This window comes from Williamsia muralis (assembly GCF_051487485.1).
Classification (GTDB): Bacteria; Actinomycetota; Actinomycetes; order Mycobacteriales; family Mycobacteriaceae; genus Williamsia; species Williamsia muralis_B.
The window spans coordinates 288,358-346,028 of the sequence record NZ_JAHVCV010000006.1 but is presented as its reverse complement, the minus strand read 5'-3'; the positions used below and the strand labels follow the sequence as shown (position 1 = coordinate 346,028).

Genomic DNA, 57,671 nt, shown 5'->3' with positions numbered 1-57,671 from the left:
AGATACCGGTTGCGGCTTCGATTCCGCCACCGACAACAACCTGATCGGCGAGCTTTGTCGGATCGTTCACATATGCCAGGCTCTCGTACGGACCCGGAAGACCCGTCGCATTCGAGATGTACAGCGAATGACCACGCAGGCCCTCAGCGTTGATGATCGGGTCGTTGGCACGCCATCCTGGGCCGTCGTAGGGGCCCCACATGTTCACCGGGTCACCGCCGCCACGAGCCTCGACAGTGATGCGGATGTATATCTGACCCAATCGGCTCGCGGTGGTGGCACAGCCGCTGTAGGAACCCACGGCCTGATATAGCTCGGGATGTTCGATGGCAAGGTTCAGCACCGAGGTGCCGGACGACGAAATGCCCGCGATCGCGTTACGACCCGATGTGTTCAGCGCCGTGTCGATGATGGGCGGCAATTCCTTGCCGAGGAACGTCGACCACTTGTTGCGGCCGAGCTCCGGGTCATCTTGTTGCCAGTCGGTGTAGTAGCTGAACGCGCCGGCGTTGGGGATGACCACGTTGGCGTTCTTGTTTGCGAAGAAGTCCACGACGTCGGTTCTGGCGAGCCACGTGGCCGCATCCTCGCCGCCACCGGCCCCGTTGAGCAGGTACAACGTGGGCCGCGGCGCCGACTGGTCCTTCGGCAGGATCACAGACAACGGGATGTCCCGGTTCATGGAAGCGGAGTACACCACCAGATCGAGCCGCTTCGGTCCGACCTTGTTCACCGCTTTGAGGGTCGAGCCGCCCGGGGAGGAGATGCCCGGTGTCGGGATCGTCTCGGCAGAGGCGGGGGCCGCAGTCAGCATCGATGCACATGCCGCAGTGACCACGGCTGCAGACAGCAGGCCGCGCCAGGATCGGGCAGGAAAGTTCAGTCGTCGCACAGTTCGCGTCACGGGGGAACAATATCCTGGTCATCAGTCTCGTGTGCGCCCAGTAGCCGATTCGATATTCGCCTGTCCAAAACACCAGGTCAGGAGCTCGAGCCGCTAGCTGCGCTGGCGGCCAACCGTCTCCCCGACAGATCCAAATGCCATTCGCGCCCGGCTGATTCCGGTCCACCGGGAGTTCACCGGACGTTTCAGGAATGTGCACCCTAGACACCAATTCAATAAAATAATTCGCGAATTGAAAGACTTAATGTGCGCTGGTCAAACGCACTTTCGGACGTGATGTCATCGCCATTTCCCATTCTTTTTCTGCGAATGGGGTGACAAAGAGAATCGAAGATGCCATGGTGGATATCGGCTCGGTTAGTCGGGGGATTCGAATACGAGCACGCGCCTCGGCAAACTCCGGCCTGTTCAAGTAGTCAACAGAAGGAGATTACAATGGGTTCACTCGAAGAAATTGATTTCGCTGCACTACTCGAGGTTCTCCTCGGCCTTATCGCCGGTGGCGGCGACGAAGGCGGCGGCGCTGCCGGCTAGAACTTCCAAAACGCCCCGGGATGACCCGTCATCCCGGGGTTTTCGTTCCGAGCTGACAAAAGACAACATGTCACACCGTCGCTCCAGCGACCTGCTTGTGCCGCAGCATTTTTCGCTGACCTGCACGATCGCTTCCTTGGCGAACTATTCACGTCGAAGAGGCTGACAAGTCGCCGTGAAGATGACATTGTGAGACCGGTTCGCCGCGAACACCGGCCGACAGCTCAGCGTCGAAGACTTGAGCGGAACGTCCCCTTCACTACCGAAAGGCACGAAATGACCTCGTCAGAATCGGGTTTGATGTACTTCCTCCAGCTGCTCGGCGGACTCCTCGCCGGCCTCGCCTCGGGAAGCGCAAACTAGTAGCCCTGAGTCCTAGTTCTCTATTGATTACACGTCCCCGCGGCGCGCTTCTGCGCTTCGGGGACGTGTGATGCATATGGCCACCAATAACAAGCGACCACTCCGAGCTGTTTTGCTGCCGCACTTGCGGCCATTCCGCTGGACCCTCGTCCTGCTCTTCGTTCTACAACTCACGGCGGCGGCCACCACCCTGCTGCTGCCGAACCTGAACGGCCGCCTCGTCGACGACGGAATCGCCCGCGCCGACATGGACGCGATCGTCACTATCGGCGCGATCATGCTCGCGCTCGCACTCACCAACCTGTGCGCCTCGGTGTTGGCCACCGTGATCGGATCACATATCTCGACCAGCGCCGGCCGGTCCATCCGTAACGCCACGTACTCCCGAGTGCAGTCGTTCTCTGATACCGATCTGCAGAGGTTCGGCATCCCCACTCTGATCACCCGCAGCGCCAGCGACATCAACCAGCTCCAGCTGGCTGTGTTCGTCGTGATGACCGTGCTCGCGTCCGCGCCGGTGCTTGTCATCGGCGGAACAGTGATGGCCTTGAGCGAGAACTACAAATTGGCTCCCCTGGTGGTTCTGGTGGCAGCCGCGCTGACCGCCGTCGTCATTGTCATTGTCCGCAAGCTCATTCCCTCGTACGAAAAGCTTCAGATGCGCATCGACCGCGTCGGACGAGTTCTCCGAGAACAACTCACCGGCATTCGCGTCATCCGGTCTTTCGGCCGCGAGGAACTCGAGATGTCGCGCTTCGATGCCGCGAATACAGACCTCACCGCGACGGCGCGACGTATCGGCGCCCTGCAGGCTGCGTTGCTGCCGAGCATCATCTTCATCGCGAATATCGGTGCGGCCGCGGTGATCGGCGTCGGGGCCGTTCTCGTCGACAATCAGACGATGGAGGTCGGCGGCATCATCGCGTTTGTCGGATACCTGACCCAGATCCTCATCGGGCTGTCCATCGGCGCCGCGATGATCGCGCTCATCCCCCGCGCGCAGGTGAGCGCCCGTCGCATCAACGAAGTGCTCGACACGGAGCCGTCGGTGCAGGATCCTCCGACCGACCGGACGCCGTCGTCGCGGACGGGTTCGCTGCAACTCGAGGGCGTCGGATTCCGATATCCCGGCGCACAGCACGCAGTGCTCGTCGACATCGACCTAGAGTGCCGCCCTGGAACAGTCACCGCAGTGCTGGGCGGAACCGGCGACGGCAAGAGCACGCTGCTCAAACTGATCCCCCGATTCAGCGACGTCACATCCGGTCGCGTGCTGATCGACGGAGTGGACGTGCAGGAGCGGCGACGAGAGGTGTTGCACGAGGACATCTCATACGTCGCACAGGCGCCGTCGTTGATGTCGGGGACGCTCGAATCCAATCTGCGGCTCGGGTGTCCCGACGCCACCGATGACGACCTCCGTGCCGCCCTCACCACGGCGTGCGCAGCCGACTTCGTCTTCTCCCACGAGATGGGTCTTGCACAGCCAGTGCACCACGCCGGCAGGAACTTCTCCGGCGGCCAAAGGCAACGCCTCGCCCTTGCGCAGGCCATCGCCGCAAAACCACGCTTACTACTGCTCGACGACCCGTTCTCGGCGCTCGATGCCGAGATCGAGAGTGTCATCAAACATCGACTGCGGCAGTCTCTTCCGGGGGCCGTCATCCTCCTGACTGCCCAGCGGGTGTCGTCGGCTCGGGGAGCTGACACCATTGTGATCCTGACCGACGGCCGCATCGACGCCCGCGGCACGCACGACGAACTGTTGGCCTCCAGTGCCACGTACCGCGAGATCCTCGATTCCCAGGCGGCCCTCGCATGAATCTGAAATGGCTGCTGGCCAGGCTGACTCATGAACGCCGCAAACTCGTCACCGTCGGATTGCTGGCATCGACCAACGTCGCGGCGCTGATCGCCGGGCCGCTGATCTTGGCCGGCATCATCAACGCTCTGTTCACCGGAGCCATCGGCATGACACTCCCCCAAGGGTTGTCAGCCGCCGAGGCAGAGGCCCAGCTGCGCGCCGAGGGCCGCGGCAGTTACGCAGACGTGGTTGCCGGCGCCGATGCGGTGCCCGGAGTCGGCATCGACTTCAGCACTGTCGGCACGCTTCTCGCCGTGCTGGTCATCGTGTACGCCATTGGGGCACTGGGCACGTGGACGCAAGCCGCCGCGGTCAACAACCTCACCCAACGTGCGATGAACCGTTTGCGGACCGACATCGAGTCGCACATTCACCGCCTTCCTGTTGCCTACTTCGACACCGCGGCGCGGGGCCAGATGCTCACCAAGGTGACCGCCGACATCGACAACGTGTCATCGGTGTTCTCACCACTCTTCGTGAAACTTCCCGGGGCAGTGCTGACCGTTGTCGCGCTTCTTGTCGTGATGCCGATCATCTCCTGGAAGCTGACTCTTGTTGTGCTCGCCTCCATTCCGCTGATCATCATTGCGGGAGTGTTGATCGCCAAACGATCACGACCCCACTTCCAAGATCAGATGGAGGCAACGGCCAAACTCACCTCACAGATCGACGAGGGCTATGCCCAGCTCCACACCCTGCGGGTGTACGGGGCGCAGAACCGGGCCCGTGACGAGTTCGAGGCCACCACTGAACGGCTCGCGCGGTCATCCCGCGCCGCACAGTCGTACGCGGGCTCGATTTCGCCGGTCCTCCAGGCAATCACCGCATTCGGATATTTGACAGTCGCGATCGTCGGCGCAATCCAGGTCGTCGGTGGATCGCTGACCGTCGGGCAGGTCCAGGCCTTCGTGTCGTTCTCGAGGATGTTCAGCCAGCCCGTCAACGAACTCACCTCCATGATGGCCCAACTCCAGGCCGGGCTCGTATCACTGGGCCGCATCAAGTCTTTGCTGGCCGAGCCCATCGAAGACGCACCGGCCATCGAGGATTCGGCAAAGCAAGCCATCGGACGTCACAGTGCACCACCGGCCATCGCATTCGACAAGGTGCGATTCGGATATCGCCGGTCCACCGAGGACAACACCAAGACCATCGACGTCATCAAGGACCTCTCGTTGGAGGTCGAGGCGGGATCAACGGTCGCGGTGGTCGGACCCACGGGCGCCGGCAAGACCACACTCACCAATCTGCTTCTGCGGCTCTACGATCCGTCCTCCGGATCGATCCTCGTGGACGGCGAGCCGATCAACTCCGCACCCCGGTCGTACGTACGCGGCCAGGCGGCGATGGTCACCCAGGATCGCTGGTTGTTCACCGGCACCATCGCCGAGAACATCGCGTTCGGCAATCCATCTGCCACCCGCGCCGACATCGAGGAGGCAGCTCGCGAGAGTCATGCGCTGCAGATCGTCGAGGCCCTGCCCGAGGGCTTCGACACCGTCATCGGCGACGGCGGGACCACATTGAGCGAGGGGCAGATGCAGCTCCTCACCATCGCGCGGGCCATGATCGCCCGCCCGCGCATACTGGTGCTCGACGAGGCGACCAGTGCCGTTGACTCACGCACCGAGCTGCTCATCGCCCGAGCGCTCGAGGCACTCACCACTCGCACCACCACCATCGTTGTGGCACATCGCCTTTCCACCATCCGCGAGGCCGACAGCATCGCGGTCATCGAAGACGGCGTGGTGGCCGAGCAAGGAACCCACGACGAGCTCTTGGCCCGGCAGGGACGTTACTCGGTGATGTACAAGTCCCAGTTTGAGTGATCCAGTCAGACCAGCGGTCGGCCCAGTCGGCTACGAATCCGCGCGTCCCAAAGCAGTAGTCGAAAACCCAACTGCGAGAGCCACAGTGGTGTCTTGCGTTCTTTTTCGACGAGTTTGTCGACATAGTCGTCGAACCATTCCTGGTCTGCCTGCGTCCACGGAACGCGCAGCGCCTCCCGGAACGGTTGCGGCAGATACCCGATGGTGCGGCGGTATTTGACCGGCCCGTACCGCTTCTTGATGGCGGGGTGCGCGTAGTCGAAGTTCGCGATTCCGAGAAGGAACTCACGCACCTCGTCGCTGATCGAGATCGTCGCGGTCTGCTCGTCCCAGTACTCGGTGAACGCGTCGCGATTGACGGGCCAGGCCTCGGCCGGCATCTGCAGGGTGGTTCCGCACACTTTGCCCTGCTGATAGAACACCTCGCGCAGCTCACCGGTCAGCGGACCGTGCACACGCTCATAGATGTCTTCCCAGCCGAAGTAGAGACAGGCGGCGACCCACAACTGCAGGTCGATATTCATGGCGTTGTACGGCACCGGACTGTCGTCGTCCGACCTGACCTGCACATGCTGCCGATTGACGGCCTGGCGAAACCGGCTGCGGTCGTCGGCGTTGCCGAACACCGCCACCGCCAAATACGACCCCGTGGTGCGCGCCCGCTTGATCGGGTGCAGATCAAGACGCCCGTTCTCCACCTTGCTCGTGGCCACGCCGTACCCCACCGCGGGATTGGCCAGCTGCATGATGACGTTCGACGTGCTCATCGTGCGCCCCATCGACAACAACGACCTACCGAACACACTGCTGTCGAGGCTGTCCATCTCCTCCCGGGACATCCTCTGACTGTTCTGGCTCATCCATCCACCCTTCTATCTGATAACAGGTGTTTCCAGATTAGCTGGTGGTGGGGTTTGGTGGGTGGGTGGTGTGGGTCTTTGGTCGTGTGTGGGGATCGGGTAACTCGCAGACGCTCGGTCTGCGGACCGGGCGAATCCCGGCTTCCCGAGCGGGCCTGGGCCCCAGTGCGCCAAACTCGCAAACGCTCGCGCTACAGACCGAGCCAACCCCAGCATCCCGAGCGGGCCCGAGCCCCAGTGCGCCAAACCCGCCGACGCTCGCCCTACAGACCGAGCAAACCCCAGCATCCCGAGCGCACCGGCGACGCCAACCCGCCGGCTACTCATCGATAAACGGCGAACTATCCACAGCTCCGCGGTTATCCCCATTGGCACGCATATCCCGGTTGGCGGGTCCATCGGGTCACTGACAATCGCTTCATGGGGGAATTCATGGAAGACAGCGACGGTTTGATATGGCGCCGCGACGTCATCGCGTTGGGGTATTCCGACGACGACATCAAACGCGCCGTTCGCGGCGGGATGCTCGCTCGAATCTGGCACGGGGCGTACGTGAGGACATCACGCAATCTGTCCGACGACGCGTTGGCCCGGATGCGTGTGATCGCGGCTGCGCGAAGTTGCAACCACCCGCTGGTGGTCAGTCACACATCGGCAGCTTTGTTGCATGAGCTCCCGCTTCTCAAGCCATCCCACGCGCGGGTGCATCTGCTGAACGGTCGGATCGGCGGCGGGCGCGTCGAGAGTCAACGGCACCTGCACGCCGGAAAGGCTGCTCCCGGCGAGGTCATCGAGGTCGACGGAATTGCGTTGACCAGCCTCGAGCGGACGGCGGTCGACACCGCACTCGCAGGCTCATTCGATCAGGCGCTGGTGATTTTCGACAGCGCACTGAGAGCGGGCGCTGACCGCGACGTGATGTCGGCGATGGTGGAATCTTGCGGGCCCAAGCGCGGCGTCGGACCAGTTCGGACAGCGTTGGCGGCCGCCGACCAACTGGCGGAAACCGTCGGAGAGTCATGGAGCCGAGCGCAGATGCTCGCAAGCCGCGACATCCCGCGCCCACGGTTGCAACGTGAGTTCTACACCCCAACAGGGGTTTTCGTGGCCAGAGTGGATTTCGAGTGGGAAGGTCGACTGGTCGGCGAGTTCGACGGTTTGGTGAAATACGGCCAGGGATTGATGACGCCGGGGCAGACGCCGAACGACGTTGTCGTCGCCGAGAAGATCCGCGAAGACCGACTGAGACAACTCGGCCTCGAAGTCGTCCGGTGGACGTGGGCCGACCTCGAGGCCGGCCGCCTGCCAGAGATCCTCCGGCAGGCCATGGGTCGCGCTGGACTTCGCTGATGGCGCCGACCCGGACTGGAGACCGAGCAAACGCGAGAACCACGAGCACACCGGCCGACCCGCGCACCAAACCCGAGTTAGCTCGCGCCACAGACCGAGCAACGACGAGAACCGCGAGCGCACCTGCCGGCCCGCGCACCAAACCCGCATTTGCTCGCGCGGCAGACCGCGCAAGCGCGAGAAACACGAGCACACCGGCTGGCCCGCGCACCAAAACCGAGGCAGCGCGCCCCGCAGACCGAGCAACCGCGAGAAACACGAGCACACCGGCGGGCCCGCGCACCAAACCCGCGAAAGCTCGCGCAGCAGACCGCGCAACGACGAGAACCGCGAGCGCACCGGCGGACTCGCACACCAAACCCGCAGAAGCTCGCTCCGCAGACCGAGCGCACTAGCGGACCCGCACACCAATCCCGCGCTGACTCACCCTTCAGAACCCCAGCGAGCGAGCCACCAACGAACCCTCAGATCAACTGACGAACTCTTTCAGCAAACGAATCTGCTCCACCTGATCAGCGTGGCCTGGTGTGGCGGGGGCGACGAGGAGGGTGGTGATCCCAGCGCTTTCGAAGGCGGCGAGGCGTTCTTTGACAAAGCTCTCAGGCCCGATGAGGGACATGCCGGAGGCGAGGTCGTCGGGGACGGCTGCGGCGGCTTCTTGCTTCTTGCCGTCGAGGTAGAGGTCTTGAATCTTTTTGGCGGCGTCGGCGTATCCGTAGCGGACGGCGAGGTCGTTGTAGAAGTTCTTGCCGCGGGCGCCCATGCCGCCGATGTACAGCGCGGCGTGATGCTTGACCAAGGCGAGGGCGTTCTGGCGCTGCTCTTCGTCGTCGGTGATCAAGGCGGTGGTGTTCACCGAGATGCCAAGTTTGCCGAGTTCGGGCGCACGCTTGGCGTTGCCTTTGTCCAGGGCGTCGCCGAACGCCACCGACAGGTGCTCGGGGTGGAAGAGAATCGGCTGCCACTCCTCGAAGAGTTCGGCGGCCAGCTCCACGTTCTTGGGGCCGATGGCTGCGAGCAACATCGGGATTCGCTCGCGCACAGGGTGGTTGATGATCTTCAGTGGCTTGCCCAGCCCGGTGCCGCCGTCTTCCTTGGAGAACGGCAGCTTGTAGTACTTGCCGTTGTACTCGGTGCGCTCACGCCGCCAGACCATGCGGCAGATCTCGGCGTTCTCGCGGGCGCGGCCCACCGGGGCGTCGTACTTGACGCCGTGGAAGCCTTCGATGACCTGCGGACCGGACGCGCCGATACCGAGTACGAAGCGTCCACCGGAGATGTAGTCGAGACCGGCCGCGGTCATCGCCAGGTTGGTGGGAGTACGCGAGTACATCGGGAGGATGCCGGTCGCGAGTTCGATCGTGGAGGTCCTGGCGGCGATGTAGCCGAGCTGGCTGACAGCGTCGAAACTGTAGGCTTCGGGCACCGTGATCCGGTCGAGGCCGACCTTCTCGAAATCGATCAGGTTATCGATGGTCTCGGCAAAATCTCCCGAGTAGTTGATGGCCATGCCGATCTTCATGTGTCCTCCCACGGACCGCGACGTTGCGAGACATTTCTTCAGAAGTGTTTCATATGCTCACGAACGCGATCCAGGGGTGTGGCGACCCGGCGTACGCCACATGAACATTGGGTGAACGCGCCCGGTTTACTGAATGAAACCCCAGTTCAGTGGTGTTCTTCATAGCATGTCCGTTTCGACAGAATCCTCAGCTCAGCCTCAGAATCAGTACTCATGAGCGCAGAAATGTTGATTCTCGTGCTGCTGGTCATCACAGCACTGGGATTCGACTTCACAAATGGCTTCCACGACACCGGAAATGCAATGGCGACGTCGATCGCCACCGGCGCACTGAAGCCCAAAACCGCGGTGAGCATCGCCGCGGTACTGAACTTGGTGGGCGCGTTCCTCTCGGTAGAGGTCGCCGCGACCATCACCAAGGACGTGCTCAAGATCCAGCAGACAAGCGGTGAGGACAAAGGCGATCTCATCGCCGGTCTGAACGCCGAGACTGCGATGATCATCATCTTCGCCGGCCTCATCGGCGGCATCCTGTGGAACCTCTTCACCTGGCTGTTTGGTCTGCCTTCCAGCTCATCGCACGCCCTGTTCGGCGGACTGATCGGCTCGGGCATGGCCGCGATCGGTACCTCCGGTGTCAACTGGGAGGGCATCACGTCGAAGATCCTGATCCCCGCCCTGATGGCCCCGATCATCGCTTGCGCGGTTGCCGCAGCGGGTACCTGGATGATCTACGCACTTACCAAGAAGGTCGCGGAAAACAAGAAGGCACAAGGCTTTCGGGCCGGCCAGATCGCTTCGGCGTCCCTGGTCTCCCTCGCCCACGGCACCGGAGATGCCCAGAAGACGATGGGCGTGATCGCCATGGCGTTGATCGCCAGCGGCCACCTCGACGCATCGAGCGTGGAGCACGGCCTGCCGTTCTGGATCGTCTTCAGCTGTGCCGCGGCCATCGCCATCGGCACCTACCTGGGTGGCTGGCGCATCATCCGCACCCTGGGTAAGGGCCTGGTCGAGATCGAGTCCCCTCAGGGCATGGCCGCTGAAGCGTCATCGGCAGCAATCATTCTCACGTCGAGTGCCGCCGGTATGGCGCTGTCGACCACTCAGGTCGCCACCGGATCGATCCTCGGTTCGGGTGTGGGCAAAAAGGGCGCGACAGTCCGCTGGTCGGTGGCCGGCCGGATGGCAGTGGCCTGGATCGTCACCCTGCCGTCGGCGGGCCTTGTCGGCGCCCTGAGCTACTACATGGCCGACATCATCGGTGGCGCCGCCGGAGCCGTAGTCATCTTCCTCATCCTGGTCGCACTCGCCGGCTACATGTACTGGCGTGCACAGCAGCAGAAGGTGGACGCGAACAACGTCAACGACGAGTGGGACGAGACGACCGGCAGCATCATCCCGCCCGAGACTGCCGCCGCCAAGGCTGAAACCGAAAAGGTGTGATCGATGGAAACCGTTGAGGCAATCTTCAAGGTCCTGGTGATCGGACTCATCCTCGGTGCCGGACTGCCCGCAATCTTCGCGGTCGGCTTGCGTCTGCACTCTGCGGGTGCGGGCGACAGCCACGCCGACGGCACAGCGTCCTCGGGCAACCCGGCCCTGAAATACGTTGCGTACCTGTTGTTCGGCATCATCGCGGCCGTCATCGTCACCGGAATCCTGTGGATCACCCGCGAAACGATCGACTACTACTTCGGCATCACTCTCTTCCCGTTCGCCGAGTGAGAGTCGTTTTCCCGATGACAACAAGCACGCAGCCCGAGAACCCTTTCGAGGCGGTCTTGCACTGGCTGCGCAGTGGATACCCCGATGGGATCCCGCCCCGCGACTACCACCCCGTGCTGGCTCTGCTCCGTCGATCACTCACCGATGAGCAGCTCGACAAAGTGGTCGACAACCTGCACGACCAGATCTCGGGTCCGGCGCCCACGACAGCGGAGATCCGCGCCGCCGTGGCCGAGGTGACCCGTGTCGAACCCGACAGCGAAGAGGTGCAACGTGTTTCGGCCCGCCTCGCCGCTGCCGGATGGCCATTGGCCAACCCCTGACAATTTCGGACCGATCGACCCGGACGCGACCTGCAGGTGGTCGCAGTAAAATCTGGTCGGCTGGTCCATCGCTGTTCGTCGATGGCTTCGATGCCCGGAAGGAGGCGTAGTGGACCGACCGCAGTTCTTGATGAGAGTCGTCAACTGGCTACGCGCCGGGTACCCGAACGGTGTGCCGTCCGGCGACTACGTCCCGTTGGTGGCGTTGTTGCGCCGCCAGTTGTCCGAGGACGAGGTGAAGGCTGTCTCGCGCGAGCTGATCCACCAAGGCCAGGTGACCAACGAAGGCCCTGAACCCATCAAGGCAGTGGACGCCGGCGTGCTCATCACCAAGATCACCGACGAACTGCCGTTCGAAGCCGACATCGCCCGGATCCGCGCGCATTTGGAGGAGCAGGGGTGGCCGTTCGACCCCGCCCCGACCCCCGAGCAGCCAGGTGATGATCGACCCCGTGGCTGACCAACGCCCGCTCGAACCACTGCCACTGTCGGCCGCATCGACGAATATCGATGCGCTGCAGCGACTTCTGGACGGCGCGGGCTCCTACCTACCGGTGCCCACCCACGACGAGACCGAAACCCAGCGGCTCACTGCGGCTCTCGGCGCGGGCGAACCGATTGACGACGATGTGGCGCTGGTGGTCGCGACGTCGGGCACCACGGGCACCCCAAAAGGCGCCATGCATTCCGCGGGATCCGTCAAGGCCTCGATCGATGCGACCCACGAGTACCTCGGCGGGCCGGGGGCGTGGCTGCTGGCCTTGCCTCCTCATCACATCGCGGGGCTACAGGTGCTGCTGCGGAGCCTGCGGGCCGGATTTGATCCGTTGACGCTCGACGTGGCCGACGGATTCGACCCGGCCGACCTCGTCGCCGGCGTCGACGAGTTGTCAGGCCCACGCCGATACACCTCACTGGTGCCCACTCAGCTCATCAAGGTGCTTGCCGACCCGTCGGCGGTGGCCGCCCTGCGCGGCGTGGACGCCGTCCTGGTGGGCGGGGCCGCCACCCCGGCGCCGCTACGCGAACGAGCGATCGACGCCGGGATCCCGATCGTGCGCACCTATGGGATGAGCGAGACCTGCGGCGGTTGCGTGTACGACGGCCGGCCTCTGCCCGGGGTGCGGATTCGTATCGACGGCTCACCGTCGGGCCGGGTGCAGCTGGGTGGACCGATGGTCGCGTCCGGCTATCGAGGCCGTCCAGATCATCCGGCATTCGCCGAATCCGGATGGTTCCGCACCGACGATCTCGGCACCCTGAACGTCGACGGATCGCTGTCGATACTGGGCCGCGCCGACGAAGCGATCAGCTCCGGGGGCCTCACCATCGTTCCGCAGGTGGTCGAGGCTGCCCTGCTCACCGATCCCGCGGTCAGCGAATGCGCAGTTCTCGGTTTACCCGACGAGAGGCTCGGGGAGCAGGTCGTCGCAGCGATTGTTCTTTCTCCCGGCGCATCTGCCACCACCGAAGATTTGCAGCAAGTCGTCGCGAAACAGCTGGACAAGACCGCTGTCCCCCGTCGGGTGTTCTTTGTCGATGACCTGCCCCGACGCGGGCCAGGCAAGGTGGATCGTTCGGCACTTCGGAGCCAACTGAGCGGGCTCGGCGGGTAATTCACCGGCGATTCGGCGGCCCGCGCCACGTCAAGACCAACCAAGCGGTACCGCTTTTCGAACGGATCACGATTCGTGTTCTTTGTCACCCGATCATGACTGGTTGGGTGAAACTAACTATATGAATCGGGGGAACCGGCTAAAACAGCAGTGCGATGAATGAGCAGAGTTGGGACCGTGAACGGAAGATCGGTGTGGTGGAGGACTTCGAGTCCCAGCTCACCGGCCTCGCGGCCATCATCAATGGTTCCGACGGCATGACGTTTGCCGCGGGGGCGAGCACCGTTGAAGGGCTCCTCGACATCACCGAAGACCTCGATCTGGTGATCTTGGACCTGCGGCTGGAAGACGGTTCCACGCCGAAATCCAACGTCGAGCAATTGCACGCTGCCGGCATCAAGGTGCTGGTCTTCACCACAGCGGACTATCCCGACCTCGTTCGCGCCGCCACCGCCGCCGGTGTGCTCGGCGTGGTGCGTAAATCGGTGCGCAACACCGAACTGGTGGAGGCCATCCGATCTGCAGCCGACGGGAACACCGTCGCGACGATGGACTGGGCCTCCGCGATCGACGCCGACCCGGCGCTGTCCGAGGTGAATCTGAGCCCCCGCCAGCGGCAGGTGCTGGAACTCTACGCATCCGGTGAGCCTGCCAATCGCGTTGCGTCGCTCACCGGTCTGTCCACCGAGACCGTCAACGTGTACCTGTCCAGGATCCGCCGCAAGTACGCCGACGCCGGCCGTCCGGCACCGACCAAGACCGACCTCTACAAACGAGCATTGGAGGACGGTTGGCTTCCGATACCGCGACTCTTCCGGCGCTGAGCACCACTGCGGCAACCGGCTTCGATCCGGAGGGCACCGTATCGGCTGCGGACAAGATCTTTCGGCAGTTCTGCCGTTACCTCGGCATCGGTTATTGCCTGAGTTTCATCGGGCTGAGCACCGTCATCACCGCATCGCTCGATGTGGTCCCGATGTGGTGGACGGTGGCCGCGCTGGTGGCCGTCTACGGGTCGGCGATCGCGATGATCATCCTTTCGTTCCGGCCAGGTATTCGTGCCGTGCGGGCGGCCTCGAGTGCGGTGGTGATCGGCTATGCACTGACCATCATCACGTGGCCCCTGGTGTGGACGGGTGTGCAACTCGATGTGGCGCAAGGGATGTGGTTCACCCAGTTCAACGGGGTGGTCGCCTTCAGCGCTGCGCTGACGTGGCGCGTCCGCTGGTCACTGCCCTACTGGCTGTTCGTCCTGATCTCGGTGCAGATCGTCAACGAGGTGGTCAGGATGCCGGACCACAGCAATCCGATCGCTGCCGAGATCGCCTGGAGCTTCTGCCTCACGGCGATGCCGTTCGCGATGGGAGTGGCTGCGGTCCGCTCCGGACGCATCCTCGACACCACCCGGCACCAATCTGCCACTGCTGCTGCCGAAGCCGCTGCTGCCGTTGCTCGCGCGCACGAGCGTTCGCGGTTCGATGCGCTCACCCACGACGGCGTGATGGCCACGTTGCTGGCCGCCGCCCGCCACGACATGTCACCGGCACTGGTCGAGCAAGCCACCGACACGCTCACCAAACTCGAAGTCCTCGAATCCGGAGTACGGCAACAAGCCGAGTTCGATGTCGATGCTGCCATCAGTCAGTTACGCAGTGCGACCGGCGAAGTCGACGACTCGATTCGAGTGGTCAGCTTCAACGGAACGGCCGATCCAGCCACCCGATACCCGGGCACCGTGGTTCGGACCATGTCCGCGGCACTGTCCGAGGCCCTCCGCAACAGTGTTCATCACGCCGGTGCGGACGCCCGCCGGTCGGTGCAGGTGCGCGCAGGCGACGACCTCCTTCGAGTGACGGTCGGCGACAACGGCGTCGGGTTCGATGCTGCGACCGTTCCCGGGCACCGGCTCGGCCTCGCTGTCAGTGTTCGAGGGCGAATGAAGCAATTACCCGGTGGCTCAGCAGAAATCGCGTCACGCCCAGGTGAGGGCACGCGGGTCGACTTGACATGGCGACGGCCGCAATGAGATTGGAGTCGTCCACCGGCCCCACCGACATCCGCGAGGTACTCGGCCTCCACACCCGCCTGGCGCGGGGGTTGACCGGCGCAGTGGTGCTGGCGATGACCTTCTGTGCGCTGCAGAACACCACCGGAGTGTCACCGATGTGGCCCGAGGCGGTCGCCGTACTCATCATGGTCGCCGCGACTGTCGCCGTGGTCATGTTGCCGCACGACCCTCTGCTCCGTTTTCCGGCACTCGTCTTGGCGTTGTCGTCGCCTGTGGCAGCGGCGTTTCTGCTGTCGGCGGTCCCGGTGCCATTGGAGACTTCGAATCAGATCTGGGTGTCCGGCTATTCGTCGATCATCTATGTGTTCATGTGTCTGCGAGGGCGCGCCCGATACGCGTGGTCGAGTATCGCTCTGACGGTCGGGGTCTATGGCGCCTGGTCGACGCTCACCGACCAGGGCTGGTGGACCGGCGCCACCACACCGATCTACAACTCGGGCGCAGTTGCGGTCGCGACCGTGCTCGCATTGGCCGTGCGCCCGACAATCCGTTCGATCTTCACCCTCCGACAGCAGTCGATGACGCGGGCGGCAGAGGCCTCTGCCGTTGCGGCGGCCCAATTCGAGCGCAACCTCCGATTACGCGAACTCGACGAACTCGCTCGCCCGCTGCTCGAACGAATCGCCACGGGTACGCCCCTGTCGGATCAGGAGCGGCAATCGTGCGAACTGCTCGAAGCCCATCTGCGCGATCAGCTTCGAGCGCAAGCTCTGGTGACACCCTCGACGGCTGCGGCCGCACGCGCGGCTCGCGGTCGGGGCGTCGAGGTGTTGATGATCGACGACGGGGGTCTCGACGACGCGGACGCGTCGGTCCGGGACCGTGCCAGCACCGTGGTCACCGACGCCCTGTCCGAGGCGGGCGACGGCGACGTACGCATTCGCGTGCTGCCACCAGGCCGGTCCACCCTGCTGTCCATCTATCGCAGTGGAGTTTCCGGAACTCGCCGCATAGACCTTGACAGATCAGGCAGGATGTCAAAAGGCAATCACATCGTGAAGTATTCGAACGCCGATATCGAAGACGAATAGTTTGCATGGCTCACGATGACACCAATTCGGGTGACACCAAAAGATTGATCTGTCGAGTTGTAGTCACCCGCGATAAGTTCTCCTGATGGGTCGGGGGACCCCAAGTTCCGGCCTGTGGCCTGCCCGAGGAGAAGCCCTGCATTGGTGTTGCCGTTGACCGGTTCAAAACCCCTGCCAGCCCCACCACTGACCGCTCGCGAAATAGAGATTCTGCGCGAATGGGTCATGCGTGATTCAAAAGCAGAAGTGGCCAAAGCGCTGTTCATCACCCCAGCCACGGTGAGCACACACGTGAATCGGATCAGACTGAAATACGCGTCGGTGGGTCGTCCGGCGAACACAAAAGCGGCATTGCTCGCCCGCGCTCTGCAAGACGGTCATATCGAACTCAATGAGTTGTAAACGGTCTCGGTTGCACGCGACGACCTGACTGTCTCACTGCTCTGGTGAACGCATGACAGCGCCTGGCAGCCCACGACAGCCGATGTAAGCGCCACGACAGCGCGTCGGCGCAGAGTCTGTTCCATGAACACACCACTGCACACCGATGCGCCGGCCATCGAGGCCCGCGGATTGGTCAAACACTTCGGTTCCACCAAAGCCGTCGATGGCGTCGACCTGGTGGTTCCCACCGGATCGGTCTACGGAGTCCTCGGTCCCAACGGCGCAGGCAAGACCACCACCGTGCGCATGCTCGCCACCCTCCTCAAGCCTGACGAAGGCCAGGCGAAGATATTCGGGTACGACGTGACCACCGACTCGGTCGCCGTACGCTCGCTGGTCGGTGTCACCGGGCAGTACGCATCGGTCGACGAAGACCTTTCCGCCACCGAGAACCTCATCGTCTTCGGTCGCCTGCTCGGCAACAGTCGCCAGGCATCGCGGCAACGGGCCCACGACCTCCTCGAGGAGTTCGGACTCACCGACGCCGCCAAACGACCACTCAAACAGTTCTCGGGCGGTATGCGTCGGCGATTGGACCTTGCCGCAAGCCTGATAGCCACTCCCCCACTGCTCTTCCTCGATGAACCGACCACCGGTCTCGACCCGCGGACGCGAGCGCAGATGTGGGACACCATCCGGCGTCTTGTGGCCGGTGGCAGCACAGTGCTGCTCACCACCCAATACCTCGACGAGGCCGACCAACTCGCCGACCGAATCGCGGTGATCGACCGCGGACGGGTGATCGCCGACGGCACAGCGGACGAGCTGAAGAGCTCGATCGGGTCGTCCACCCTGCAACTGACCCCCGCCGACAAGGCGATGGCCCCCGCCGCAGCCGCACTCATCGAACGAATCCTGTCCGAACCGGCCACGCTCAGCGCCGAAGCCGGACGCATCACCGCCCCCATGGACCGCCCAGATCTACTGCCCGACATCCTCATCGCGTTGCGCGAGGTGGGCATTGCGATCGAAGGACTCAACGTCCAGAAGCCGAGTCTCGACGAGGTCTTCCTCACCATCACCGGCAAACCCGCCGACCCCACTTCCGAGGAGCAAGCCGCATGACCACACTCATCGACAAACCCATCACCACCGCACCCACCAACACCACCGTCCCCGTCAGGTCGGTGAGCGTCGCCGACGCTGTCCGACAATCGTTCACGATGGGCTACCGCGGTCTGCTCAAGATTCGCCACAACCCGGAGCAGCTGTTCGACGTTGTGCTGCAACCGATCATCTTCACCCTGATGTTCACCTACATCTTCGGCGGCGCCCTCGCCGGCAGCGTGCACGACTACCTGCCGATCATCATTCCCGGCATCCTGGTGCAGACGGTGATCGTCACCAGCATCGTGACCGGCACCCAGTTGCGTGAAGACATGGACAAAGGTGTGTTCGACCGATTCAGGTCGCTCCCGATTGCTCGGATAAGCCCTTTGGCGGGTGCACTTCTCGCCGACGTCGTCCGTTATCTGATCGCCACCGTGATCACGTTTGTGGTGGGCATCGCGATGGGCTGGCGACCAGACGCACTGGGTGTGCTCGGTGCGACTTTGCTGGTCATCACCTGCAGCTTCGCGGTGTCGTGGATCTTCGCCTTCATGGGCACCATCATGAAGAAAGCCTCAGCAGTACAGGGCATCTCGATGCTCATCCTGTTCCCGCTGACCTTCATGTCCAACGCCTTCGTGCAGCCGGAGACCATGCCCGGTTGGATGCAAGCCTTCGTCAAGGTCAACCCCATCTCGCACCTGGTCAGCGCGGTTCGCGAACTGACCAACAACGGTCATATCGGTATGCACGTCGTCTGGTCGCTCGTGGGTGCCGCCATCATCATCGTGATCATGGCCCCACTCACGGTGAAGTCGTACATGCGCAACGCCTAGACGTTGAGCCTTTTGATGATGTCCACGATGTCCCGCACGGCTTGCCTGCGGGACATCGTGGACACCGCCGCCTCACCCGATCGCCACTCGTCGTCGCAGACACCGGACATCTCGAATCGACGGTCCATCGCTGAGGCGAGTGTGGGGAAATCGCGGCGTCCACCCAGCCGTACGGCCAGGTGCAACAGCCTCACCCCGTCAGGCGAACCAGGCCGGCGCAGACATGTCAACACCCCGTATCCCAGTGCGACCGAACCCATTTGCGGTAGGTCACCCATCCCGCTGGGTCCCACCATGTGGTCGATGATCTTGGCGAGATCGGCAAGGTACGGCGTCGCGCGGTCGACGGCGCCGTTGACCGCCATGCCACACACGGCCGTACTGATGATCATGGCCACAAACGGGTCCTGCGCCGGCATGGGGTGTTCTCTCAGCAACAGCCGAACCGCGCGCTCGTACAGGTTCGCCGCCGAGGCGGTTCTGTGGTCGTAGACCTCGAGTTCGGCTGCGGCGATGAGGATGCCGGCAGAGACCTCCGGATGCAGTTGCGGGTCGGGGTCACTGGGCTGCCAGCCATCGGAGAGGTCGGCGAACTCCGCCCGGGCCTCGTCGATCCGTCCAGATCCGATCAGGGCGGCCACCACATACCCTCGCGCCTGCATGCTGTCCTGCTCGGACCCGATCTCGTTCAGCAGATGAATTGCCTTGAAATAGCTTTCGAGCGCCGAGTCGAAGTCACCGACCTGACCGTAGAGACTTCCGATCTCCATCCTGGACGCGGCAGCCATCCACAGGTCGTTCCGCTCCTCGGTGAGGGCCAGGTTCGCGACGGCGTCGCGCATGGCACCCTCGCGGTCTCCCACGTTCTCCCGGACGTTCACCCGCAACACCGCCGCCAGCATCTGGACACGCGGGTTGGGACTGTCCCGCGCGATGATCAGCAGTCGCAACGCGGACAACGGGTGGTACGAGGTTGCGATCGCCGACGCAAAGTCCATCGGACGAAGATTGGCCAACTGGCGTCGGAGAAGTCGCCGAATCCGAGTGCGTGCGACAGCAAGCGACCGCAGATGTCGGGACATCAGCAGATGCGCTGCCGCGAGAATGTAAGTGGCCTGGCGGTTCTCGCGCTCGAAGTCGGACATTGCCGCGATCGCCGCGGGTGTCTCGGCGGGCAGGGCCGCGACAACGCGCGGACCCCACATCATCACCTCGGCGTGCAGACCACGGATGGCCCAATAACCGGCGAGCACGGGAAAGCAGGTCACAACAGTCAATTCCGCGGCATCGGGGCGATGAAGCGGGTCAGGCTCCATGCAGCGACGCAGTACCCACACGAGATTGTCGGCCTCGGCAGCGATCGCCTTCAACGCCACCGGTTGCCGCCCGTTCTCGAACGGCTCCCGGACGTCTTCGGAGAACTTTCTGGCCCACCGAGCGATCGCCGAATTGACCTGTGCTTCTTCGCCGGCCGCGGCGATCTGTTCTTCGCCGAACTCCCGGACGGTCTCGAGCATGCGATAGCGAACGCCACCGTTCTCCACCACGTGCAGCAGGGACTGGTCGACAAGCGCATCGAGGACATCGTCGAGCTCGAAACCGCCTGCTCCCACCAGTTCCGCGGCCGCTTCCCGCGAGAAACCACCGGGGAACCGGCACAGCCGACGCAGAGCAACCTGCGCCGCGTGGTCGAGCAGTTCCCAGCTCCACTCGATCACCGCATGCAAGGTGCGATGTCGCAGTGGGGACGAGCGGCTGCCCGCACTCAGCAGCGCAAAACGATCGGTCAACCTCTGGGAGATCTCGCCGACGGTCATCGTCCTGACCCGGGCGGCGGCCAGTTCGATCGCAAGCGGCAGACCGTCCAGCGCCCGGCAAAGCGCCGCGACCTCACCGAGGTCGATCGCCACATCCGGGCGAATCGCATGCGCGCGGGCGACAAACAAATCTGTTGCGGCCGAGCCCTTCTCGCCGACATCCAGCGTCGGGAGCTGATGGACCACCTCACTGCTGACCCGCAACGGTGATCTGCTGGTCGCCAGGATCCGCACCCCGTCTGCCGCTGCGATCAACTCACTCGCAATGCGCGCGGCGGCGTCGACGACGTGCTCACAGTTGTCGAGGATGACCAGCGTGTCCGCGGTCAGGGCGTCGGCGAGCCGGGCACGCAGGTCTGAGTACGCCAACCTCGGGCGACCGCCCGGACCGACGTCGGATTCGCCGACTCCGAGAGTGCCCGCGACTGCGGCCAGCACGTCGTCGTCGCCGCGGACAGACGCCAATTCGACGAAGAAGACACGGGCGCCGTCGCCGGCGACGATGTGCCCGATCTTGTTGGCGATACGCGTCTTTCCCGCGCCTCCTGGCCCCTGCACGGTGACCATGCGTGAGGTCTCGAACAGCCGGCAGATCCTCGCGACATCCGCGGCACGGCCGAACAACTCGTTCGGCTCGGCCGACAGTCCCACTGCTCTGACGGGGGCCGCGCGACGTGTGGGCGACGGCGCGGTTCCTTGTCGGCTCACCAGTTGCTGATGCAACGCGGCGAGTTCCGGACCGGGGTCGGCGCCCAACTCGGCGGACAGTGAGCGCCGGATGCGGGCGAACACGGCGAGAGCCTCCGCATCGCGACCCAGTGCCGCCAGCGCGCGGATCACGGTGGTGTGCGCGGATTCATCGAGTGGATCAGCGTCGCACCGTTGCTGGGCGAGCGAGCGCGCCAGCTCGAAGTCGCCATCTTCCAGGGCTTTACGCGATCGATGGGCAACGATGTCGTCGTGAACGCGGTCGGCGGTCTGACGAAGGGTGCGGGCCAGGTCATCGTCACCGAGGTCTTCGCCCGGATCCCCGCGCCACAGTGCTGCCGCGGTGTCGAGCGCCTGGGCAGACCCCTCTGCGACGAGAGATCTGGCGGCGAACACATCGATTGCATCGGCGGAGAGCGTGAGGCGGTAACCCCTCGGCCCGACCTCGATGGCGCCGTCGGGAAGTTGTGGTCGAAGCCTGGAAATCTGCGTGTGGAGTGCCGACTGCGGCGACCGCGGCAGGTCGTCGCCCCACACCCCGTCGATCAGTGCCGACTGCGATCGGTGGGTTCCGGGCATCAGCGCTAGCACCGCCAGCAACCGCCGGGCCCGAATACCCTGCACCGGTCGCATGTGTCCGTTTTCGTCCGCAACAGCCACCGGTCCCAGCAGTCCGATGATCGGCGCTACTGTCACTGACGGCACATTTCCTCGCTGATGATGAACGGTTCGACGGCAAACCTGCAGGTCGGGATCGCTTCTTACAGACTAGTGGGTCCGGCGGACACCGGGGTCGAGCCCGTGCGCAAGGATGCTCTCATGGCTACCGCAGCGCAATGGTTCGAAGGAGCCAGACCCCGCACCTTCCCGAACGCGATCGCACCGGTCATCGCCGGCACCGGAGCCGCCGGCTGGCTCGACCAGATCATCTGGTGGAAGGCCGCGCTTGCCTTGGTGGTGTCGGTGGCGTTGATCATCGGCGTGAACTTCGCCAACGACTATTCCGACGGCATACGCGGCACCGACGACGACCGCGTGGGCCCGATGCGGCTCGTGGGGTCGAAAGCGGCGAGCCCGAAGTCGGTGAAGACCGCGGCGATTGCGGCGTTTGCGCTCGCGGGCGTCGCCGGTCTGGCACTGGCCCTCGCCAGTGCGTGGTGGCTCGTCCTGATCGGACTCGCCTGCATCGCTGCGGCCTGGTACTACACCGGCGGTCGTAACCCCTACGGCTACAGCGGCTTCGGTGAGGTCGCGGTGTTCGTGTTTTTCGGTCTGGTCGCAGTGCTCGGTACTCAGTTCGTACAGGCCGAGTCGGTCGATTGGGTGGGTCTTTTCTGCGCGATCGCGGTCGGGTGTTACTCCAGCGGTGTTCTCGTCGCCAACAATCTCCGCGACATCCCCACCGACACGGTGTCGGGCAAGAACACCCTCGCGGTTCGTCTCGGCGACAAACGCACGCGGGTGTTCCATACCGTCCTCGTTGTGATTCCGTCGGTGATCTCGCTGGTGCTCATCGCCGCGACCCCGTGGGCGTTGCTCGGACTGGTCGCCGCTCCGCTCGCCTTCAAGGCCAACGCACCCGTCCGGGCCGGCGCCGGCGGCCCGGCACTCATCCCCGCACTCGCGCTGACCGGGTTGGCGATGCTCCTGTGGTCCATCGGCACCGCGGCCGGCCTGCTGATCGGCTGACCCCGGCCGTCCCGGTTTTGGTGGGTTCGGGCGAGTAAACCCGCAGGTCAGCCTCACCCGAACCCACCAAGATCGGCTATGTGGCGTCGGCCGGCTGCAGTGCGGACCGCAAGGCCTCGACCGTGGTCGTCGATTCGATCAACGCGGTGGATGCAGCGTCGCCGGTCGCGAGGATGCCCAGCAGGACGTCCTCGGCCGTGATGTCGCGGTTCGCCTCTCGGGCGATGACGCCTGCATGGGTGATCGCCGACTTCGCGTCCTTCGAGAACTGTGGTCGGCGAGCACGGCCACGCGGTCCGCGCCTGCCGCGACCGCCCTCTCCTGGTCCGTCATGTCCCGGGCCGCCGTGACCAGGTCCGTCATGACCCGGGCCGCCGTGTCCGGGACCGCCGCGCCACGGTCCGCGCTCTCCGATGAAGGGACCGTCCCCGTCCGGTCGCACCCAGGGGCCGTCGACGTCGGGGCGTACCCACGGGCCGCCCTCACCGCGTCGACCGCGGGGCCCACCGTGTCGACGACCGTGCGGGCCGCGCTCTGAGCGCTCGGCACGTTCGGGTCCACCCGGTCGTCCCCGGCCTCCGCGGCGTTTGCCCCAGTTGTCGGTGATGTCGTCTCCGAAGGCGCCTTTGACCGCTTCGCGAACCTTGTCGAGATCGATGCCGATGGCAGCAAGGGCGTCGCGATCTTCGTCGATCCGGTCCTTGTCGGGATCGGAATCGGCGGCGTTGGCCTCATGATGGGCCCGGACCACCTCGCGCGCCTGCGGCAGGGCCAAACCCTGCTCACCAAGGATGTTGAAAGCGGAAAGCCTTGCATTGCAGAGCATCCCGAGGATGAGGTGGTCGTTGCCGAGTGTGGTGTGCCCGAGGTCGGCGGCCTCCTGATACGCAAAAGCCAGGGTTGTCCTGTTGTCACGTGTGAATTGGTGAAGCATGTTGTCTCGCTCTCTGATGCAGCGGCTGACTCTTACTCGCCGCGAAAGTGTTTTTGGTGTACAGCCTGGCGGCTCACCTGGAGTACGTCGGCAATCGCTTGCCAGCTCCACCCTTGTTGTCGGGCGTTGGCGACCTGGACGTCTTCGAGCCGGTCCGCCAACGTTCGCAGCGCTCGCACCGCCGCCAGCCCTTTGGCCGGATCGCGATCTGCAACTGCTGTGGTGATGTCGTCTTGGTTCTCCTGCACGATTGTCAAGTTATCCTGACAAAACGTTGTTGTCAACATTTCTTGACACCCAGTTGCCCCCGGGCCCCCGGTCTTGGTGGGTTTGGGTGAGAGAAAGCCCAGGTCGCCCTCGCCATTTCCCACCACTTTCGGCCGGCTACGACCGGCCGCGGGCAGCGAGTGCGGCCCGAAGCTGGATCACGAACTCATCGCGGCCGGCCGTGATGTTGCGGGCTGTCACCGCGATGACCACCCAGCCCGCTGCCCGTAGCCGGTTCCATCGCTCCAAGTCCCGTGCGTGCTGTTCACTCTCACGGTGATGAGCTCCGTCGTACTCGACCGCGACCTTGAGGTTCGGCCAGGCGATGTCGAGGCGATACCTGCCGCCCATCACCTCATGCTGGAGGACGAACCCGTCCAGACACTCGTCACACAGGATCAGCCGCAGGCGGGACTCCCACGGTGATTCCGCGAGCGGGTTCACAAGTCGCAGTGCGGTGATGGCCTTGCCGATCCCCCAGTGGTTCTCCCACCGCTTGAGTTCGACACTTATCTCATCGAGCATCGTCGGCCTCAACCGAACCATGCCATCCAAAGCCGAAACGGCATCCTCCCGCGAGTTGAATCGACCGAGGTCGATCCCTGTGCGGGCAAGCGAGGTGAGCCGGACGCCGTCGATGTCGACGATGTCATCGTGGTCGATCTGCACTCTGCGGACACAGATTCCGTCATAGCGCCGGTTGCCCTCGATCGGCGCCGTGATCTCGGGCTGCGCGCAGTCCGGGCGGAAGGGATTGCCCCAGAAGTCGGCTGCCGACCAACCACACAACACGGCGTCGTCGTGGACCATCCCGGCCGCGATCGAGTGCGTTCGAAACGTCAACGGCTGGTCGTTTCGGAGCCACACGCCCCGCGCGACACTGCGATATTCGAGGCGAAGTTCATGCCGCGACATCACGGTCAGCAGGTCCGTCACGCGGGCCGGTCCGGTCGGTAATTCCCCCATGCGGAAAGTCTGCACAGGCCGACGCACGAGAATCTCGGGTCAGCAGGGGTTATCCACAGCCCCGACACCCCGAAGTGGTGGGAATGGGGGGGCTGACCTTGGGAAACGCTCACCCGAACCCACCAAAATCGGGGAAGGGGTTACTCGGTGAGGATGGCTTCGCTGATGTTCATCCGGCCAGCGCGGGCGGCGGGGAAGAAGGCTCCTGCGAAACACAAGACAAACGCGACCACAACGTAGATGCCGATCACGATCTGCGGCGAATACTGCACCTGGACCGAGGTGGTCTCGGTGAGGATCTTGTTGCCCACCACATGCAGAGCGGTGCCCATCACGACACCCAGCAACGACCCCACGGCCGCGACGGCAGCCGCCTCGGCCAGCACCATACGGCGGACGAAACGCCGCGAGGCACCCATTGCGCGCAGCACCCCGAGCTCACGTTTGCGCTCGATCACCGACAACAGCAGGGTGTTCAGCAAGGCGACCGCGGCGACCACCGCGACGATCCACTGGATCGCGATAGCAAACGCTCCGGACTGTTCAACCGACGCCTTGGTGGCGTCAAGACCTTCCTGACCGGTGTAGACGTTCATGGGCGTCGACGTGGCCCCGTCGGCCGCAGCCTCGATCAGCGGACGCACCTGCTCCCGGTCGACCCCGGGCTCGAGATCGACCTGCAAGAACGTCGCCCCGGGCCGATTGAACCACTGCGACAACAAGTCCGACGATATCGCCGCGGTGCCGGAGTTGATGCTGACGTAGTCGACGAGCTGCAGCACCGGCAATCGGTGGAAACCCGTCGGCGATGCGATCTCCACCGTGTCCCCGGCGTCGACATCGAGGTTCCGGGCCAACGTGTGCGACATGACCATCCCCCGTCCGGCCAGCACCTCCTGGATGACCTCCGGGCGGGCCTTGCGGACGAATGGTGCACTCGTCGCAGGTTCCAGGCCTTGCAACAACACTCGCGACTCACCGACATTGACCGCGGCCCACTGACCTCGGACCACCCGCTCGACGCCCGGCACCGCAGCCACCGCCTCGGCGACCGCTGGATCGATGACCGGGCCATCGGGGATGGACGACTTCTCCTGCGACGACACATAGAAGTCCGGGTCGGCGAGCCCACTGAGCGACCCGGTGATCGACGACACCAGATTGTTCATCACGCCAGAGGTGCACAGCCCCACGGTGATCGCCACCGCAACCGTCATCAACGTGGCCCAGGCGCGACGCGGCGCGCGTTCGGTGTTGACCGCACTGAGCTTGCCCGGCCCACCGAACCGCCCGGCCAGCCAGGTCACGGCCGCCACCAGCGGCGGCGTGAGTGCGTAACAGACCAACAGCATTCCGACACAGAAGACAATCCCGGCAGTGACCACGGCCCGGCCCTGGATCTCGTCGGACATCAGCCAGCCGGCGACGATGAGCACCACACCCAGTACCGCGCAGATCTTCGCCGCTATTCCGCGGCCCGACTGCTGGTCGGCCGCAACACTGCTCGACATCGCCTCTATCGGCGACACCGTGAACACCGACCGCGCCGCCAGAACACTTGCCGCACAGCAGGCGAGCACACAGGCCACGACGGCTGCGGGCGCCGCGTACCCGGGCAGCGAGAACTCGACGGTCGCACCGTACGACGACAGGACGTCGGGCAATTGGCCGATGGCCCACCGTCCCGCCAGGATCCCGATCGGTACACCGATCAGGCCTCCGACCAAACCGAACAGCGCGGCTTCTCCGATGAGGTCGGCGACAAGTGGTCCACGCCGCCCGCCCAGCGCGCGGATCATCGCAATGGACGAACGACGCGATGCCACAGCCATGTTCATCGTGTTGAACACCAGGAAGCCGGCGATGACCAAGGAGATCAGTGAGACCAGCAGGGTGGAATCGCGCGTGACCGACGCCGCGGTCTCGGCCTGTTTCGCCCGGAAGTCGGGATCGACCACCACCGCGCGCCCGTCGACGACTCCCTTGAGCTGATCGCGTAACTCGTCCGTGGTGGCGCCCGGCTCCTTGGTCACGAGGATCGAGTCGACCCGGCCATCGTGGTCAGTGATCTGTTGTGCCAGCCCCAGATACGCGAAGACGAAACGTCCGCCGTTGATGGTCTGGGCCTCGGGCGCGTCGATCACCATGGTGACGGTGGTGTCCACCCCGTTGATCGTCACCTCCTGACCCTTCTGCAGTCCGGTGCCCTTGCCGACACTGATACCCGACATCAAGGTGGTGAGATCGGTGCCCTCACTGGTCGCGGCGCCCTGCACCGCGTCGCGCAGATCGCCGCTGAGCGCGGTGATGTTGTTGTCGCTGCCCAGCACAGTGGTTCGCTTGCCGTCGATGAAGACCGAGCTGTTGACCAGTGGGACAACACTTCTGGCCGCGGGGGCATCGCGACGGATCTCCCCCGCCAGTTGGTCGTCGACACCGGAGTCGACGATGCCCGCGACCTCGAGGTCGGCGGTACCGGAGATGGTGGCGCTGAGCTTCTGCACCGACGAGGTCAGCGAACCGTAGGTTCCGAGCACCGCGACCATCAGTGTGGCGGCCACGACGATCACCATCAGCGAGGTGATCACCCGCAGCCGGTGCCCCAGCAGCTCACGAAGATTGACGACCCGGACACGAGTGGCCCCGGCGAGCAGTGAACCCACCAGCGGGAGACGGCTCACTCCTCGATCTTTCCGTCGCGAACCGTGATCGTCTGGTCGGCGTGCGCGGCGGCCTTGTTGTCGTGGGTCACCATCACCACCAGGCGCCCGTCACCTTCGTGGGCCACCTCGGTCAGCAGTTGGAGGATCGATTCGCCGGTGTGGGAGTCGAGGTTTCCGGTCGGTTCATCAGCCAGCACGATTCGCGGGCTCATGATCAGCGACCGCGCGATGGCGACGCGTTGCATCTGCCCGCCCGACAGCTCCGACGGACGGTGCTTGGCCCTGTCGCCCAGACCGACCCGGTCCAGCAGCGCGATCGATTCGGCCTTCGCCGATCGCAGAGACCGCCCATCGAGAAGCCTTGGCAGCGCGACGTTTTCCCACGCCGACATGGTGGGGATCAGGTTGAAGAACTGAAAGATGAAACCGACCCGGTGTCGCCGGAACTCGGACTGCTCAACTTCGGACAGGGCCGCGAGATCAAGACCGTCGACCACGATCTTGCCTGAATCGGGTACGTCCAGCGCCCCGAGGACGTGCAGCAACGTGCTCTTGCCCGCGCCGGAGGGTCCGACGATGGACACGAAACGACGGCCATCGAGAGTGAGGTTCAGGCCGTCGAGGGCGCGCACCTTCTGCTCGCCCATCTGATACTCGCGCACCAGGTCGGTCGCCTCGACCATCAGCCTCGGCGGCTCGGCGACCGCGCCGTGTCCCCCACTTCGGTCGGGGTGTGGACCCTGCTCACTCACTCCACTGTCCGGAGGCGAAGAACTCATCCAAAATCCCCTCTGCCCGGCCCAGGTCCAGTCCGTTACCTGCAAGCCATTCGTCGTTGTAGTAGGTCCCCGAGTACCGATCACCGCCATCGCACAACAGCGTCACCACGCTGCCCGCCTGCTTGTTCGCCCGCATCTCGGCGACCAGTCGCAAGGCTCCCCACAGGTTGGTGCCGGTGGAGCCGCCCACTCTCCATCCCAGCACGTCGCTGGCCCGGCGCGCGGCCGCGATACTCCCAGCGTCCGGTACCGACACCATGCGGTCGATCACCTGCGAGATGAACGACGGTTCCACCCGTGGACGGCCGATCCCTTCGATACGCGACGACCTTGCACCACCCGCCGGCGGTTCGGCGCCATCTCGGTAGGCCGGGTAGAAGGCCGAGTTCTCGGGGTCGACCACACACAGCCAGGTGCGGTGCCTGCGGTAGCGGATGAATCGTCCGATCGTCGCGGAGGTGCCGCCGGTGCCCGCCCCGACCACCACCCAGGTCGGGATCGGATGTTCTTCCTGCGACAGCTGACTGAAGATCGACTCGGCGATGTTGTTGTTCCCCCGCCAGTCGGTGGCCCGTTCGGCCATCGTGAACTGGTCGATGAAGTGCCCGTTCGTCTCGTCGGCCAGTCGCTGCGCCTCGGCGTAGACCTCGTCGGACCGATCCACGAAATGGCAACGGCCGCCCTGGCGTTCGATCAGCGCGATCTTGGCCGGCGACGTGGTCCTGGGCATCACCGCGATGAACGGCACCCCGATCAGCTGAGCGAAGTAGGCCTCCGACACGGCGGTGGACCCGGACGACGCCTCGATCACCGTGGTGCCCTCGGTGATCCAGCCGTTGCACAGCGCGTACAGGAAGAGCGAACGTGCGAGGCGGTGCTTGAGCGAGCCCGTGATGTGGGTGCTCTCGTCCTTCAGATACAGCGAGATCCCGGCCGTACCCGCGCCGTCCTCCCACCGCGACCATGCGGGGAGCGGGAACCGCAGCAGGTGGGTGTCGGCACTGCGGGTGGCGTCGGCATCGATCAGCCGCACGGCATTGTCGACCCATCCGCGGTCGGACCTGCGGTCGATGTCGTGCGTGCGTGCTCCACCATCGGCAGAGGTCATGTCATTCTCGTCTCGTCACACACTCGACGAACCGGAGCCGCCATCGGACTCCGGCCGTCCCTCGCCGCGCAACCGGGCGTTGAGGTTCTCTCGCTGAGCCTTCCGGCCGGCATCCACGGTCGCGATGCCGACATTGACGCGGTCACGCAGTGCACGGAACAGGACCATTCCCAGGGGCAGCGCGATGATCACTGCGAAGAACGCCGCCACCAGGATGGGGACGTCCACACCCACCGCGCGGCCGAGAAGGTAGATACCTCCTGCCAACGCGATCACCAGGGCGATCCGCGCGACGGTGAAGGCAAGCAGATCGAACGCGAGACGGCGACCTGCCCCCGGGCTCGGTTCCACGGCCGGAGCCGCTTTCTTCGCCGACGGCGTGCGCCGGCCGCCCGGCTTGTCGCTCCTGGATCCGCCTGTGCCGTCAGGTCCGGTTCCGCCTCCGGCTGCTTGTTCGCTCACGAACTAGACCTTACTTCTCTCCGCACCGACCCGAAACGGGCGCCTTTGCGATCCCTTTACCAACAGCTGACCGTTCGAATACCTGGGGTTTCGGGTGTAACCATGAGGTCGCGGTGACTCGCGGATCGTCGCGGCCACCGACACCCGCAGGATTCTTCGCGACCCGCCGCAACCTCCGTCAGGAGTCACGGCGCGGCCGATGTGAGGCCGGACTCGATAGGAGCACAAATGACGTTTGCAAGCCCCCACGGTGCAAACATGCCGAACTCGGGTATCAACGGATCTGCAGCAGGTATCGCCCCGCCGACGCTGAGTCCGCAGGCAGCGAGCCAGCACACCCTCACCCCCGGCCAGGTAGCCGCGATGTTCAACGTCAATCCGAAGACTGTGGCGCGTTGGGCCAGTTCAGGCCTCCTGGGGGCCATCCGTACCCCGGGCGGTCACCGCCGTTTCCGGGAGTCCGACGTGGTCGCCCTGCTCAATCGGCGAACTCCCGCAACCGGCAGCTGACAAGCAACTCAGGCCAAAACGCAGGCAACTCAGGCCGAACCGCAGGATCGCGCCGAACGCTGCGGCCCACACTCGCCACGCCCGGCATCTCACGAGCCCGCCTCCCGTAGCCTGGAGGGCACGGCTTTGATTTCGGAGGTGCCGACATGATCTACCTACTCGCCATCATCGGCTTGCTGGCACTCACCTACCTGGCGTGGCGTGCGTTCGGCCCTGATGCCCCCGCGATGCCGGGACAGTCCGGTGATCGCACGCCGGGGCGGCAGATTCGTCGCGGCCCGGTCGGTCCGGACGACGATCCCGAGTTCCTCAACGACCTCGACCGCAAGGCCCGAAATAAAGATCCCAAATTCCAAGCCGATGGTGACGACAAACCCAGCGCCACCGATCAATAAATTGCGGTTGGGCTACTGACCTGCACAACTGTCCAAAGTTTGTTGAACCAACGTCCAGGTTCTGTGGGCCGAGACCAGCGGTTTCGTACATAGATGTGTGGACAAACTTAAGTAAGTCAACCCTTGGTTCGGCGTGCTTTTCTGGGTACCCATTTTGCGAACTTTAAAGGTAGAGTCTCGGTCTAGTTCGATCCTGCAATACCGCCGGGGTCAAATTAGAGGTCTGGGAGATAGAAAAGTGGCAGCTGTACAAGATGGAAAGAGCTTTGCCGAGCACCTGAATGAGCTGTTCAGCACCGTGCGCGACGAAAACGGGATTCCTTACACCGGCAAGAAGATCGCGCTGAAGGCGAACCAGCTGGGATACACGCTCAGCGATGCGTACATCTCGCAGCTTCGTACGGGTAAGGCCAAAACTCCGTCGTTCCGCACCGTCGAAGCGATCTCGCGAGCATTTGAGATCAGCGTCACTTATTTCCTGACCGATCCCGACGAAGACCTCAAGCGGGTAGAGCAGCAGCGTGAGTACGTCCAGATGGCCGCCGAGACCGGCGCGCACCTGGCCGCGTTCCGCCAAGAGGCCATCTCCACCGACACCCTCGATGTGGTCATCGAGCTACTCAAGGTCGTCAAGAAGCAGCAGGCCGACCGCGACGAGTGAGCATGGTCCGGCGGACCCTCGGGTCCGGCGGTCCACCTCGGGTCCGGTCAGAGTCCGGCGTACGAATGTAGGCCGGACACAACCAGATTGATGATGAAGAGGTTGAACAACATCGCCACGAAACCGGCGATGTTGATCCACGCGGCGGCGGTGTTGCGCCAGCCTGCGGTTGCGCGGGCGTGCAGGTAAGCCGCATAGATCACCCAGGCGATGAACGACACCGTCTCCTTGGGATCCCATCCCCAGAATCGGCCCCATGCCGCTTCGGCCCAGATGGCTCCACAGATCACGCCGAGCCCGAAGAGGGGGAAGGCGAAGACCACGGTCTTGTAGGCCAGTCGATCAAGGGTCTGCGCGGGTGGCACGCGTTGCAGGATGCGTCCCCAGAACCGGTCGCTCGGGTTGGGGTATTTGAGCTTCAGCAGGTACAGGATGCTCGCGACACCGGATACCAGGAACACCCCTGAACCCGTCGCGACGATCGAGACGTGGATGGCAAGCCAGTACGACTTGAGGGCGGGCACCACGGGGGCGGCGTTCGTGTACAGGTAGGTGCCTGCGATGAACAGCAGGATGACCACCGGCAGCAGGACGAACCCGAGCAGCGGCCGGTACTCGCGTTTACGGAGCACGAACAGGGCGGCGACCATGCCTGCCGCGCACGAGATCGAGACGAACTCGTACATGTTGCCCCATGGAGCGCGACCGGTCGCGAATCCACGAAGGACGATCGACCCGATCTGCAGAGCGGTCGCGAGCAAGACCACGCCGAACGCCATCTTGGCGAGCCGATCACCGAGCGGCGCCTTGGTCGCCGTCTCGAGCTTGCCCGGGGTACGGACGTCCGACGCGGGCACCACGGTAGGGGCGGCGCCTGCGGCGACGAGTTCAGCCGACTTCTCGACGACCTGCCGCTTGCTGGCCAGCGCGGCCAGGAACATGCCCATCGCCAGCACGTAGACCGTCAGCGCGGTCCCGAAGCACAGATCCGAATATCGGGACAGCGTCTCGTTGACGTCCATCGCTCACCTTCCGCAGCCGATCGCTACTTACGCTTGTTGCCCTGTGTGGCTTGGTTGCCTGACGCCGGCGGGGTGATCCCCAGCAGGTCGGCGACCATGTCGGGGAAGCCTTCTCCCCATCCGGCCTGGTCGGTCCGGGCCAGCCCGGCCATCTCTACTACACAGCGTCGCACACCCAGAGTAGAGGTCTCGGGCCGATTGTGAGAATCCGGTCCGTGGGCGGAATCGTCAGGCTGATCTGCGGCATCTGCGGCATCTGCGGGCGCCCGCGCACCGGCATCGTCCAGGCTCGTACCCGCGGCCAGTGGTGTGATCCGGGCCCAGACACGGCGGCGCTTGATCAACAGCGAGACCAGCAGCCCGGCCAGCATCGCGATCGACGAACCGAGGACCCAGTTCTGGGCGGGGTCGTGCGACACCTGCATCGACACCCACCGCTGATAGCCGTCGAAGGAAACGGTGGTGCCGTTCTCCAAGGTCGCTTTCTCCCCCTGCTGGAGGTTGACCCGCTCCTTCTTGAGGAGCCTGCCCTGGTTGATCAGGTTGACGTCCAGGCTGAACACATTCTGCGGCCGGCCGGTGTCGAGGCCGGTGTCGCCCTGGTAGATGTCGACGGCGACGGCGGGGTTCTCGGGGAGCGGGAACGACGACGTCATCAGGCCGCCGTGGAACACGGCCGTCGGCGCGAACAGCCCCTCGATCGCGATCTGGTTCTTCCGACGCTCGTCCTCGTTCGGGTACAGCCCGGCGGGGGTGTCGAACCGCGCCGCACCGCTCGACATCATCGTCTGCAGCTCGTTGGGCTGGAACGGGACGGTCTGCGAACGGGTCTCGCCGTTCGGGAAGGTGACGGTGAAGGTCGGGGCGAAGCCATTGCCCAGCAGGTAGATCCGGTCGCCGGCAATCCGCAGCGGATGGTTGACCTTGACCTCTGCGTCTTTCCAGGTGTCGCCGTCGATGTCGTCGCCGACCTGGTACCGCACCTTCGAGCTGTAGTCCTCGGGCTGGCCGGTGGGCAGGAACTTGGCCTCGAAGGAGTCGACCTGCATGCAGAACTCGTTGAGGTTGGTGCCGTCGACCAGGTTGCCGGCCCGGAACGAGTCGTAGACCGCCGTGGAGGTGTTGCACAGGCCTTCGTCGCCGTTGGCCACCAGGATGCGGGTGCCCTCGTAGCCGTACAACTTGCCTGCCGCGATCGAGACGAGCAGCGCCAGGAGAGCGAAGTGGAAGACCAGGTTTCCGAACTCGCGCAGGTAGCCCTTCTCCGCTGAGATCTCGGTGACGGTGACCACCGAGCCGTCGGCTTCGGTGCGCTGCGTCGTCCGGGTGGTCTTACGCCATCCGCGGAGTCCGCTGTTGATCCGCTCCGCGATGGCCTCGGGGTTGCCGTCCACCTCGTGACTCTCGTGCCGCGGCAACCGTCCGAGGTTGCGCGGGGCGGCCACCGGACGCGCCCGGAGCGACTTGGCGTGCTCGACCATGCGCGGGGTGAGGCACCCGACCAGTGAGATGAACAGCAGCGCGTAGATGGCGGTGAACCAGACACTGCCGAAGACGTCGTACATCTGCAGTTTGTCGAACAGCTCACCGAAGAAGCCGTGGTCGGCGATGTACTGCTCGGTCTTCTGCTCGTTGAGGTCGCGTTGTGGCAGCAGCGCGCCGGGCACCGCGGCCAAGGCGAGGAGGAACAACAGGGCCAGCGCGGTGCGCATGGACGTCAGCGAGCGCCAGAGATTGCGTGCGGGCCACAGGAGGTAGCGCTTGATCGGGCTGGGCGGCGGTACCTTGCCCGGCTGCGGTGCCCTGGTGGCGGTGGCGGTCATATCGGCAGCACCGTGTCGGTGACGAACATGTCGCGGACCCAGACGATGAACTGATCCCACAGTCCGGTCACCAGTGCCACGCCCACGACAACCAGTAGTACACCTCCGAAGATCTGTATGGCCCGGGCGTGACGGCGCATCCAGCCCACCGCACGCAGAGCCCACGCCGAGCCGAAGGCCAGCAAGACGAACGGCAGCCCGAGGCCGAGGCAGTAGAAGACGATCAGGGTGACCCCACGCGCCGCCGTTGCACCTTCGGTGCCACTCGCGGTGGTGATGACGGCAGCAAGGGTGGGACCGAGGCAGGGTGTCCAGCCGAGTGCAAACACTGCGCCGAGCAAGGGTGCGCCGACGAGATTGGACACCAGTCGCGGGTGAAACCTCGCGTCGCGCTGCAACATCGGGATCAGCCCGATGAACACCAGCCCCATGATGATGGTGACCACGCCGCCGATGCGTTGCAGCAGTTCACGATTGACGATGAACGTGCTCGTGATACCGAAGACCGATGCGGTGGCGAGGACAAACACCACCGTGAAGCCGAGGACAAACAGCAGCGCCGCGCCGGTAACCCGAAGTCGCCCGGCCTTTCTTGACTCCTTGGGCGACATCGCCGGCGCCTCGGCTCCGACCAGACCGGCAAGGTACGAGAGGTAACCGGGTACCAATGGCACCACGCACGGCGAGGCGAAGGAGACCAGACCGGCCAGCACACACGCGCCGAGGGCCAGCAACAGTGGGCCCGTCGAGACGGTGTTGGAGAAACTGTCCCCCACACCGGCGAGCGTTGCCGTGCTCTGGGCTCCGGCGCTCAGCATCACCGACGTCATTGCTGCGGCGCGCTCTCGGCGGCGACCCGCTCGACGACGGGCTGCAACTCTTCGGCGGTGATCGCCTTGAGGAACACGGCGGCCGCGCGGTGGTCGCGGTCGAGGACAAGGGTGGTCGGAACCACTGATGTGGGGGTGGTGAGCTTGGCAAGTGTGCGGCCCGGGAAGTCGAAGATCGATGGGTAGGTGACACCGCGGTCCTTCACGAAGTCACGTGCCGTGCTCTTCTCGTCTCGCAGGTCGATGCCGAGGAAACTCACGCCCTGGGCCTTGGTGGCTTCGTACACCTGCTCCAAGGCCGCGGCCTCGCCGCGGCACGGGCCACACCACGAACCCCACACGTTGATCACCACGACCTGCCCGGCGAAGTCGGACAGGTTGATGGTCTTGGTGTCGTCGAGCAGGTCCTCGCCGGAGATCGCGGCGACCTTGCCGCGGTCGGCGGGAGGGTCGTAGAAGATCACCGTCTTGCCGCCGGGCGAGACGAACTCGAAGGTGTCGCCTTGGGCGACCGCGTCATCGCCGGTGCTGCACGCCGTCATCACGAGCAGGGTCACCAGGCCGAGGACGGCCAGCAGACCCAGTCGCCATCCCAACGGGGCCAATACGCGCGCAACACTGCGCCCGCGGCCGAGCCGGCCCCCATTGTCGTTCGCCGTCAAGATGTTCCGTTTTCCCTCAAGCTCCTGTGGCGAGCGGATCAGATGATCCGGCCGGCTCGGAGTACACGATGTCGACGAGAGCATCGCCGTCGTACAAAAGGCTGGTCAGCGACGCCAGCGAGCACTGCCGCTTACGCGGGTCGTGCCAGAGACGCTGGCCCTCGAGGAAACGGCGCAGCGTGTAGACGGGCAGCTGATGGCTGACGCACACCGCCTCATGGCCACGAGCTTCTTCGCGCGCCTTGTTGGCCACGGCGAGCATGCGGTGCGCGAGCTGGATGTAGGGCTCGCCCCAGCTGGGGGTGAACGGGTCGCGCAGTTTGGGCCAGTGCCGCGGCCGGCGCAGAGCTCCGTCGCCCGCCGAGACGCGCAGGCCCTCGAAGGTGTTCTCGGCTTCGATCAAACCCTCGTCGGTGACGATCTCCAGGCCGTGCGATGAAGCGATGGGAGTGGCCGTCTCCTGCGCACGCTGCAGCGGCGACGCGAACACATGGGTGATGTCGTGGTCGGCCAGCGAGTCGGCGACCTTCTGCGCCTGGGACGCACCCAGCTCGGAGAGATGGAAGCCCGACAGGCGTCCGTAAAGAATGCCGTCCGGGTTGTGTACCTCGCCGTGCCGCATCATGTGCACGATGGTGCGCTGCTGCATCAGTTCTCCTTCCGAGCACGTGCAGCCGCGGCCGCAGCTGCCGGTAGTGCGTCGGCAATGACACCGAAAGCATCCCCGTCCAGCGCCGCGGATACAAACCAGGCTTCGAATGCGCTGGGCGGCGGGTATACCCCGGCGTCGAGCAACGCGTGGAAGAACGGCGCAAAACGCCAGGTCTCGGTGTCCTTCACGGCCGCGTAGTCGTTGATGGCAACGTCGGGTCGCGTGGTGAAGAAGACACTGACCAGGTTGCCTGCGAACTGGACCCGGTGGCCGACTCCCTCTGCGGTGAGCGCCTCGCCGATCAGGGAACCGAGCTGTTTGGAGTTGGCGTCGAGTGCCGCGTAGACGGAGTCGTCGGCGTGGCGCAGGGTGGCGAGACCGGCCGCCACCGCGACGGGGTTACCGGACAGGGTGCCGGCCTGGTAGACCGGGCCGGCCGGCGCGAGGTAGGCCATGATGTCGGCGCGGCCACCGAAGGCAGCGGCAGGCAGGCCACCGCTCATCACCTTTCCGAAGGTGTAGAGGTCTCCTGCGACACCCTCGAGGCCGAACCAGCCGGCTTTGCTGACGCGGAATCCCGTCATCACCTCGTCGATGATCAACAGGGCGCCATCTGCCGACGTGATGTCTTTGAGGCCCTGGTTGAAACCGTCGACCGGGGCCACCGCGCCCATGTTGCCTGCCGCAGCCTCGGTGATGATGGCGGCGATCTGACCGGGGTAGGTGGCAAAGGTCTCGCGGACCGCGGCGAGGTCGTTGTACGGAAGAACGATGGTGTCTTGCGCCTGCGCGCCGGTGACACCGGGCGACGTCGGCAGCCCGAGCGTCGCGACGCCCGAACCCGCGTCGGCCAGCAGCGCGTCGACGTGACCGTGGTAGCAGCCGGAGAACTTGATGATCTTGCTGCGACCGGTGAACCCGCGGGCCAGCCGGACCGCCGACATGGTGGCCTCGGTGCCCGAGTTCACCAGCCGGACCTGCTGCACCGGGTCGACCCGAGCGATGATCTCCTCGGCCAGATCGATCTCGGCCTCGGTGGGTGCACCGAACGACAAACCTGTGGTCGCGGCTGTCTGCACCGCCTCGACGACGGCCGGATGGGCGTGGCCGAGAATCATCGGCCCCCAGCTCGAGACGAGGTCGACGTAGCTGTTGCCGTCGGCATCGTGCAGCCGGTACCCGGAGGCACTGGAGATGAATCGGGGGGTACCCCCAACCGAGTTGAAGGCACGAACCGGCGAGTTGACCCCGCCGGGTATGGAGCGCGAAGCGCGCTCGAACAGCTGGGCGGAACGGTCGGTGGTGTGCGGCACGATCTCCAGTGTGGCAAATGTCCTGATGTGACCCCGGCCATGGATGGTCCAGGCCTTCGAAATCTGCGGTGGGACCCTCCGTATTCTCCGGTGGGACCTTCGTGTTCTTCGGTGAGAATGGTGGGCCCGGGGAACGCGACCGGGGAGAAACGTTCTACCCGGACCCACCAAGTTTTGTCAGCCGGCGGTCTTGTGCTCGTAGTCGTCGATGGCGGCGACCTTTCCGGCCGAGGCACTTTCGGGATCGAAGGTGTAGTCGAGCCACTCACGGGCCAGCCTGCGGGCCAATTCCAGCCCGACCACCCGCTGCCCGAAACACAGCACCTGGGCGTTGTTGCTGAGCACCGACCGCTCGACGGAGAAGCTGTCGTGCGCGGTCACCGCCCGCACACCCGGCACCTTGTTGGCACTGATGGCCACACCGAGCCCGGTGCCGCACACCAGGAGCGCGCGGTCGGCCTTGCCTTCGGCGACCATCCGCGCGGCTGTCACCGCGACGTGCGGGTACGCGGTCTGGTCGTCGGCCCCGACACCGACGTCGACGACGCTGTCGACCCTTCCGTCGGACTGCAGGTCAGCCTTCAGGGTCTCCTTGTACTCGTAGCCCGCGTCGTCGGATCCGATGACGATGCGCAGTGCGCCGGAGTTCTGTGAATCGGTCATGAGTGAGATGTCCTCTCATCGCTTGAGTGCCCTGCGCCCACGAGGGCGCTGGTTCGGTCGGCGATTGCGTGCACCGACAGGGCCAGTGAGATCGCGCCGGCATCGGGTGTCCCGACGCTGCGTTCGGCGAGGGGCCGGGCACGGCCGACCTTCGGTCGTAATCGAGCTGTGGCTTTTGCGGACTCGTCGGCCACCACTGCGGCGGCCGACCAGGCCTCGTGCCAGCCGACGCCATCGGCCGCCTGTCGTTCGATCTCTTCGACAAAGGGCCCGAGCGCGTCGAGCATCGTCTTGTCGCCGGGCGCAGCACCGCCGAGATCGACAAGTGCCTGGTACCCGTCGCGCAAACCGGCACCGAGCAGTGCGGTGTCGGGTGAACCGGTGTCGCCGAGCCGGGCGCCGAGTGCACCGAGCAGCGCACCCCACAACACACCCGAGGTGCCGCCGGCCTTTGCGGCCCAGGCTTTTCCGGCAGCGGCGAGTACCGATCCGGCACCCGCCTGAGCGGCTATGGCCTCATCGGCCGCGGCGACAGCGGCCGAACTTCCCTTGACCATTCCGCGACCGTGGTCACCGTCGCCTGCCACGGCATCGATGCGGCCGAGTTCCGTCTCGGCGCCGGCCACCGCATCGGCAAGGGCGTGCAATGCCTCTCCGACCACCTGTCCGGTGCGGCGGCCTGCCTCGTCCGAGAGGGACGCCAACGCGGGGGCCGCGGCCACCGCGACTTCATCTGTGTCCGAACGTAATTGCGCGTCACCCATCGCCGGGCCGACGTGGTCGCCGGTCATCTTCCGGTAGGCAGGGGTGTCGGCGGGGGCCGTCCAGTAACGCTCGAGGTCGTCGTCGAGCCACATCACGGTGAGCGAACAACCGGCCATATCGAGGCTGGTCACCAGCTCCCCCACCTCGGGATCGACCAGCGTGTACCCCGCCTCGCGCAGCAGCGCCGACGCCGTGGACCACACCACGAACAGTTCCTCGTATTTGGTGCGGCCGAGCCCGTTGAGGATCACGGCGATCCGGTTCGAGTCGGTCGTGGGAGCTGCGGCCAGCACGCCGTCGACCAGTGTGCGGGCCAGTTCCTCGGCGGTCGGCATCGGCTCGTCGGCGATACCCGGTTCACCATGGATGCCGAGGCCCACACCCATCTTCCCGGCCGGGACGGTGAACAGCGGGGCATCTGCGCCGGGCATCGTGCATCCGTCGAAAGCGACACCAAGTGTGCGTGTCGCGTCGTTCGCCCGCCGGGCGATGTCGAGGACGCCCGCCATGTCCCGGCCCGCATCTGCCGCGGCACCGGCACACCGGAACACCGTGAAATCGCCTGCGATGCCTCGTCGTCGGGACTCCTCACCGGTCGGTGCGCTCGCGACATCGTCGGTGACCGCGAGGTAATGCGCGTCGATGCCCTCGGCCCGCAGTTGCTGCACCGCGAGCCCGAAGTTCATCACGTCGCCCGCGTAGTTCCCGGTGGTCAGCAAGACGCCGGCACCGCCGTCGGCAGCGCGGGCCACCGAGGTGGCCTCGTCGGTGGACGGCGAGGTGAAGATGTTGCCCACCACGGCCCCGTCGGCGAACCCGGGACCCACCACGCCGCAGAACGCGGGGTAGTGACCGGAGCCGCCGCCGACCACCACCGCGACCTTGCCCGGTGGCGTCCGGTGCGCACGCACCACTCCCCCCGGGACGGCCGCGACGTACCGGGAATTGGCGTCGCAGAAGCCCGCGAGCATGTCCTCGGAGAACCGCGACGGGTCGTTGAACAACCGAGTCATCGCAACCGCTCCCCGCCATCGGCGTCGAAGAGGTACACGCGCTCGGGTGGGGCGCCGATCTCGATCTTCTGGTCGGTGGTGAAGTGGTCCTCGGCGGGCGTCTGTACAACGATCCCTTCCTCGATGCCACTGATCGTGCACGTCGCCAGACCGAACTCGAGCAGATGCTCGAAGTACGCCACCGACGCCGACACGGTCGGATCACCGGCGGCCCGGACAACCGAACAATCCTGCGGTCGCAACCCCACCGACACCCGGGTGCCATCGGCGATCGGGCCACGCACGGTGGTCGCCAATCGCCCTGCACCACGCCCGATCTCGACGAACACCGTCTGGTCGATGGTGCGGGTGACACCGCGCAGCACGTTGATCTGCGGTTCGCCCACGAACTCGGCGACAAAGAGATTGGCCGGGTCGTCGAAGACCTCGTCCGGCGTGCCGAACTGCTGGATCACGCCGTGGTTCATCACGGCGAGACGGTCGGCGAGCGAGAGTGCCTCGACCTGGTCGTGCGTGACCACGATGGTGGTGTATCCGAATTCGCGCTGCAGCACCTTGAGTTCGCGGCGCACCCGTTGCCGGGCCGAAGCGTCGAGGTGGCTCAGCGGCTCGTCCAGCAGGAGTACCGGTGGGTTGCGGACGAGCGCTCGCGCCAGCGCCACCCGCTGCTTCTGACCACTCGACAGGCTCGCCGGTCGAAGCGGCAGAAGGTCTTCCATCTCCAGGCGACTGGCGATGGTCTCCACCAGCTGGTCCGCGCCAGAAACCTTGCGGGCCTTGAGGCCGTACGCGAGATTGTCGCGGATCGACATGGGTGGGTACAGGGCGTAGCTCTCGAAGCCCACACCGATGCCTCGCTTGGCTGCGGGCAGCTGCGAGATCTCTTTGTCCCCCACCTTGATCGAACCGGAGGTGACGGTTTCCAGACCAGCGATCATGCGCAGGGTGGTCGTCTTGCCACAGCCCGACGGACCGAGCAATGCGACGAGTTCCCCTGGGGCGATGGTCAGATCGATGCCCTTGACCGCCTGGAAACTCTCGCGGCCGCGGGCCGAGTACGTCTTCACCAGCTTGTCGAGGGTCAGACTCTTGGCGACGTCAGACGACACCTGACTCGGGGCGGGGATGGTCGTCGAGCTCACCGGGTTGCCTCCATTTCCGATTGCACGTTCGATATCAGCCGCACGCTGTCCGCGCCGGTCTGCTCGTTGTCGAACACGTGGACATCGCGGGTGGCGACGGTGAGACTCACCTCGGTGCCTTCCGCGAAATGTTCACGCCCGCTGGACAAAGCGATGATCTGCCGTCCACACGAGTCGATGGTGAGCTCCACGTTCCGGCCGAGTCGCTCGGCCAGCATCACCCGCCCGTGCAACTGCATCGCATCGTCGGGGATCCGCTCGCCGCGACCCAGCACCTTCAGATCACAGGGCCGCAGTCCGACGCGCACACGGTCGCCCGACGACGCCATCACGCCGTCCGGCACCCGCACCCTTCCCGATCCGTCTCCCAGCCGGGCGGTCGAGCCGTCGATCACAGCGTCGACGACGTTGATCTCGGGCTGCCCCAGCGACTTCGCCACGAAGGTGTCGGCCGGGCTGCGCCAGATCTGCTCGGGCGTGCCGACCTGCACCAGTTCTCCGTCGCGCAGTACCCCGATGCGATCGCCGAGTGCAAGCGCCTCCTGGTAGTCGTGCGTCACGTAAATGGTGGTGGTACTCGACATCTGGCCGAGTTGCTTCAGCTCGGCACGCATCGCCGCGCGGAGCTTGGCGTCGAGGTGACTGAGCGGTTCGTCGAGCAGGTAGACATCCGCCGGTCGCACCAGCACCCGGCCGAGCGCAACACGCTGTCGCTGTCCGTTGGACAGCTCACGGGGGAAGCGCTCGAGCAGATGGTTGATGCCCAGTGTGGTGGTGACCTGATCGATGCGCTGCTTGCGTTCGGCGTCGGTGTACTTGCCCCTCCGTCCCGACTTCAGCGGCGATTCGAGGTTCTGCGACACCGTCTTCTGTGGATACAGCGCGTAGCTCTCGAACGCCATCGCCACGTTCCGGCGGTAGGGCTCCACCAGCGTCATGTCGACGCCGCCGATGTGCACCGAACCGGCATCGACGTCGACCAGACCGGCAATCGACTTGAGGGTGGTGGTCTTTCCCGCACCACTGGGTCCGAGGATGACAAAGAACTCGCCGTCCGCGATGTCGAGGGACAGGTCTTTGATGCCGACCGTCTTGCCGTAGTTCTTGCTGAGGTTGTCGAGCCTGAGAGTGCTCATGCTTTCACCGCTCCAAACGAGAGACCGCGGACGAGGTAACGCTGAATGGTCAGCGCGAGGATCAGCGGGGGCAGCGCCGCGATGACCGCCGCTGCTGCGGTGAGGTTGTAGTAGGCCTGACCGCCACCACCGAGGAACTTGGTGATCGCCACCGTCACACCGGCATTGCTGTCGGCGAGGATCAACGGGAACACGTAGTTGTTCCAGGCGAAGATGAACGCCAGCAGTCCGGCGGCGGCGATGCCTGGACGGACCAGCGGCAGGGCCACCATCACGAACGCCCGGGACCGGGTGTAGCCGTCCAGCAGGGCTGCCTGCTCGAGGTCTTCGGGCAGATCCTGGAAGTACGAACGCAGGATCCAGACCACCAGCGGCATGGTGACCAGCTGCAGCACCCAGATCATTCCGACGTTGGTGTCGAAGAGTCCGATCTGGTTGTAGATCACGAACAGCGGGACGATCACCATGAGCTCGGGGGCGAACCGGAACGAGAGCATCTGGAACATCAGATCCTCACTGCCGCGGTACTTCCACCGGCCGGCCGCGTAAGCCGCCGGGATACCGATGACCAGAGACACGATGACCGCACCACCACAGTTGATCAGGCTGGTCAGCAGCGACGCCTTGAAGTCGACACTAGTCAGCTCGGTTCCCTTGTTGGACAACACCGTCGAGAAGTTCTCCAACGTGGGGCTGAAGGAGAAGTAGGTGCTGGTCTGCTGCTCGGTGTTCTTCAGCGAGAGGATCACCATCCAGATGATCGGGAACAACGAGAAGATGAACCACGCGATCAGGGTGAGGTCGGCCGCAACCGATCCGACGGTGAAACGTTTTTGACCGGGCAAGAGTTCACGCGCCATGTCAGGACTCCGCTCCCGCAGCTCGTCGCTGCGCCTTTCCGAGCACGCTGACGAGAATGCGTGCGGTGATGAACACGATGATCCAGAGCAGCAACATGTAGGTCGCTCCACGGGAGTAGTCGAGGTTGATGATCGCGTCCTCGAACGCGCCGATCTGAAGGGTGCGGGTCGAGACGCCTGGACCGCCCGCGGTGAGCACGTAGATCGCGTCGAACACCTTGAGGTTGTCCATGAAGCGGAAGATGACGGCCACCAGGATGTATGGCCACAGCATCGGCAGCATCAGTTTGCGGAACATGAAGAACCAGTTGGCACCGTCGACCTCGGAGGCCTCGAACGGCTCCTTCGGCAGTGAGCGGATACCCGCGAGCACGAGGATCGCGACAAACGGTGTGAAGATCCAGACGTCGACCAGGATCACCGACCAGAGCGCATTCGAACTGGACAACCAGTCGAAGGTGTTCCCCAGTCCCAGAACGTGATTGAGAATGCCGAACTGCGGATTGAACATCAGCTTCCAGATCACGCCCGCGATGACGGGGGCGATCATCAGCGGCAGGATCAGGACCTTCTCGAAGATCTTGCCGATGATGCTGGAGCGGTTGAGCAACAGCGCGAGGCCCACGCCGAGGACGGTCTCGACCGCCGTGGCGACCACCGCGAACACTCCGGTGACCTGCACGCTCTGCCAGAAGATCTGGTCGCCGAGCACCGAGGCGAAGTTGCGGAAACCGACGAACACGGGATCGGGATTGACGGCCGCGTAGTTGAGCACCGAGTAGTAGGCACCGACGAAGAACGGGTACAGGATGCCGATGACGATGATGAGTGCGGGGAGCGAGAGCAGATAGGGGCGCAGCCGTCGGCGCCAGGTCGGCACCTCGACCGGCTTGTCCGCACGGACAGGCGGCTGGCCCGAAACACCATCCGTCGTCGCCTTTGACGCTTGAGTGGTCATTGGTTCTTCTCTCTCCGTTAGAGATTCACTTTGGAGGTGTTGGTCTTGGCCAGACTGTCCAGCCGGGACTGGGCGTCGTCGCCGCCGTAGATGTCCTGCAGCGCCACCGCCCAGTCCTTGGTGGTGTCGAAGAACTTCTTCTGCGGGGTGAACTGGATCTTCGAGGACCCGATGACGGTCTCGAAGGTCTCGAGGTAACCCGGCTGGTCGGCCGCGATCCGCTTGAACGTGCTGTCGAACACCGACTTACGGACCGGGTCCGCGTAGATGCCGCCTTCGACGGCCTTGTTCATCGCCTCTTTGCCGGTGGCCCACTGCATGAACAGCCAGGCGGCGAGCTTGTTCTTGGACAGCGAGTTCATCGCCCACGTCCAGGTCCAGAGGTTGGTGTTGTAGTTGCCGTCCGGTCCCGCGGGTCCGGGGTACCACCCGAGGTTGCCTGCCTGCGCGCTGGCACCGGGCTTGTTCTTGGGGTACGTGGCGCTGTCGGCGTCGTACACCATCATCGCCTTGCCGTCACCGAGGTCACCGGTGGCGTTGGGGTAGTCGTACGTGGTCCACGACGTGGGTCCGGCCTTGTGCTGCATCTCGATCCACTTGCGCGTGAAGTCGACTGCCTTCGCGGAGTTCATTCGGGCCACCAGTTCGTCTCCGTCGAGCGTGTAGTCGACGGCGCCTTCACGGGCGTACTGACTCATGAAGCCGGGATGGATGGTCGCCCACGACTTCGAGCCGCGGGTCGCGATGCCATACCGGTTCTCCGAGCGATCGGTGAGATCGATTGCGAGCTGGATGAAGTCGTCGAAGTTGTCCGGCAGCGCGATCTTCCGGCTGTCGAAGTAGGCCTTGTTGTAGGCCACCACGTTGTTCTCGAATCCCCAGGGGATCGCCCACTGACCGCCGGTGCCGAGCGGACTGCCCAGCTCGAAGTTCCAGCGGGTCGAGGTACGCAGGCCTTCGAAGATGTCGTCGAAGTCGTACTCCTGGCTGGTGGCCGCACTGTTGCCCAGCCACGGGCCCAGGTCCTCGATCCATCCGGGCGGACCGTACTGCCAGATGAAGTAGGCACCCAGCATGAAGACGTCGTGCTTGCCCGTTCCGCCGGCGAGCTCGGTGTTCAACTTGGTGAAGTAGTCGGCCTCGGGCACGAGATCGACGTTCACCTTGATGCCGGTGAGGGCGCTGAACTCGGACAGCAGCGGCTGGAATGACTGCTGGTAGGGGTGCGGTGTCTGCAGGATGTTGAGCGTGGTGCCTTCGGCTTTACGCCAGTCGAACGAGCCCGAGACCGCAGCGGCACCGTTCTCCGCATCGACTCGACCACCCACGCCACAGGCGCCCAGGATCGGTGCTGCCGCAGCGGCCACCCCCACCACGCCGAACGCCCGCAGCAGGTTTCGACGGGACATCGGAGTGTTGACCGAAAAGTTCTCATTCATGGATACGTCTTTCGCTCAGGCCGGGATCAAGGACACCTTGACCGACTCTTTACCGCTGGCCACCAGGTCCAATCCGCGCTGGAACTCGCTCAGCGGCAACTGGTGGGTGCAGATCTCGTCCATCGGGAGAACCCCCGACTCGATCATGCGGATGGCTGCGGGCCAGCAGTACGGACCGAGGTGCGCACCGAGGACGTCGAGCTCTTTGTCGTCGCTGATGATGCTCCAGTCGACGGACACGTCGCTCCCGAAGACGCCGTACTCCACGTATCGGCCCAGTTTGCGCAGCAGGTTCAGTCCCTGCGGGACCGCCGACGGGTGCCCCGTGGCTTCCAGGTACACATCGGCACCGTAGCCGTCCGTCAGATCCTTGATCATCGCCACCGCATCCTCGGTCGCGATGTTGATGGTGAGGTCGGCGCCGCACCGCTTCGCGAGTTCGAGCTTTTCCTCTGCCATGTCGAGGGCGATCACGCGAGCGGGATTCTTCGACTTGGCACCTGCGATCATGCCCAGGCCGATCGGTCCGCAGCCGGCGACGACGACGGTGTCCTCGAAGGTGATCTGTGCGCGCTCGACGGCGTGGAGCGAGCACGACAGAGGCTCGGCGAATGCTGCGTGGTGCGCGGGGATGTCCTTGGACACCTTGTGCACCAACGCTTCACCGGGATAGACCATGTATTCGGCCATCGCCCCGGGTGTGCGGCGCTTGAATCCGTAGAGGTCGTGCGGCGCGCACATGTGGTACCAGCCGCGCTTGCAGTACATGCACTCCCAGCAGGGAACGATCTGCTCGGACACCACGCGGTCGCCCACTGCAATCCCCCACCGCTCGGCGGCGGCCTCGTCGAGTGAGACCACCGTGCCGACGAACTCATGGCCGGGGATCACCTCAGTCTCGGCCCATGCGGGACGGTTCTCGTCGCCCCAGAACTTCGCCGCACCGTGGTAGCACTTGAGATCACTCGCGCAGATACCCACTGCTTCGACCTTGATCAACGCCTCACCGGGGCCGGCGACCGGTACCGCGACCTGCTCCAAGCGGTAGTCCTCGGGTCCATGACAGACAACTGCCTGCATCTTCTCGGGTAGTTGCTCACCCATCTGCCAACTCCTCACAGGCTCATATGCCTCGTTGCTCATTTGTGTTCCCGGTCACGTTAACCCTTGGTGATACAAATGTACAGAACAGATGTTCACGAGTTTTCCACGCGTGAACAAATGTGCAGTGACATAATCGGCGGGATCGCAAGTCACCGACGGAGGGGTGTGCCGAATGGCGAGGGAGACACGTAGGTCGGTGGCCTCACCGTCGCCCGATGCGGCCAACGGGTCGGACTCCGGCCACTTCTCCGCCTCGCTGATTTACGCCGCTGCCCGCCTGTACTACACCGAGGAAGCCACCCAGCTCGACGTCGCATCACAGCTTGGCGTCAGCCGCGCAACCGTCAGCCGACTGCTCGCCGAAGCCCGTCGCCGGGGCATCGTCCGCATCGAAGTGATTGCGCCACAAGACTTCTTCGACGCCGACCTGGAGACCAGCCTGTCGGCAGCACTGCACCTCGACAAGGTGTATCTCAGCAGCCCGCTGCCCCCGGCCACCCCAGCGCGTCCGACCGTGGAGGTGATGGGATCGGTTCTCGCTCCCGCGGTGGCACGCAGCCTCCGTGACGCGAACCTACTGCCCGGCGACGTACTCCTGGTGTCCTCGGGCCGCACCGTCTACGAGGTGGCCCAGTACGACATGGCCGAATTGCCCGGCGTCCTGGTGGTACCGACCGTCGGCGGCAACGACCAGCCCGAGCCGTGGTACCAGACCAACGAGATCACCCGCCTCGTCGCAGGAAAGATCGGCGGCCGCCCGAACTACCTCTTTGCACCCGCCCTGCCCGGGCCGGACCTGCACGCCTCGCTGACCGCCGACCCCAGCATCCAGCCGGTCCTACGACTGTGGTCGCAGGCCCGCTGTGCGCTGATGGGCATCGGTGCACCGCCTCTGTTACGTTCTGACATACCGCAATTCGTCCCGACCGGCTCGGCGTCGCTGCGCTCGGCCGTGGGGGACGTGTGCTCGCGCTTCTACGACCGCGACGGCCGGGCCGTCGACTTCCCCGGACGCGAGCGGCTCATCGCCATCGAACTGGACCTGCTCAAGCAAGTTCCGATCGGCATCGGTGTGGCGGTCGGCAAAGACAAGGTCGACCCGATCGTCGCCGGGGCAGCCGCGGGGTTCTTCAACCAACTCGTCACCGATCCCGCAACCGCCACAGCAATCATGGAGAGCTTATGACCACCCCGACTGTCGATCCGACCACTCTGCGCCTCGACGGCAAACGCGCGCTGATCACCGGCGCCACCAAAGGAATCGGCGCCGATATCGCGGTCACGCTCGCACGCGCGGGGGCCGACCTCATCCTGAGCGGGCGCAACAAGGTCGAGTTGGACGAGGCCGCTGCCACCCTGAGCCGTGAACACGGCACGCGCGTTGCCACAGTGGTCGCCGACCTGGCCGACACCGATGGTCCCGAAGCACTGGCGCGTGCCGCTGCAGGTGCGTTCGACGGCCTGGACATCCTGATCAACAACGCCGGGATCTCCTATCCCCATTCGGTTCTCGACCTCGACACCGAGCAGTACGACGCCGTGCTGAACGTGAACCTCCGAGCTCCTGCCCTGCTGGCCGCACGGGTGGGCTCGATCATGGTCGAGCAGGGCACCGGGGGTTCCATCGTCACGGTCGCCTCGGCTGCCGCGCTGGCACCGCTGCGCGAGCACTACTCGTACTGCGCGTCGAAGGCCGGATTGGTGATGGCCACCAAGGTACTGGCGCTCGAACTGGGCCAGTACGGGATCCGCGCCAATTCGGTGTGCCCCACCGTCGTGCTCACCGAGATGGGTCAACGCGTGTGGGGTGAGGAGACCAAGGCTGCGCCGATGCTGGCCCGGATCCCCCTGGGCCGGTTCGCGATTCCCCAGGAAGTGTCGAACACGGTGCTGTGGTTGGCCTCAGACGCGGCATCGATGATCTCCGGCGTGGACCTCCCGGTCGACGGCGGCTACACGATGGGCTGAGCGGTACCAGCGGGCACGACCGCCGCAGACCCGGTGGACCCGACCACCAGTTCTCAGCGGTCGTCGGTCATGCGCGCCAGATGATGGACCTGATCTGCCGTTGCCGGATACAGTTCGCGCCACGTCTGATAGAGGTCGTCATAGAGCGACGCGACGTTCGGGTCGGGAGTGATCTCCCGGGCGAGCTTCGTCCAATCGGTCTCCGGCGCAACGAGATCAACCGCGATCGCGGCGAGCAGGGCGTCGCCGTAGCTCGCGCCGATCGTCTGTTCGGGGACCAGCTGGGTACGGCCGGTGATGTCGCTGAGTGCTTGGGCCCACACCGGGCTGCGCAGCCCGCCGCCCACCGCGACAGTGCGTTTGGCGGTGTGCGCGTCATCGAACATCTCGAGGATCTGCCGGATACCGAAGGAGATCCCCTCGTAGGCCGACCGGAACAGATGTCCGCGGTTGTGTCGCAACGTGAGTCCGGCGAACACGCCACGCGCATCGGGATCGAACACCGGAGTACGTTCTCCCGCGAGATACGGCAGCAAGAGCAGCCCTTCACTGCCCGGCGGCACCGCCATCGCCTCGGACGTCAATTCGTCGAATGAGGCGTTGCCGGTGACCGATTGGAGCCATGAGATCAGCCGGCCGGCCGTGGACGTCCCGGCAGCGAGTGCGAGGGTGCGCTCCTGGACGCCGGCAGTGGTCCACAGTGCAGGGTCGCTGTGGAACTCGTCGATGATCTGGATCAGGAACATCGTCGAGCCGTACATCAACATCTGGTCACCCGGCTGACGCACACCCACCGAGAACGCCTCGGCGAAAGCGTCGACCGTGCCCGCGACCACCGGGATCCCCTCCGGCAGTCCGGTTTCCTCGGCCCCGCGACGGTGAACAGTGCCCACCACCTCGCCCGGCCAGCACAACCGCGGCATCGGAATGTCGACGCAGATCTGCTCCGCCCATCGGGGGTGCCACTCGAAATCCTTTATCGCATAAAGCGGGTCACACTGGCTGGCCGTGTGGTGATCCATCACGTACTCGCCGGTGAGTTTGGCGGCGATGTACGAGTTGGACCCGTACCAACGCGCCGAGCGCGCCCACACCTCAGGTTCGTGATTGCGCACCCACAGCATCTTGGGCCCGACCGCCTGACTGGACAGCAACGTCCCGGCATCGGCGAGGATCTGCTCGGCGCCCAGCTGTTCGGTCAACTCGGCGATCTCCGCGCTGGCCCGGGTGTCCACGCCGTACAGGATGGCCGGGCGGGTGGGCCGGAGATCGGCGTCGCAGAGAACCAGGCACGGGCCCACCCCGCTGACGCAGATCGCGACCACATCACCGTCCGCGGGTTTGGCGGCCATCAGCGCGGAGCTGATCGTGCAGATCTCCTGCCACCACACCCGTTCCGGGTCGACCTCCACCCATCCCGGCCGCGGCATCGACGTCTCGTGGGGCACCGTCTCGGTGGCAAGCACCGTTCCCCCGGCGTCGGCGAGAACCCCTTTGCTGCTTCCGGTGCCCATGTCGATTCCGATGACGAGTTCCACCTGAGTCAGCCTATCGGCCGCACATCATCGTCGTCACCGGGTTGGCGCTTGCTGACGGAGTTTCACCCCAACCGGCCGGATCACCGAGTCCCCAAGACTGACAGCAACTTCAACTTCTCGTAACTCTGTGTGCCGGGGACAGCCGTATAGACCAAGAGCACATGCGACTGGGTTGGATCGAGCAGGGTCTGACAGGTCAACTCCAACTCGCCGAGCTCGGGATGTATGAACTTCTTCACCCCAGGGGGCCGTAGACCGACCTCATGCCTGTTCCATACCTGCCGGAACTCGTCGCTTTGCTCGAGCAGCAGATCGGATAAGTGCGCCGCATAGGAATCGGGGCCTCTGAGGGTGACCACCCCGCGCAGGCCCGACACCCACAGACGGCTGAGAAATGGATGGTCCTCGGGTGCGTAGAGCCCGCGGCTGTTGGGATCGGTGAACCAGCGATATCCGATGCTGCGGGCTGGGCCGCTGTAGGCGGTGAGGTCACCGGTGAGCGCCTCGCCGAGCGCGGTCTGCCGCAACGTCTCGCCGAGTTCGGTGACTATCTCGGCAGGAGTGTCGTGCAGGCGGTCGAAGATGCGCTGCAGACCAGGGCTGATGTGCTCACTTCCCGGGCCGCGCGTGGGCGGTTGATGTCCCGCAAGCCGGAACAGATGGTCACGCTCTTCAATAGAAAGATGCAGGCCCTGCGCGATGGCTGCGATCATCTGCTCAGACGGCTGCGGTCCGCTCTGGCGTTCGATACGCGCGTAATAGTCGGTCGACATGTGGCACAGCGCCGCCACTTCCTCACGCCGCAATCCGCTGGTCCGCCGGCGCGGACCACGCGGCAGTCCCACATCCTCGGGCTGTAGCGCCTCCCGTCGGCGACGCAAGAAGTCCGCCAGTCCAATCCGATCGATGACCACATCGCCTCCAAGGTTCGCCTTCTTCCTACCGCGCGCGGCACGGTCTATCCACGGCTTCGCGATCAGTGGATAAACGGGCCCTGCCCGAGGCGGCCGGGACGCGCGACTGTGAAGGAACCACCAGAGCCCAGGAGAACAACACATGCCACGCGCAGCTATCGACATCACCATCCCCGACCTGTCCGGCACCCGCGCTGTCGTCACCGGAGCAAGCGACGGCATCGGCCTCGGCATCGCCACCAAACTCGCAGGTGCCGGCGCCGAAGTGTTGCTGCCCGTACGAAATCGAGGCAAAGGTGAGGCCGCGATCGCCGCAATCCTCGACAAGGCGCCCGCCGCAAACGTGTCGCTACGGGAGCTCGACCTGTCATCGCTTGCTTCCGTCGAGGCTCTGGGCCAGTCCCTACGCGAGGAGGGCCGGCCGATCCATATCCTCATCAACAACGCCGGCATCATGACCCCGCCCGGCCGGCAGAGCACCGTCGACGGATTCGAGATCCAGTTCGGCACCAACCATCTCGGCCACTTCCGACTCGTCGCTGAGCTGTTATCGCTACTGAGCGCGGGCCACGCCCGCGTGACGTCGCAAATCAGTGTCGCGGCCAACAGCGGCTCCATCAACTGGGACGATTTGCAGTGGGAACGTTCCTATGACGGCATGAAGGCCTACAGCCAGTCGAAGATCGCGCTCGGACTGTTCGGCCTGGAACTCGACCGGCGTAGCCAAGCCGGCGGGTGGAACATCACCAGCAACCTGTCCCACCCAGGTATCGCTCCGACGAACCTGCTCGCCGCGCACCCCGAGCTCGGCCGCGACAAGCAAACGGTGGGCCGAAGGGTCATCCAGGCACTCTCCGAACGAGGCATCTTGGCCGGGACGGTCGACACAGCCCGGCTACCAGCGCTGTACGCTGCGACCTCTGCCGACGCCGAACCGGGCGGCCTCTACAGTCCGAACGGGCTGGCGCACACCAGCGGCGCCCCCGGAAGGCAGAAACTCTTCTCACGACTGCGTGATCCCCAGGCGGCCAAACGAATCTGGCAGGTCTCCGAGCATCTCACCAAGCCGTTCGCCCAGTAGCGGCGATGGACTGTGCAGAGCGCGGGGCTCGTACAGGGCTGTACTGAAACGACCGGGTCAGCGTGGGTCGGACAGGAGGATCAGCAGCAGTTCGGCGCGGGTGCGTGCGTCGGTGAGGTCGACGCGCAGGAGTTGCTCGATGCGGTCCACCCGGTGGCGAAGGGTGTGCCGGTGCACGCCCACCGAAGTGGCGGCCGCTTCCCACTGCCCGTTCGCGAGTAGGTAGCCACGCAGCGTCTCCACCAGGGCGCTGTCGTTGCGTCGATCGTGATCGAGCAACGGGCCCAGGACCGATTCGTGTGCCCCGCTGAACGCCTGGCGTACCGGCTCGAGCGCCAGCACCGACCCCCGTGCGGCCAGGTCGACCACCTCGCCTTCACCGGCCACCGCACACCCGAGCCGAGCCTGACGGACCGAGTCGCTGATGTCGTCCACCGAGACCACCGTGCCCAATCCGGCACGGGCGCCTTGCCTGCCCACCATCGCGAGCACCGATTCGGCAAACGAACGCTGGTCCTCCCCGCGAAGGAGCACCACCACCTCCGGACCACTCTGTTCGACGAACACCGGTCGCCAGTGGTTCTGCAATTCCACCGCCACCGCCGCGGCAGCCTGCTGTGCACCTCCCACCCCCGAGTACTGCGCAACGGCGATCCGCACACGCCCATCCCGGTCGGCTGCGCGCAACACGATGTTGCGCGCGGCCGCGGGCGGCGGGCCCGCCATTGCCAGAGTCAACGCGTCGGAGTTCAGCGCCTGCTGATCGCGCATCACCTGACCGGGTTTGGCGTGTTCGAGACTGAGCAGCGATGTCGCGTGACCCACCAGTACCCGCTCGAGGTCTCCGAGCGGGGTTCGGCCGATGACGGCAAGGTGCCCGAAGACGTTGCCCGCCACACTGATCCGCTGCACGGTGATCACCCGGTCGCCGGTCAGTGTGACGCCGCTGGCCGCCGCGGGGTCACGTCCCACCTGCGACCGCACCGACTCCAGATCGTCGGCGGACACCGGTTGGGGCCGTGCGCTCACCAGCTGCTGATCGCGGTCGAGCAGCACCACCGTCTGCTCGATGGCGTCCGCGAGTTCGCGCACCACCGCCGGCATGCCGCCGGCGATGATCGCGCGGGTGATGCGTGGCTGCGTGTGCGACGCCCGGACGAATTGGTCGAAGCGCTCTGCGGCGATGTGGTCGAGCACCGTGCGCGCGATGGCAGAGAACGGCACGGGCAGGGGAACCTCGAGAAGCGGCAGGCCCACCTGATCGGCGGCCTCCACCAGATCGGCCGGCACGTCGTCGAAGCCGAGACCGACACCGAATCCGACACCTGCGACTCCCACCCGGTCCAGCAGTCGGACGTACTCGAGGCGCCCCGCCGCCGTGGGCGGCAGACGCAGACCGGTGGTGAGAAGCAGCTCCCCGCCGGCGAGCCACTCGTGCGGGGCAGGCAGTTCCGAACTCAGTGCGCAGTCGATGTCGCGGTCCTGACCAGCGGCTCCCCCGATCAGCCGCAAATCGAGGTCACGTTGACCCAGCAGCCAGCGGACAGTGGTGGTCAAGGGCTCCACCTTCCTACTCGGGGCCGGCCCCCTGGCCGCAGACCAGCGACAACAAGGCAGCGACTGGACAGAGTGTACCGACGGCGGACAGACCATGGACATTTTGTCAGGTCCGTAACCACAACGATGCGGCGAACACTGGCAACCATCACCTGTCCCCCATCGATTCCCGAGCCACCCGACCCGCGTCCAATCGACCCGAGTCCAATCCGACAGAGAGTGACCGCGCGTCATGCCCGAGATCCTGAAGAACTACATCAACGGCGAGTTCGTCGCGTCGTCGTCCACCGAGACGATCGACCTGATCAACCCGACCGACGAATCGGTCGTCGGTAGGTCGCCGATCTCGACCACCGCCGACATCGACGCGGCCATGGCCGCTGCGGCCACTGCCTTCGAGACCTGGGGTAAGACCACCCCGAAGACCAGGCAGACCGCCCTGCTGAAGCTGGCGGATGCCATCGAGGCGAACTCCGATGCACTCGTGGCCGCCCAGGCACGGAACACCGGGCAGCCGGCCGACCAGATCGCCGACGAAGAGGTGACCGTCGGCGCTGACCAGATCAGGTTCTTCGCCGGTGCGGCCCGCCTCCTCGAGGGGAAATCGGCCGGTGAGTACATGGAGGGGTTCACCTCGTACGTGCGGCGTGAACCAATCGGCGTCATCGGCCAGGTGACCCCCTGGAACTACCCCCTGATGATGGCGTTGTGGAAGATCGGACCTGCGATCGCCGCCGGGAACACGGTGGTGCTCAAGCCTTCCGACACCACTCCCGAATCGACGCTTGTCCTGGCCTCGCTGTCCAAGGGCATCCTGCCCGACGGAGTCCTCAACGTGGTGCTCGGCGACGGCGGTACAGGTGCGTCCATCGTCGGGCACAAGACGCCGGGCATGGTGTCGATCACCGGGTCGGTCCGCGCAGGCATCGCCGTGGCAGTGTCCGCTGCACAGCAACTCAAGCGCGCGCACCTCGAACTGGGCGGCAAGGCCCCTGCCGTGGTGTTCGCCGACGCAGACCTCGACAAAGCCGTCGACGGCATCGGGGAGGCGTCGTTCTTCAACGCCGGCCAGGACTGCACGGCGGTGACCCGCATCCTGGTGCACTCCTCCATCCACGACAAGTTCGTGGCCGCGCTCAGCGAAAAAGCGGACGCGACAACGGTTCCCCCGCTGAACAACATCAACCACTTCACCAAGGTGACGTCGATCCTCGACTCGATCCCCTCGCACGCCACCGTGGTCACCGGCGGAAAGCGCCGCGGCGACAAGGGGTTCTTCATCGAGCCCACCGTGATCACCGGAGTCCGCCAGACCGATGCGCTGGTGCAGGAAGAGACGTTCGGCCCCGTGGTGACCGTGCAGACCTTCGAGGACGAAGCCGAGGCCATGGCGTTGTCCAACGACGTGAGCTACGGCCTGGCCTCGAGCGTGTGGACCACCGACCACGGCACCGCCAACCGGATGACCGCAGGTATGGACTTCGGCTGTGTGTGGGTCAACTGCCACATCCCGCTGGTTGCCGAGATGCCACACGGCGGGTTCAAGAACTCCGGCTACGGCAAGGACCTGTCGTCCTACGGGGTCGAGGACTACACCCGCATCAAGCACGTGATGAGTTCGGTGGAATGACCGTGACGACATCAGCCGCGGTCTCCTACCGCCTCCCCCAACACCGCAAACTCGTCACGCCCATCCCCGGACCGAAATCCCATGAGCTGCAGGGTCGACGCGCGATGGCCGTCGCAGGCGGCGTGGGCTCGACCGTGCCGGTGTACGCCGCCGACGCGGACGGTGGCGTGATCATCGACATCGACGGCAACTCGTTCATCGACTTCGGGTCGGGGATCGCCGTGACGAGCGTGGGCGCCAGCAACGCGGCGGTCGCCGAAGCGGTTGCCGAGCAGGCCCGGCATTTCACCCACACCTGCTTCATGGTGACGCCCTACGAGGGATACGTCGCGGTGGCCGAACGACTGAATCACCTGACACCAGGTGACCATCAGAAGCGCACCGTGCTGTTCAACTCCGGCGCCGAGGCGGTGGAGAACGCCATCAAGGTGGCTCGGTTGGCCACCGGACGCGATGCGGTCGTGGCGTTCGACCACGCCTACCACGGCCGAACCAACCTGACGATGGCGCTGACCGCCAAGACCATGCCCTACAAGTACGGTTTCGGACCCTTTGCGCCGGAGGTCTACCGAGTACCCGGGTCCTACCCCTTCCATGACGGACTCGACGGTCCGGAAGCGGCGGCCCGCGCGATCTCGATGATGGACAAGCAGATCGGGGCAGATCAGCTGGCCGCGATCATCATCGAACCCGTGATGGGCGAAGGCGGCTTCATCGTGCCCGCCCCCGGATTCCTTCCCGCACTGGCCGACTGGGCCTCCTCGAACGGCATCGTGTTCATCGCCGATGAGGTGCAGAGCGGATTCGCCCGCACCGGTGCATGGTTCGCCAGCGAACACGAGAATGTGGTGCCCGATCTGGTGACGATGGCCAAGGGCATCGCCGGCGGTATGCCGCTGTCCGCGGTCACCGGGCGCGCCGATCTGCTCGACGCAGTGCATGCCGGTGGTCTCGGAGGCACGTACGGCGGCAACCCGGTGGCCTGCGCAGCCGCACTTGCCACCCTCGACGTGATGGCCGAACTCGATCTACCCAGGCGGGCAAGGGAGATCGAGGAGATCGCCCTCGGACGACTGCGGGCGATGGCCTCGGTCACCGACGAGATCGGCGACGTCCGGGGACGAGGAGCGATGCTCGCCATCGAACTCGTGCAACCGGGTACAAACAAGCCCAATTCGGAGCTGGCCAAGGCGCTGGTGGCGGCCTGTCTCGCACAAGGTGTGGTGTTGCTGTCCTGCGGTACGTACGGCAACGTCATCCGGCTCCTGCCCCCGCTGGTCATCGGTGACGAACTGCTCGGCGACGGGCTCGACGTACTCGAGAACTGCCTGCGCGACCTGACCGGGTCCACGGGAGCAGCGCGTGTCCACTGATCCGGCAGCCGGCCCGCCCGAGGCCACCAGCCATCCCCTCGACCCCTTCAGCGCCGACGAATTCCGTTCGACGGCAGCACTACTCGCACGAGACCATGGCGTCGGTGAAGGCTGGCGGTTCCATTCGATCGAGCTGCTCGAGCCCAGCAAACAAGCTCTGGCGGACCACGCGACGGGAGGCCCGCGGCCTCCTCGCAAGGGAGTCGTCACCTGCTCGGACACGACGCGCAACGCCACCTACAAGGCGGTTGTCTCTTTGACCGAGGATGCCGTCGAATCCTTCACCCACATCCCCGGTGTACAGGCGAACTTCACCGTCGACGAGTTCGAAGAATGTGACCAGGTGCTGCGGGGCCACCCAGATGTCATCGCTGCCCTGAAGAAGCGCGGGATCACCGACCTCGACCTGGTGTTCATGGACACCTGGACCTACGGCGACGCCGTCGCCCCGGACAAGTACCGGGACAGACGACTCGGATGGTCGGACACCTGGCTCAGGTCCGAACCGGGGGCCAACCCCTACGCCCACCCGGTCAGCGGACTGCACTGCGTCATCGACCTCAACACGATGGAGCTCCTCGAGATCGAGGACAACGGCGGCGTGGAACCACCGACTGTGATGGGCGAGTACGTGCCCGGCCGGATCCCCGAGCGCATCCGGGCCGAATCGCGCCGCCAACCACTCAAGCCTCTGGAGATCACCCAGCCGGACGGCCCCTCGTTCACCCTCGAGGGCAACAAGCTGTCCTGGCAGAACTGGTCGTTGCGCGTGGGATTCAACCACCGCGAGGGCATGACCCTGCACGCCGTCACCTACAACGACGGTGGTCGCGAGCGCTCGGTGGCCCACCGGTTGTCGTTTGCCGAGATGATGGTGCCGTACCGAGATCACTGCGAAGATCATTACCGCCGAACAGCATTCGACATCGGCGAGTGGGGACTCGGCT

General features: G+C 65.0%; 52 protein-coding genes (2 of these 52 only partly in view). 24 read left to right on the top strand and 28 right to left on the bottom strand.

Going from position 1 to position 57,671, the window contains the following annotated elements; translation table 11 throughout:
* Positions 1–814 carry the 5' portion of an alpha/beta hydrolase gene (locus KXR83_RS18800; protein WP_437426126.1) on the bottom strand. It extends 146 nt beyond the left edge of the window, so only the first 814 of its 960 coding nucleotides appear in the window; the start codon lies at positions 812–814; its stop codon lies beyond the left edge, outside the window.
* A gap of 1,063 nt (positions 815–1,877) precedes the next feature.
* Here KXR83_RS18800 and KXR83_RS18795 point away from each other — a divergent pair.
* A complete protein-coding gene (locus KXR83_RS18795; RefSeq protein ID WP_437426088.1) occupies positions 1,878–3,623 on the top strand; it encodes an ABC transporter ATP-binding protein in 1,746 nt (581 codons plus the stop codon).
* Complete coding sequence (locus KXR83_RS18790) at positions 3,620–5,494, top strand: ABC transporter ATP-binding protein (protein WP_437426087.1); 1,875 nt, start codon at positions 3,620–3,622, stop codon at positions 5,492–5,494. Before KXR83_RS18795 ends, KXR83_RS18790 begins: the two co-directional genes overlap by 4 nt.
* Positions 5,495–5,499: 5 nt before the next feature.
* Here KXR83_RS18790 and KXR83_RS18785 read toward each other — a convergent pair whose 3' ends face one another.
* Complete coding sequence (locus KXR83_RS18785) at positions 5,500–6,354, bottom strand: oxygenase MpaB family protein (protein ID WP_437426086.1); 855 nt, start codon at positions 6,352–6,354, stop codon at positions 5,500–5,502.
* Between the two features lie 420 nt (positions 6,355–6,774).
* On the opposite strand from KXR83_RS18785, the gene KXR83_RS18780 reads away from it, so the two are divergent.
* Positions 6,775–7,704, top strand: a complete 930-nt coding sequence (locus tag KXR83_RS18780) for a hypothetical protein (RefSeq protein WP_437426085.1) — start codon at positions 6,775–6,777, stop codon at positions 7,702–7,704.
* Positions 7,705–8,173: 469 nt separating this feature from the next.
* Here the strand turns inward: KXR83_RS18780 and KXR83_RS18775 are convergent, their stop codons facing one another.
* A complete protein-coding gene (locus tag KXR83_RS18775) occupies positions 8,174–9,226 on the bottom strand; it encodes an LLM class F420-dependent oxidoreductase (protein ID WP_437426084.1) in 1,053 nt (350 codons plus the stop codon).
* Positions 9,227–9,439: 213 nt separating this feature from the next.
* Here KXR83_RS18775 and KXR83_RS18770 point away from each other — a divergent pair, with 213 nt between their 5' ends.
* The 11 genes from KXR83_RS18770 (at position 9,440) to KXR83_RS18720 (ending at position 18,322) form a co-directional block, all read left to right on the top strand.
* Positions 9,440–10,672 (top strand): anion permease, encoded by a 1,233-nt coding sequence (locus tag KXR83_RS18770; RefSeq protein WP_437426083.1) that lies wholly within the window; start codon positions 9,440–9,442, stop codon positions 10,670–10,672.
* Between the two features lie 3 nt (positions 10,673–10,675).
* Positions 10,676–10,954, top strand: a complete 279-nt coding sequence (locus KXR83_RS18765) for a hypothetical protein (RefSeq protein WP_317712005.1) — start codon at positions 10,676–10,678, stop codon at positions 10,952–10,954.
* A gap of 14 nt (positions 10,955–10,968) precedes the next feature.
* A complete protein-coding gene (locus KXR83_RS18760; RefSeq protein ID WP_437426082.1) occupies positions 10,969–11,277 on the top strand; it encodes a DUF3349 domain-containing protein in 309 nt (102 codons plus the stop codon).
* 109 nt (positions 11,278–11,386) lie between these two features.
* Positions 11,387–11,737: a DUF3349 domain-containing protein gene (locus KXR83_RS18755; RefSeq protein WP_030165448.1), complete on the top strand. Its 351-nt coding sequence runs from the start codon at positions 11,387–11,389 to the stop codon at positions 11,735–11,737.
* A 19-nt stretch (positions 11,738–11,756) separates the two neighbouring features.
* The gene (gene menE, locus KXR83_RS18750) at positions 11,757–12,893 is read left to right on the top strand and encodes an o-succinylbenzoate--CoA ligase (RefSeq protein ID WP_437426125.1); all 1,137 of its coding nucleotides are present in this window, start codon (positions 11,757–11,759) and stop codon (positions 12,891–12,893) included.
* 155 nt (positions 12,894–13,048) lie between these two features.
* Positions 13,049–13,717, top strand: a complete 669-nt coding sequence (locus KXR83_RS18745) for a DNA-binding response regulator (RefSeq protein ID WP_437426081.1) — start codon at positions 13,049–13,051, stop codon at positions 13,715–13,717.
* Positions 13,684–14,919, top strand: coding sequence for a sensor histidine kinase (locus KXR83_RS18740; protein ID WP_437426080.1), 1,236 nt, complete (start codon positions 13,684–13,686; stop codon positions 14,917–14,919). The genes KXR83_RS18745 and KXR83_RS18740 overlap by 34 nt, the downstream gene beginning before the upstream one ends.
* Positions 14,916–15,992, top strand: a complete 1,077-nt coding sequence (locus KXR83_RS18735) for a hypothetical protein (RefSeq protein WP_437426079.1) — start codon at positions 14,916–14,918, stop codon at positions 15,990–15,992. Before KXR83_RS18740 ends, KXR83_RS18735 begins: the two co-directional genes overlap by 4 nt.
* A gap of 144 nt (positions 15,993–16,136) precedes the next feature.
* On the top strand, positions 16,137–16,394 hold the full coding sequence (locus tag KXR83_RS18730; RefSeq protein ID WP_317712880.1) for a response regulator transcription factor: 258 nt from the start codon (positions 16,137–16,139) through the stop codon (positions 16,392–16,394).
* Between the two features lie 123 nt (positions 16,395–16,517).
* Positions 16,518–17,501, top strand: coding sequence for an ATP-binding cassette domain-containing protein (locus tag KXR83_RS18725; RefSeq protein WP_437426078.1), 984 nt, complete (start codon positions 16,518–16,520; stop codon positions 17,499–17,501).
* Entirely contained in the window at positions 17,498–18,322 is an 825-nt protein-coding gene (locus tag KXR83_RS18720) for an ABC transporter permease (protein WP_317712012.1), read from the top strand. Before KXR83_RS18725 ends, KXR83_RS18720 begins: the two co-directional genes overlap by 4 nt.
* Here the strand turns inward: KXR83_RS18720 and KXR83_RS18715 are convergent.
* Entirely contained in the window at positions 18,319–21,543 is a 3,225-nt protein-coding gene (locus KXR83_RS18715; protein ID WP_437426077.1) for a BTAD domain-containing putative transcriptional regulator, read from the bottom strand. The genes KXR83_RS18720 and KXR83_RS18715 overlap by 4 nt on opposite strands.
* A gap of 123 nt (positions 21,544–21,666) precedes the next feature.
* Here KXR83_RS18715 and KXR83_RS18710 point away from each other — a divergent pair, with 123 nt between their 5' ends.
* Positions 21,667–22,536 carry a 1,4-dihydroxy-2-naphthoate polyprenyltransferase gene (locus KXR83_RS18710; RefSeq protein WP_437426076.1) on the top strand — a complete coding sequence of 290 codons (870 nt, stop codon included), beginning with the start codon at positions 21,667–21,669 and terminating at the stop codon, positions 22,534–22,536.
* 76 nt (positions 22,537–22,612) lie between these two features.
* On the opposite strand, the gene KXR83_RS18705 is transcribed toward KXR83_RS18710, so the two are convergent.
* The 7 genes from KXR83_RS18705 to KXR83_RS18675 all read right to left on the bottom strand — a co-directional run bounded on the left by KXR83_RS18705 (position 22,613) and on the right by KXR83_RS18675 (position 29,715).
* Positions 22,613–23,470 carry a Clp protease N-terminal domain-containing protein gene (locus KXR83_RS18705; RefSeq protein WP_437426075.1) on the bottom strand — a complete coding sequence of 286 codons (858 nt, stop codon included), beginning with the start codon at positions 23,468–23,470 and terminating at the stop codon, positions 22,613–22,615.
* A 32-nt stretch (positions 23,471–23,502) separates the two neighbouring features.
* Positions 23,503–23,718: a hypothetical protein gene (locus tag KXR83_RS18700; protein WP_023961410.1), complete on the bottom strand. Its 216-nt coding sequence runs from the start codon at positions 23,716–23,718 to the stop codon at positions 23,503–23,505.
* 136 nt (positions 23,719–23,854) lie between these two features.
* On the bottom strand, positions 23,855–24,703 hold the full coding sequence (locus tag KXR83_RS18695; protein ID WP_437426074.1) for an endonuclease domain-containing protein: 849 nt from the start codon (positions 24,701–24,703) through the stop codon (positions 23,855–23,857).
* A gap of 140 nt (positions 24,704–24,843) precedes the next feature.
* Positions 24,844–27,384: an FtsX-like permease family protein gene (locus KXR83_RS18690; protein WP_437426073.1), complete on the bottom strand. Its 2,541-nt coding sequence runs from the start codon at positions 27,382–27,384 to the stop codon at positions 24,844–24,846.
* Positions 27,381–28,049 carry an ABC transporter ATP-binding protein gene (locus KXR83_RS18685; protein ID WP_437426124.1) on the bottom strand — a complete coding sequence of 223 codons (669 nt, stop codon included), beginning with the start codon at positions 28,047–28,049 and terminating at the stop codon, positions 27,381–27,383. The genes KXR83_RS18690 and KXR83_RS18685 overlap by 4 nt, the downstream gene beginning before the upstream one ends.
* Before the next feature lie 61 nt (positions 28,050–28,110).
* On the bottom strand, positions 28,111–29,253 hold the full coding sequence (locus tag KXR83_RS18680) for a PLP-dependent cysteine synthase family protein (protein ID WP_030165488.1): 1,143 nt from the start codon (positions 29,251–29,253) through the stop codon (positions 28,111–28,113).
* A gap of 15 nt (positions 29,254–29,268) precedes the next feature.
* Positions 29,269–29,715 (bottom strand): DUF4229 domain-containing protein, encoded by a 447-nt coding sequence (locus KXR83_RS18675; protein ID WP_437426072.1) that lies wholly within the window; start codon positions 29,713–29,715, stop codon positions 29,269–29,271.
* 258 nt (positions 29,716–29,973) lie between these two features.
* On the opposite strand from KXR83_RS18675, the gene KXR83_RS18670 reads away from it, so the two are divergent.
* The 3 genes from KXR83_RS18670 (at position 29,974) to KXR83_RS18660 (ending at position 31,281) form a co-directional block, all read left to right on the top strand.
* Positions 29,974–30,225, top strand: a complete 252-nt coding sequence (locus KXR83_RS18670) for a BldC family transcriptional regulator (protein ID WP_062797656.1) — start codon at positions 29,974–29,976, stop codon at positions 30,223–30,225.
* 146 nt (positions 30,226–30,371) lie between these two features.
* Positions 30,372–30,620 carry a hypothetical protein gene (locus KXR83_RS18665; RefSeq protein ID WP_099383733.1) on the top strand — a complete coding sequence of 83 codons (249 nt, stop codon included), beginning with the start codon at positions 30,372–30,374 and terminating at the stop codon, positions 30,618–30,620.
* A 238-nt stretch (positions 30,621–30,858) separates the two neighbouring features.
* The gene (locus tag KXR83_RS18660) at positions 30,859–31,281 is read left to right on the top strand and encodes a helix-turn-helix domain-containing protein (RefSeq protein WP_023961395.1); all 423 of its coding nucleotides are present in this window, start codon (positions 30,859–30,861) and stop codon (positions 31,279–31,281) included.
* A gap of 47 nt (positions 31,282–31,328) precedes the next feature.
* On the opposite strand, the gene ccsB is transcribed toward KXR83_RS18660, so the two are convergent.
* The 14 genes from ccsB to eltD all read right to left on the bottom strand — a co-directional run bounded on the left by ccsB (position 31,329) and on the right by eltD (position 46,663).
* Positions 31,329–32,303, bottom strand: a complete 975-nt coding sequence (gene ccsB, locus KXR83_RS18655) for a c-type cytochrome biogenesis protein CcsB (protein WP_437426071.1) — start codon at positions 32,301–32,303, stop codon at positions 31,329–31,331.
* A 23-nt stretch (positions 32,304–32,326) separates the two neighbouring features.
* Positions 32,327–34,126 carry a cytochrome c biogenesis protein ResB gene (resB, locus tag KXR83_RS18650; RefSeq protein ID WP_437426070.1) on the bottom strand — a complete coding sequence of 600 codons (1,800 nt, stop codon included), beginning with the start codon at positions 34,124–34,126 and terminating at the stop codon, positions 32,327–32,329.
* Positions 34,123–34,944: a cytochrome c biogenesis CcdA family protein gene (locus KXR83_RS18645; protein ID WP_030165512.1), complete on the bottom strand. Its 822-nt coding sequence runs from the start codon at positions 34,942–34,944 to the stop codon at positions 34,123–34,125. Before KXR83_RS18645 ends, resB begins: the two co-directional genes overlap by 4 nt.
* A gap of 8 nt (positions 34,945–34,952) precedes the next feature.
* Entirely contained in the window at positions 34,953–35,498 is a 546-nt protein-coding gene (locus KXR83_RS18640) for a TlpA family protein disulfide reductase (protein WP_051406663.1), read from the bottom strand.
* A 136-nt stretch (positions 35,499–35,634) separates the two neighbouring features.
* Positions 35,635–36,267: a histidine phosphatase family protein gene (locus KXR83_RS18635; RefSeq protein ID WP_437426069.1), complete on the bottom strand. Its 633-nt coding sequence runs from the start codon at positions 36,265–36,267 to the stop codon at positions 35,635–35,637.
* Positions 36,267–37,586, bottom strand: a complete 1,320-nt coding sequence (gene hemL, locus KXR83_RS18630) for a glutamate-1-semialdehyde 2,1-aminomutase (RefSeq protein WP_437426123.1) — start codon at positions 37,584–37,586, stop codon at positions 36,267–36,269. The genes KXR83_RS18635 and hemL overlap by 1 nt, the downstream gene beginning before the upstream one ends.
* A gap of 174 nt (positions 37,587–37,760) precedes the next feature.
* The gene (locus KXR83_RS18625) at positions 37,761–38,246 is read right to left on the bottom strand and encodes a ribose-5-phosphate isomerase (protein ID WP_023961388.1); all 486 of its coding nucleotides are present in this window, start codon (positions 38,244–38,246) and stop codon (positions 37,761–37,763) included.
* Positions 38,243–40,024, bottom strand: a complete 1,782-nt coding sequence (locus tag KXR83_RS18620; protein ID WP_437426068.1) for a dihydroxyacetone kinase family protein — start codon at positions 40,022–40,024, stop codon at positions 38,243–38,245. Before KXR83_RS18620 ends, KXR83_RS18625 begins: the two co-directional genes overlap by 4 nt.
* A complete protein-coding gene (locus tag KXR83_RS18615) occupies positions 40,021–41,166 on the bottom strand; it encodes an ABC transporter ATP-binding protein (protein ID WP_099383727.1) in 1,146 nt (381 codons plus the stop codon). Before KXR83_RS18615 ends, KXR83_RS18620 begins: the two co-directional genes overlap by 4 nt.
* On the bottom strand, positions 41,163–42,302 hold the full coding sequence (locus KXR83_RS18610; protein WP_437426067.1) for an ABC transporter ATP-binding protein: 1,140 nt from the start codon (positions 42,300–42,302) through the stop codon (positions 41,163–41,165). Before KXR83_RS18610 ends, KXR83_RS18615 begins: the two co-directional genes overlap by 4 nt.
* Positions 42,299–43,162 (bottom strand): carbohydrate ABC transporter permease, encoded by an 864-nt coding sequence (locus tag KXR83_RS18605; protein ID WP_062797320.1) that lies wholly within the window; start codon positions 43,160–43,162, stop codon positions 42,299–42,301. Before KXR83_RS18605 ends, KXR83_RS18610 begins: the two co-directional genes overlap by 4 nt.
* A 1-nt stretch (position 43,163) precedes the next feature.
* On the bottom strand, positions 43,164–44,120 hold the full coding sequence (locus KXR83_RS18600) for a carbohydrate ABC transporter permease (RefSeq protein ID WP_437426066.1): 957 nt from the start codon (positions 44,118–44,120) through the stop codon (positions 43,164–43,166).
* 17 nt (positions 44,121–44,137) lie between these two features.
* Positions 44,138–45,559 (bottom strand): ABC transporter substrate-binding protein, encoded by a 1,422-nt coding sequence (locus tag KXR83_RS18595; protein ID WP_062797316.1) that lies wholly within the window; start codon positions 45,557–45,559, stop codon positions 44,138–44,140.
* A 15-nt stretch (positions 45,560–45,574) separates the two neighbouring features.
* Positions 45,575–46,663: an erythritol/L-threitol dehyrogenase gene (gene eltD, locus KXR83_RS18590; RefSeq protein ID WP_437426065.1), complete on the bottom strand. Its 1,089-nt coding sequence runs from the start codon at positions 46,661–46,663 to the stop codon at positions 45,575–45,577.
* A 172-nt stretch (positions 46,664–46,835) separates the two neighbouring features.
* Here eltD and KXR83_RS18585 point away from each other — a divergent pair, with 172 nt between their 5' ends.
* Positions 46,836–47,849 carry a sugar-binding transcriptional regulator gene (locus tag KXR83_RS18585; RefSeq protein WP_437426064.1) on the top strand — a complete coding sequence of 338 codons (1,014 nt, stop codon included), beginning with the start codon at positions 46,836–46,838 and terminating at the stop codon, positions 47,847–47,849.
* Positions 47,846–48,631 carry an SDR family NAD(P)-dependent oxidoreductase gene (locus KXR83_RS18580; RefSeq protein ID WP_116917102.1) on the top strand — a complete coding sequence of 262 codons (786 nt, stop codon included), beginning with the start codon at positions 47,846–47,848 and terminating at the stop codon, positions 48,629–48,631. The genes KXR83_RS18585 and KXR83_RS18580 overlap by 4 nt, the downstream gene beginning before the upstream one ends.
* 53 nt (positions 48,632–48,684) lie before the next feature.
* Here the strand turns inward: KXR83_RS18580 and KXR83_RS18575 are convergent, their stop codons facing one another.
* Together KXR83_RS18575 and KXR83_RS18570 are read right to left on the bottom strand one after the other, a co-directional pair.
* Positions 48,685–50,169, bottom strand: coding sequence for an FGGY-family carbohydrate kinase (locus KXR83_RS18575; protein ID WP_437426063.1), 1,485 nt, complete (start codon positions 50,167–50,169; stop codon positions 48,685–48,687).
* 80 nt (positions 50,170–50,249) lie between these two features.
* Positions 50,250–51,083 carry a helix-turn-helix transcriptional regulator gene (locus KXR83_RS18570; protein ID WP_437426062.1) on the bottom strand — a complete coding sequence of 278 codons (834 nt, stop codon included), beginning with the start codon at positions 51,081–51,083 and terminating at the stop codon, positions 50,250–50,252.
* A 142-nt stretch (positions 51,084–51,225) separates the two neighbouring features.
* On the opposite strand from KXR83_RS18570, the gene KXR83_RS18565 reads away from it, so the two are divergent.
* Entirely contained in the window at positions 51,226–52,164 is a 939-nt protein-coding gene (locus tag KXR83_RS18565; RefSeq protein ID WP_437426061.1) for an SDR family oxidoreductase, read from the top strand.
* A gap of 57 nt (positions 52,165–52,221) precedes the next feature.
* Here the strand turns inward: KXR83_RS18565 and KXR83_RS18560 are convergent, their stop codons facing one another.
* Positions 52,222–53,730 (bottom strand): PucR family transcriptional regulator, encoded by a 1,509-nt coding sequence (locus KXR83_RS18560; protein ID WP_437426060.1) that lies wholly within the window; start codon positions 53,728–53,730, stop codon positions 52,222–52,224.
* A 223-nt stretch (positions 53,731–53,953) separates the two neighbouring features.
* Here KXR83_RS18560 and KXR83_RS18555 point away from each other — a divergent pair, with 223 nt between their 5' ends.
* The 3 genes in view from KXR83_RS18555 to KXR83_RS18545 are tightly spaced (each overlapping or abutting the next) and all read left to right on the top strand, a layout consistent with a single transcriptional unit that may run on beyond the window.
* Complete coding sequence (locus KXR83_RS18555; protein ID WP_437426059.1) at positions 53,954–55,351, top strand: aminobutyraldehyde dehydrogenase; 1,398 nt, start codon at positions 53,954–53,956, stop codon at positions 55,349–55,351.
* The gene (gene gabT / locus KXR83_RS18550; RefSeq protein ID WP_437426058.1) at positions 55,348–56,724 is read left to right on the top strand and encodes a 4-aminobutyrate--2-oxoglutarate transaminase; all 1,377 of its coding nucleotides are present in this window, start codon (positions 55,348–55,350) and stop codon (positions 56,722–56,724) included. The genes KXR83_RS18555 and gabT overlap by 4 nt, the downstream gene beginning before the upstream one ends.
* A protein-coding gene (locus tag KXR83_RS18545) for a primary-amine oxidase (RefSeq protein WP_437426057.1) crosses the window boundary here: on the top strand, positions 56,714–57,671 show its 5' end (the start). 1,037 nt of this gene lie beyond the right edge of the window; only the first 958 of its 1,995 coding nucleotides appear in the window; its start codon is at positions 56,714–56,716; the stop codon falls past the right edge of the window. Before gabT ends, KXR83_RS18545 begins: the two co-directional genes overlap by 11 nt.

Coding starts and splice junctions, on each gene's coding strand:
- KXR83_RS18795 (WP_437426088.1), top strand. CDS start 1,878: ATGGCCACCAATAACAAGCGACCACTCCGAGCTGTTTTGCTGCCGCAC.
- KXR83_RS18790 (WP_437426087.1), top strand. CDS start 3,620: ATGAATCTGAAATGGCTGCTGGCCAGGCTGACTCATGAACGCCGCAAA.
- KXR83_RS18785 (WP_437426086.1), bottom strand. CDS start 6,354: ATGAGCCAGAACAGTCAGAGGATGTCCCGGGAGGAGATGGACAGCCTC.
- KXR83_RS18780 (WP_437426085.1), top strand. CDS start 6,775: ATGGGGGAATTCATGGAAGACAGCGACGGTTTGATATGGCGCCGCGAC.
- KXR83_RS18775 (WP_437426084.1), bottom strand. CDS start 9,226: ATGAAGATCGGCATGGCCATCAACTACTCGGGAGATTTTGCCGAGACC.
- KXR83_RS18770 (WP_437426083.1), top strand. CDS start 9,440: ATGAGCGCAGAAATGTTGATTCTCGTGCTGCTGGTCATCACAGCACTG.
- KXR83_RS18765 (WP_317712005.1), top strand. CDS start 10,676: ATGGAAACCGTTGAGGCAATCTTCAAGGTCCTGGTGATCGGACTCATC.
- KXR83_RS18760 (WP_437426082.1), top strand. CDS start 10,969: ATGACAACAAGCACGCAGCCCGAGAACCCTTTCGAGGCGGTCTTGCAC.
- KXR83_RS18745 (WP_437426081.1), top strand. CDS start 13,049: ATGAATGAGCAGAGTTGGGACCGTGAACGGAAGATCGGTGTGGTGGAG.
- KXR83_RS18735 (WP_437426079.1), top strand. CDS start 14,916: ATGAGATTGGAGTCGTCCACCGGCCCCACCGACATCCGCGAGGTACTC.
- KXR83_RS18725 (WP_437426078.1), top strand. CDS start 16,518: ATGAACACACCACTGCACACCGATGCGCCGGCCATCGAGGCCCGCGGA.
- KXR83_RS18720 (WP_317712012.1), top strand. CDS start 17,498: ATGACCACACTCATCGACAAACCCATCACCACCGCACCCACCAACACC.
- KXR83_RS18710 (WP_437426076.1), top strand. CDS start 21,667: ATGGCTACCGCAGCGCAATGGTTCGAAGGAGCCAGACCCCGCACCTTC.
- KXR83_RS18705 (WP_437426075.1), bottom strand. CDS start 23,470: ATGCTTCACCAATTCACACGTGACAACAGGACAACCCTGGCTTTTGCG.
- KXR83_RS18695 (WP_437426074.1), bottom strand. CDS start 24,703: ATGGGGGAATTACCGACCGGACCGGCCCGCGTGACGGACCTGCTGACC.
- KXR83_RS18685 (WP_437426124.1), bottom strand. CDS start 28,049: ATGGTCGAGGCGACCGACCTGGTGCGCGAGTATCAGATGGGCGAGCAG.
- KXR83_RS18680 (WP_030165488.1), bottom strand. CDS start 29,253: ATGACCTCTGCCGATGGTGGAGCACGCACGCACGACATCGACCGCAGG.
- KXR83_RS18670 (WP_062797656.1), top strand. CDS start 29,974: ATGCCGAACTCGGGTATCAACGGATCTGCAGCAGGTATCGCCCCGCCG.
- KXR83_RS18665 (WP_099383733.1), top strand. CDS start 30,372: ATGATCTACCTACTCGCCATCATCGGCTTGCTGGCACTCACCTACCTG.
- ccsB (WP_437426071.1), bottom strand. CDS start 32,303: ATGGACGTCAACGAGACGCTGTCCCGATATTCGGATCTGTGCTTCGGG.
- resB (WP_437426070.1), bottom strand. CDS start 34,126: ATGACCGCCACCGCCACCAGGGCACCGCAGCCGGGCAAGGTACCGCCG.
- KXR83_RS18645 (WP_030165512.1), bottom strand. CDS start 34,944: ATGCTGAGCGCCGGAGCCCAGAGCACGGCAACGCTCGCCGGTGTGGGG.
- KXR83_RS18640 (WP_051406663.1), bottom strand. CDS start 35,498: ATGACGGCGTGCAGCACCGGCGATGACGCGGTCGCCCAAGGCGACACC.
- KXR83_RS18635 (WP_437426069.1), bottom strand. CDS start 36,267: ATGCAGCAGCGCACCATCGTGCACATGATGCGGCACGGCGAGGTACAC.
- KXR83_RS18625 (WP_023961388.1), bottom strand. CDS start 38,246: ATGACCGATTCACAGAACTCCGGCGCACTGCGCATCGTCATCGGATCC.
- KXR83_RS18620 (WP_437426068.1), bottom strand. CDS start 40,024: ATGACTCGGTTGTTCAACGACCCGTCGCGGTTCTCCGAGGACATGCTC.
- KXR83_RS18610 (WP_437426067.1), bottom strand. CDS start 42,302: ATGAGCACTCTCAGGCTCGACAACCTCAGCAAGAACTACGGCAAGACG.
- KXR83_RS18605 (WP_062797320.1), bottom strand. CDS start 43,162: ATGGCGCGTGAACTCTTGCCCGGTCAAAAACGTTTCACCGTCGGATCG.
- KXR83_RS18600 (WP_437426066.1), bottom strand. CDS start 44,120: ATGACCACTCAAGCGTCAAAGGCGACGACGGATGGTGTTTCGGGCCAG.
- KXR83_RS18595 (WP_062797316.1), bottom strand. CDS start 45,559: ATGAATGAGAACTTTTCGGTCAACACTCCGATGTCCCGTCGAAACCTG.
- eltD (WP_437426065.1), bottom strand. CDS start 46,663: ATGGGTGAGCAACTACCCGAGAAGATGCAGGCAGTTGTCTGTCATGGA.
- KXR83_RS18585 (WP_437426064.1), top strand. CDS start 46,836: ATGGCGAGGGAGACACGTAGGTCGGTGGCCTCACCGTCGCCCGATGCG.
- KXR83_RS18580 (WP_116917102.1), top strand. CDS start 47,846: ATGACCACCCCGACTGTCGATCCGACCACTCTGCGCCTCGACGGCAAA.
- KXR83_RS18565 (WP_437426061.1), top strand. CDS start 51,226: ATGCCACGCGCAGCTATCGACATCACCATCCCCGACCTGTCCGGCACC.
- KXR83_RS18555 (WP_437426059.1), top strand. CDS start 53,954: ATGCCCGAGATCCTGAAGAACTACATCAACGGCGAGTTCGTCGCGTCG.
- gabT (WP_437426058.1), top strand. CDS start 55,348: ATGACCGTGACGACATCAGCCGCGGTCTCCTACCGCCTCCCCCAACAC.